The organism is Novosphingobium profundi (genome assembly GCF_018491765.1).
Classification (GTDB): Bacteria; Pseudomonadota; Alphaproteobacteria; order Sphingomonadales; family Sphingomonadaceae; genus Novosphingobium; species Novosphingobium profundi.
The window spans coordinates 1-41,493 of the sequence record NZ_JABWCU010000030.1 but is presented as its reverse complement, the minus strand read 5'-3'; the positions used below and the strand labels follow the sequence as shown (position 1 = coordinate 41,493).

The window sequence follows — 41,493 nt, the reverse complement described above, 5'->3', positions numbered from 1 at the left end:
CGTGCAGGAAGAACTCGATGTCCGCCGGCGTGATCTGTGCCTTCTCGCAGATCGCACCCAACCCGTTCAGAATGCCTTCCGACGAATCGTGCGGCGTCGACGGCGTCTTGTGCCGGAAGAACGAGCCATCCTCCTGGTTGAACAAAAGCAGGTCGGTGAACGTCCCTCCGACGTCAACACCCAAGCGGTAGGTCATACAATCCCCATCCGTGTATCTTCGCCTTCATGGCGATGGTGGTCGCCAGCCCGACCGTCAGGGGCGCCTCGGGGCGCCCGACATGAGGTCGAAACCGGCCAAATTTGGTTCCATGCAGCCGGAACGAGGTCCGGTCCTGTGTTCGGACAGTGAACGGGAAGTCGGATTTGTGCTCCCGCTGCGGACAGAGTTATCCGCCAAGCGGCTTTTCGGATTGCCACTCAGGAGGCTAAGCGGCCAAGTGGATTAGGACAGGTGCGAACAAAGGAGACACCGACGATGCCACTCGATTTCGCCAGCTTGCGTCCCGCCACGCGCGAATTCCTCGCACGCCGCGCGCAGGGGCAGGGACTGCTGATCAATGGCGAGTGGTGCCAGGCCGCGAGCGGCGCCACGTTCGCCACGCTCGATCCGGCAACCGGCAGCGAACTTGGCCAGGTCGCGGCGGCAGGCGCCACGGACGTCGATGCGGCGGTTGCCGCCGCGCGCGCCGCGCAAGGTGCCTGGGCGGCCACCGTCCCGGCACAGCGCGCCAGCATCCTGTGGAAGATCGCCGATCTGATCGAGGCCAACATCGACGATCTCGCCGAACTCGAGACGCTCGACCAGGGCAAGCCGCTGTTCGTTGGCCGTTGGGCGGAAATTCCCGGCGCGGTGAACCAGTTCCGCTTCTTTGCGGGCCAGGCCATGGCCATCGAAGGCAACACCATCGAGAGCTCGATCAACTACCAGCCCGCCGGAAAGCAGGTGCGCAGCTGGACGGTGCGCGAGCCGGTCGGCGTCGTCGCCGCGATCGTGCCGTGGAACTCGCCGCTCGTTCTGACCGCGATGAAGCTGGCGCCCGCACTTGCCGCTGGTTGCACGCTTGTCCTCAAGCCCGCCGAGGACACTTCGCTTACCGCGCTGCGCCTTGCCGAACTGATGCTGGAAGCGGGTCTCCCGGCCGGCGTCCTCAACGTCGTAACGGGCCTTGGCGGCGAGACCGGCGCAACGCTGGCAAGTCACAAGGACGTCGACAAGATCGCCTTCACCGGTTCGACCGCGACCGGACGCGCCGTGCTCGACGCGGCCAAGACCAATTTCAAGCGCGTCACGCTCGAGCTGGGCGGCAAGTCGCCCACGATCGTGATGCCCGACGCCGATCTCGACCTCGCGATCCCGGGCGTCGCCAACGCGATCTACTTCAACGGTGGCCAGGTCTGCATCGCGGGCTCGCGCCTCTACGTGCACCGCTCGATCCACGACCAGGTCGTGGAAGGCGTCGCCAACTACGCCAAGAGCCTCAAGATGGGTCATGGTCTCGCGCCCGACACACAGATGGGCCCGGTCGTCTCGCTGCGCCACGCCGAGCGCGTCGAGGGCTTCCTCCAGCGCGCCAAGGCAGACGGCGCGACGATGCTGACCGGCGGTGAGCGCACCGGCGAAGCGGGCACCTTCATCACGCCGACCCTCATCGTCGACGTGAAGCCCGACATGGAGATCGTGCGCGAGGAAGTCTTCGGGCCGGTTCTCGTCGCGCAGGCCTTCGACGATGTCGAGGAGGTGATCGCCGCTGCCAACGACAGCGAATACGGTCTTGCTGCCAGCGTCTGGACCGAAGGTCTCAGCAACGCGCATCGCATGTCGAGCGCAATCAAGGCCGGCACGGTCTGGATCAACTGCCACGCCATGTACGATCCCACGCTCGCCATCGGCGGCGTCAAGCAGTCGGGCTGGGGGCGCGACAGCGGCAAGCAGGCGCTCGAGAACTATCTCGAATGGAAGACCGTCTGCGCCGTCGTGTAAGATGCCTTTGCTGCAATGAAATCGAAGGGCGCTCCGGCGCCCTTCTTTTTTTGGGCAACTTGTCGGGAATTGATCCAGGTCACTGACAATTGCGGAAAATTACGTGGGCATTCTGCCAAAAATCGGGATCTTCGGAACCTCTATCCGCCAAGGGGAGGTATATTCACCGCAAGTCGGATAGACCTCCGCTCACGCATCCCATGCAACTGCCCGACGTCCATATCTGCCCTCGCAAAGCAATTAGTGGAGTCTGCTGGATATGGCTGCAGTTGAACGATGCCAGGTGGTGATCGCGGGGGCAGGGCCGGTTGGTACGGTTCTGGCGACACTTCTGGCGAAGGCGGGCGTCGACGTGGTCGTCCTCGAAGCCGGTGCGACGTGCGCCGATGACCTGCGCGCCTCGACCTTCCATCCGCCGACGCTCGAGATGCTGGATGAGATCGGCATCACGCAGATGCTGATCGACAAGGGTCTCGAGGCTCCCGTCTATCACTGGCGCGATCGCCAGAGCGGCGAAGTGATCGACTTCGACCTGGCCGAGATCGCCGACGTGACCAAATACCCCTTCCGCATCCAGTGCGAACAGTACCACCTCTCGCAGGGGCTGGCCGCCGGGCTCGCGAAGTATTCAAGCGCACAGATCCGCTTCAACAGCCGTATCGCCTACTTCAACGAAGACGCGACCGGTGTCGACGTCTTCGTCGAGACCATGATGGGCATCGACAAGATCCGCTGCGACTTCCTGATCGGCGCGGACGGCGCGAACTCGATCGTTCGCAAATGGCTGGGCGTCGAATTCGACGGCTTCACCTACCCCGAGCGCTTCCTGACGCTTTCGACCGAAGTCGAACTGGCCGATTACCTGCCCAACTTGTGCTATGTGAACTACGTCAGCGATCCGCAGGAATGGCTCGTCCTGCTGCGCGTTCCCTCGGTGTGGCGCGTATTGGTGCCGACCGATCCGGAAGCCGACGAAGACTTCCTGCGCTCGGACGAGGTCAAGAACGGCATCTTCGATCGCCTGCTGGGCGAGGGCAAGGGTGCCGAGGTCAAGACCGGCCACCGCACGCTTTACCGCGTCCACCAGCGCGTCGCGAAGTCCTTCCGCGAAGGCCGCGTGATGCTCTGCGGTGATGCCTCGCACCTCAACAACCCGCTCGGCGGCTTCGGCATGAACTCGGGCATTCACGATGCTTTCAACTTGTTCGAGAAGCTGCTGCCCGTGATCGAAGGCAAGGCCGACATGGACGCGAACCTCTCGCTCTATGACCGCCAGCGCCGCCAGGTCACGCACAGCTTCACGCAGACCCAGACCAAGGCCAACATGGCCATGATCAAGGGCGGACAGGACGACGCGCACCAGCGTCGTCGCCAGGCGATGCTCGACATCAAGGCCAACGACGAACAGCGCCGCGCCTACATGCTGCGCCAGGCCATGTTCGAAAGCCTCGCGGAAGCCGCCGCGATCACGTGATAGCAAGGGCGCGCGGGCAGGGGGCTCCCCCTGTCCGCGTGCTTCACACAAAACAACCAGAAAACAACATCTCGCCACGCGAGCGGGCGGGGAGAAACGTCGTTCAACCCGCAGGCCAGGCCCTGCAACAGGAGTACAAGCTATGGGAGACGTTCTCGGTTGGCGCAAGCTGCTGGGTGTCATCGCACCGTCCACCAACACCACCGTGCAGCCCGACATGGAGCGCATGCGTCCTGAAGGCGTGACCAACCACTTCTCGCGCATCTACGTGGAAGATCCGCTGGCACTCTCGAACGAGGACTTCATCGCGGGCACCACGCTCATCGCGGAAAACACCCTCGATGCGGTTCGCTCGGTGATGACCTGCAAGCCCGACTATCTCGTGCTCGGCATGTCGGCGGTGACCTTCTACGGCGGTGTCGAAGGCGCGAAGAAGTGGAAGAAGCAGGTCGAGGATTTCGCCGGCATTGGGGCTTCGACCGGAGCGGAATCGGTGGCCGCCGCACTCAAGGCCTACGGCAACGTCAAGACGGTCAGCTTCGTCTCGCCCTACTACCCTGTCGCCAACGCCGAAGTGCGGCGTTTCCTCGAGGAATCGGGCTTCGAGGTGAAGCGTGACAAGCCGCTGCAGTGCAAGCGCTGGACTGATATCGCCAAGGTCACGCCCGAGGAACTGCGCCCGGTGCTCGATGAACTCGACGGCGATGACGTCGATGCCATCGTCCAGGTCGGCACCAATCTCTCGATGGTCGATCTTGCCCGCGAATACGAACAGAAGCTGTCGAAGCCGGTGATCGCGATCAACACCGCGACGTATTGGCACGGCCTGCGCGCTTGCGGCATCGAGGACAAGGTCGAGGGTCTCGGTCGTCTCCTCGCCGAGTTCTGACACGGCACCGATCCGCCTTGCCAGGCCAATTGGCTTAGGCACAAAGGGCTGAAAACCGGAGGGCTCTGCGAGAAATCGCGGAGCCCTCCGCTTATTTGTTATAGACTTGACTCAAATCAAGCCATAAGGCCCGCACTCGCGGTAGGACAACCTTGCAAGACAGGTCGGGTGGCGCACCGCAAAGGTGATCATGCCGCGATCTGGTGCAGCAAGGAGGGTTTCGATGCCAAGCCAAGTTCCACCACCTTATACCGCACTCAAGCGGCACGCGATGATGGCCGTTGCCAACCACGACGAAGCCGCGCGCTTCAATTTCCTGACGCTGTTCAACCGCTATCTTTCCGGTGACCTGGGCAAGGGGAACTGGCTCTCCTACGAAAATCACGTGCTGCCCGCATTCAAGGCGCTTCATGGTCGCGCGCCCGAGAACCGCGAGGAAATCCGCGTCGCGATGAACCAGGATCCCTGGCACCGCATGTGGTCGGCGCTCAAGCGCAATTCGATGGAAATGCGCCAGCAGAACGGGCGCCAGGTCGTGCTGCGCCAGCTCGACGAACTCGACGCCAAGGCGCGCGGCTTCAACGCGGCATCGGGCCTTCTCGAGCTCGACCCCTCGATCGAACAGCCGCTTTACGTCACCTGTGTCGACATCCATTGCCAGCCGGGCAGCTACCATGGCGAGGAACGCCCCGGCGACGTCGCGGTCACGGCCAACTACGACGCTGGCCTCTTCGCGACGACCGGCGGCGCGCTCGGCAGCCTGAACGATGGCGGCGGCCAGGCGGTCGTGGGCTGGATCAAGCAGAACCGGCCCGACTGGAAGCCCGAACGCGTGCTCGATATCGGCTGCACGGTGGGCCACAACGCGGTTCCGATCGCGCAGGGCTTCCCCGAAGCCGAAGTCATCGGCATCGACACCGCGGCTCCTGTGCTGCGCTATGGAGCTGCCCGCGCCGCCAGCCTTGGCGTTGCCAACATCCGTTTAGTCCAGGCCAATGGCGAGGACCTCTCGCGTTTTCCGGACAACCACTTCGACTGGGTGCAGACGACGATGTTCCTGCACGAGACTTCGGCTGCTGCGATGCCCCGGATCCTTGCCGAAGCGTACCGCGTGCTCAAGCCCGGTGGCCTTTTGCTGCATGTCGAACAGCCACAGTACGGGCCCGACATGCCACTTTTCGAGCAGTTCCTGCGCGATTGGGACGCCTACAACAACAACGAGCCGTTCTGGTCCGCGATGCACGGCGTGCACCTCGAACAGGTCATGGCGGATGCCGGCTTCCCGCTCGAACAGCAATTCGTGACCGGTGTGCGGGCAGTCCCCGACAAGTCGCTGTTCCCCGCCTCGCCCGACGGTGAGAACGAGGATTACGGACGCGCAGCAATCTGGAACGCATACGGTGCCTGGAAGCCCCTGGTTTCCAGCGATCTCGAGAAGGAGATTTCGGCATGACCCAAGGGCTCGACTGGATCGCACGTTCGGGTGCGCGCGCAAAGGGCGGTCGCCCGGTCTTCTTCGATGAGATGGCCGTCGATCGTCTCTATTCGCTGACCCTCTCGGTCGTGGCCGAACTGGCCGCTACCCGGGAGCGTCTGGATACCGTGGAGCGGTTGCTCGAGCAGAACGGCTCGATCGATCGCCAGAGCATTGAGGGGTTTGCACCGGACCATGAGGCCGGTGAGGAACGGGGAATTGCCATGAGGGCGTATATCGCCCGCGTCATGCGCGGCTTTCAGCAGGAAGTCGAAGCCATGCAGGAAATCGATCCGCCGGTCACCGACTGGGTGGAGAAGCTATCCCGCACGGACGCCGCATCGGCTTAGGGGCGGCTCCCCCCTTCTGACAAAAGGGGAAAGTCGTGATTCAAGAAGTACTGGTTCTGCGCTGGGTACACATCATTTGCATGGTCTACTGGCTGGGCGGCGAATGGGGTGTGTTCCAGACGAGTTTCAATGTCATCAACCGCAAGCTGTCGATGGACGAACGCCGCCGCCACATGGAGACGGCCTATCGCATCGACATCCTGGCGCGCACGGGCATCATCTCGCTGCTGCCGCTGGGGCTGCACATGGGCCATATCTATGGCCTGCAGCCCTACGGTGGCAACTACCTGGCGGCCATGTGGATCTTCTGGGCGCTCTGGCTCTCGCTGTGCTGGGCCGCGTTCATCAAGCGCGAGACCGACATCGGCGTCAAGCTGACCAAGATCGACGAGAAGATCCGCTGGTTCCTCATTCCGGCGATCTTCATCGTCGGCATCTCCTCGCTGCTGGGCCACGGTCCGCTCGAGGCGGGCGAGGGCATGCGCTGGTATGCTGCCAAGCTGACGCTTTACGGCTTCACGCTGTGCATCGGTCTTGGTCTGCGCTGGATCATGCGCCTGTGGACGGTGCGTTTCCGTCGCCTGGCGGAAGGTCCCAACCCCAAAGAGGAGGCTGCGCTCGAACGTGAGTTCCTGTACGGCCGCATGATGGCCTACGTGTACTGGATCACGATTTCGGGCATCTGCTTCCTGGGTTCGGTGAAGCCGTTCTGAGGAGCATCGACAACAAGGCATAAGTCTCGCAAGAGACATGCAGGAGGAAAGGGCGGTCCCTCGGGATCGCCCTTTTTTTCATGGGCTGCATTGTCGCACCGGACATCGACTCTTGGCCAGCGCTTTACCCGCGTCGCCCCGGGTTGGCGAAGGCTACGAAAAAGCCCCGGCAACGCGCGTGCATGCCGGGGCCCTTCTTTATTGGTCGAGCGTGCTTGAAAGCCGCACTCAGGCGGTGCCGACGGCGCCCGTCGCGGTCAGAGTGGCAATCTTTTCGGCCGGATAACCCAGCGCTTCGAGCACCGCGACGCTGTCCTGTCCCGCGCTGGGCAGGGTGACCGGAGCGCCGGGACGCTTGCCGCCCATCTGCAGTGGGATGGTGGGCAGGCGGGTCTGCTCGCCATTGTCGAGCGTGACGTCCTCAAGGCCACCGTCGGCGAGTTGAGGATCGTCGAACATGTCCTCGGGCTTGCCGATCGGGGCGAAGGGCAGGCCGGTGCCCTCGAGCATGCCGACGATCTCGGCGCGGGTCATGCCCAGGAACAACTCGCGCACCTGCGGGAGGATGCGGTCGCGCGCCTTCACGCGCTCGTTGTTGGTGCGGATGCTCTCGTCGCCCCAGAGTTCGTCGAGCTGGAAGATCGCACAGAACTTCTCCCACAAGACGTCGCTGACAACGCCGATGAAGACCGGCTCGTCCTTGGTCTCGAACACGTCGTAGATCGCCCAGGCCGAGATGCGCGCGGGCATCGGGTTGGCGGCCTTCCCGGTGACCGCGAACTGGGCCATGTGCTGGCCGACGAGGTAGATCGTGGTCTCGAACAGGCTGGCGACGATCTTCTGGCCCTTGGCCGTACGGTGGCGTTCCTCCAGCGCGGCCAGAATGCCGATCACCCCGAACATGCCGCCAGTCACGTCGACGACGCTCGAACCGGCGCGCAAGGGACGTCCCGGAGGGCCGGTCATGTAGGCGAGGCCGCCCATCATCTGCGCCACTTCGTCAAGTGCGGTGCGCTCTTCGTAGGGACCGGGGAGGAACCCCTTCTCCGAACAGTAGATCAGGCCGGGATTGATTTCACTGAGAGCTTCGTAGGACAGTCCGAGGCGGTCGAGTGCACCGGGCCGGAAGTTCTCGACAAGCACGTCGGCCTTGGCGCACAGGTCCTTCGCGACCGCGATGCCCTCGGCGCTCTTGAGGTCGAGGCAGATCGACTTCTTGCCGCGGTTGTACATCGGGAAATAGCCCGAACCGGAACCGAGCAGCTTGCGCGTGCGGTCACCGCCGATGGGCTCGATGCGCACGACCTCGGCGCCCAGCCCGGCGAGGATGTGACCGACCGTCGGGCCCATGACCATGTGGGTGAATTCAACGACCGTGATCCCGGCCAGCGGCGTCGGCGCACCGCCTGCAACAGCGCTCATCGCGCAATCCTTTCCTTGTAGTCGAGCATCGGCCCGGCATCGGGCGTAAAGCCGTAAAGCGGCTCGCCGGGAAGCGCCTCGGCGAGGATCTTTCGTACCTCGAGCAGCTTCTCCAGGTCGATGCCGGTGTCGTAGCCCATGGTATTGAGCATGAGGACGAGGTCCTCGGTAACCAGGTTGCCCGAAGCGCCCGGCGCATAAGGGCAGCCGCCAAGACCCGCGATCGAGGCGTCGATCGTGGTGATCCCTTCCTCGAGCCCCGCCAGCGCATTGGCAAGGCCGAGGCCGCGGGTGTTGTGCAGGTGCAGCGTGGTGAGCATCTCGTCGCCCACCGCGGCCTTGACCTTGCGCACAAGGCGCTTGACCTGGGCGGGGTCGGCATAGCCGGTCGTGTCCGACAGGCTGAATTCCTGGCCACCCGCTTCGGCCGCGGCAACGGCGAGGCGCACCACGGTATCCTCGGGCACCGCGCCCTCGATGGTGCAGCCGAAGGCGGTGGAGAGACCCACCGCAAAGTGGATTCCGGCGTCCTTGGCGATCCGGGCGACCGCCGCGATCTCGGCGAGCATCGCCGGATGATCCTTCTTCACGTTTCGGATCGAGTGCGTTTCGCTGAGCGAAAAGGGGATCGACATGCCGTGGACGCCCGCCTTCGCAGCGTTCTCGGCGCCGCGCGCGTTGGGCACGAGCGCCACCACGTTGAGACCCTCGATACCCTTGGCGAAGGCCACGAGCTCGGCGGTGTCGGCCATTTGCGGAAGCAGCTTGGGCGGCACGAAGCTGCCGACCTCGATCTCCTTGACGCCGGCAGCAGCTTCCGCCGCGATCCAGGCTTTCTTGGCCTCAAGCGGCATTACCTGCTTGATCGACTGGAGCCCGTCGCGCGGGCCCACTTCGGATACGAGGATCTGTGTCATGCCGTCTTCTCCAGGTAGACCCAGGGGCGCGCCGTGCGATCCGCGTCGGTCCACGCCGCGATGGCGTCCCGGGCCTTCAATGTCAGGTCGATCACGTCGAGCCCCTCGAGCAGCATCGTGCGCGGCTCGTCCTCGATCGTGAAGGTGCAGTTCGTCTCGCCAGCTCGCACGGTCTGCGCTGCGAGATCGATTTCGAGTTGATGCCAGGCAAGTGCATCGACCACGCTACGCTGCAGCGTGATCGGCAGAACGCCGTTGCGGATGCAGTTGGCGCGGAAGATCGGCGCAAAGCTTTCGGCGATGACGCAGCGGATGCCGTATTCGACGAGCGCCCAGACCGCGTGCTCACGGCTCGACCCGCAACCGAAATTGGCCCCGCCAAGGATGATCTGCCCGCCTTGCGCTTCGCTCCGGTTGAGCTCGAAGGTTGGATCAGGCACGCGGGCCGCCACGTCGCTGTAGCGCCAGGGAGCGAAAAGCCCCTCGGCAAGGCCGGTTCGCCCGGTGCTCTTCATTTCGCGGCTCGGAATGATCGCGTCGGTATCGACGTTGTCGCGCAGGATCGGGATGGCGATGGAGCAAAGCGTGGTGAACGGGGTCACTGGGCGGTCTCCTTCGCGAGTTCGCGCGGATCGGCGATAGCACCGGCGATGGCGCTGGCGATCACCGTTTCCGGGCTTGCGATATGGGTGCGGATGCCGGGACCCTGGCGGCCCTCGAAATTACGGTTGGTCGAGCTGATCGTGCGGCTGCCTTCAGGGAACCGCTCGCCCCCTGCGAAGAAGCACAGCGAACAGCCGCTCGCGCGCCATTCGAACCCGGCTTCGGTGAAGATCGCGTCGAGCCCCTCGGCCTCGGCCGCGCGCTTGACCGCCGAGCTGCCCGGCACGACGAGCGCCTTCCGGATCGCGGGCGAAACCTTGTGCCCCTTCACCAGAGCGGCCGCGCGGCGAAGGTCGGAAAGGCGCGCATTGGTGCACGAGCCGATGAAAGCGACGTCGATCGGCGTGCCGAGCATGGTGGCACCGGCCTCGAGCCCGATGTAGTCGTGCGCACGTTGCGGACCCTGCGGCACCGCGCCGTCGATCGGCATCGAATGCTGCGGGCTGGTGCCCCAGCTCACCATCGGTGCGAGGCTCGACGCATCGATCACGATCTCGGCGTCGAACACCGCGCCCTCGTCGCTGCGCAGCGTTTGCCAATAGGGCTCGTCGAAGTGTGCGGGCGCGTAGCGGCGCCCCGCGAGATAGGCGAAGGTCTTCGCGTCGGGCGCGATGAAGCCCGCCATGGCGGAGAATTCGGTCGCCATGTTGCACAAGGTCATGCGCGCCTCGATCTCGAGCGCCTCGACCGCTTCGCCTGCGAATTCCACTGCATGGCCCGCACCGCCGCCCGCGCCGTGCGCGGCAATGAGCGCGAGCGCCATGTCCTTGGCAGTGACACCCGGAGCCAGCGTGCCGGTGAATGTCACGCGCATGGTGCGCGGCTTCTCGATCCGCAGCGTGCCGGTCGCCATTGCGTGCTCGGCTTCGCTCGAACCGATGCCCCAGGCGAGCGCACCCAGTGCACCTTGCGTACAGGTGTGGCTGTCGGGGGCGACGAGCGTCACGCCGGGCAGCACGATGCCCAGTTCGGGCGAGATGACGTGGGTGATGCCCTGGTCGGGATCGTTGACGTCGAACAGCATGATGCCCGCCGCCTTGGCCGCCGCACGGGTCTCGGTAATGAAGGCCGAACCGCCTTCCATCAGCGTGCCGTCGCCGCGACCGATGCGCGTGTCGACGATATGGTCCATGACCGCGAAGACGCGCGCGGGATCGTGCACGGGGCGTCCCGCCGCCGCCATCGACTTGAGCGCCGCCGCGCCGGTGCGCTCGTGCAGGAACACGCGATCGATCGCGACAAGACTGGAGCCTGTCGAACCGGTCTCGATCCGGTGCGCGTCCCATATCTTGGCGAAAAGGGTCTTGGGGGCTGGTTGTGTCATGGTTGTTCTTCTGCGTCGCATCGATTGCCTGAAGGCAACAGCAGGCGGTGGCCTGTCCGGGCCGACCCGCCTACGTCAATTCAGGTCGCCTCGACCAAGTCCACGATCACCTTGCCCGAGGAGCGACCAGACAGGAGCCGTTCGACCCCGTCGTAGATGCCCTCGATGCCGGTGAAACGGGCCTCGTCGATACAGGCCTTGAGCTTGCCATCCTCGTAGAGCGCGAAGAGCCGCTCGCGGGCATCGTCCCAGTAGGGCGTGAGCAATCCGTTCATGAAGCCGCGCACCGAGGCACCCTTGTAGTAGATCGAATTCGCGATGCGCGGGGCCGTCACGATCTCGGGCTTGCCCTCCAGGTCCGCCGCCGCGCCGCCGACGACGAGACGGCCGTGGTTGGCAAGGTTGGCAAGGAAGGCGTCGTGGATCTTGCCGCTCACCGTGTCGACCGCAACGTCGAGCGCATTGTGGTATTCACGCCCCAGCACTTCGGCGACGTCTTCCGACTTGTAGTCGATCACCCGTGCGGCGCCGAGCGACTTCACGAAGGCGCACTTCTCGGGACCACCGGCAACGCCCACCACGTGGCAACCGCGCAGCACCGCAAGCTGGACGAGGAAATGGCCAAGGCCACCCGCCGCCGCCGAAATGGCAACGGTTTCGCCGTCCTTGAGCTCGCCGATCCGTTCGAGCGCGACCATTGCCGAAACGCCGGTGGAGGAAAGCGCGAGATACTCGCGGGTCGGCGCCGGCGCCTTGACGAAGGCGCTGGCCGGAGCTGTGTTTTCCTCGCGGTACCCGCCGGTGAAGCGAACCGAGACGGCCGCATCGCCGACGGCGAATTCGCGCACGCCCTCGCCGATAGCCTCGACCACGCCGATCGCTTCGACGCCGGTGAAGGTGGGAAGCGCGATCTTGACGTAGTCGACCGCGTCCCGCGCGATCTGCGTGTCGAAGATGCCGTTGATGCCGCAGAAACGGTTGCGCACGCGGATTTCGCCAGGGCCGGGCTCACGGCTCGGCAGGTCGACGATTTCGCAGCCTTCGCGGAAGGAGGGCGCGATCCGTTCGAGACGGATCGCGCGGTAGGTCGCACCTTTCTCGGACATCACTGCGCGATCTTGCCCTGCGGGAAGCCGAGGCCACCCGGGTTGAACAGACCCTTGGGATCGACCGTGTTCTTGACCGCGTCGAGCACGTCGAGGAACGCGGGATCCTGGCGGTCGCGGTAGGAATAGGCTCGCCCAATCTGGAAGTGGGCAGCGCCATACTTCTTGCAGATCTCCTTCACCTTGTTGCGCGCCTGCGTGACGATGGCGGTCGCTTCGGGATTGGACCCCATCTGCTTGAGCTTCTTGAGGTGATCGGCCTCCATCATCGATTCGTGCACGGGGCGGTAGCCCTCGGGCCAGAAGAAGACCGGTTCGATCACGATCGCACTGGTCGAGAGCGAGGAGAACAGGAACCCGTTGAAGATGCCGTGGGCTTCGAAAGTCGGAGCCATCTCATCGAAGTAAGCGCGGATTTCGGAGAACATCGCGGGCGCGGTCGAGAGCGAGGCCTGGCCGTGGACGGGCACCCAGCTCTCGCCCTCGGGGCCGAGGATCGAGTTCGGGGCGGGGAACGGCATCGCACGGATCACCTTGGCGATCGAGTTCTCGATCTCGACGCCTTCGAACTTTGCGGCGATTTCACGCGCCTTGGCGATGTCGGCGGCAACCGCTTCCTTGCAGCGGCCCTCGGCGGTGATGTGGAGAGGGTATTCTTCCTCGGGGATGAAGTTGCGCCCGCCCATCGCGATCTTGGCGGCCGCCAGCAGGCCCTTGCCCAGCGACTTCTCCTTGGTGATGACCTTGCCCAGCGTCTTCACGTCGGCGGCCATCGACATGCGCTTCATGCGCACCTTGGTGAGGCCGGGATCGAAGCCGCAGGTTTCCGAGGCGATCCCGGCGCGGGTCATCTCGGCCAGCGCCTCGAGCATGACCGGGCCGGTCTTGAACGAGAACGAGACGGAATCCTCGAACTGGGGGGTCAGGATGAGGCGGAAGGTGATCTCGGCCTTGAGACCCAGCGTACCCGAATCGCCGCAGAACAGGCCGACGAGATCGGGGCCGAAGTGGCGATAGTGCGGCGTGTTGCCATCGGGGCCCCGCGCACCGGTGCTGAAGGTGCGGCCATCGGCCAGCACCATGGTAAGCGAGACCACGCTCTCGCTGGAAGTGCCATAGTGGCCCGCGCCGAACATCGCATTGAGCTGCGAGAGACCGCCGCCGATGGTCGAGTAGATACCCGACATCGGCCCCCAGAACGGCGTGCGCAGGCCAAGCGGCTTGAGCGCCTCGATCATGTCGAGCCAGGTGCAACCGGCCTGGACGGTCACGGTCATGTCCTCGCGGCTGATGCGCAGGACCTTGTTCATGCGCGTCATGTCGATCGAAACGGTGTCGTCGGTGACCGGCAGGTAGGATTCGGTGTAGCTCATGCCCGCACCGCGCGGGGCAAGCGCGACGCCCGCCTCGTTGGCGGCGGCGACCACCGCCGCCAGTTCCTGCGTGGTCTCGGGCGCCACGATCAGCATCGCGACATGCTGGGAGCGGGTCCAGACGTCCTCGCTGAACAGGCGCAGGCGATCTTCGTCGGAGGTGACGTTGGCAGCGCCCACGATGGCTTCGAGCTTGTCGCGCAAATCGGCGGGGCAAGTGGCGATGGCGGCGGGAGCAACCGGTGCAGCAGTATCGGACATGATGAATTCCCGAAAATGAGTGCGAATTTGCGTAAAGTGGACGAAAGGCGGATGCGGGACGGTCAGGCCGTCTCGCGGGCCAGCGCAAGGCGAGCTGCGGCCTCACCGGCGAGGCGCCCGAAGGTCACCGCCGTGGCGAGGCCCATGGCCGGCAGGTAGCCCCAGTGCGCGGGACCCGAGACCGAGCGGGCCGCGCCGCCGCCTGCGAAGAGGTTGGGCAGGGGGGTGCCGTCAGGACGCAAGACCTGCGCCTGGCCGTCGATCTGGAGCCCGCCCTGCGTGTGGAAGATCGCGCCCACGACCTTGAGGGCACGGAAGCGGGGCGCCGGGGGAAGGTCTTGGTTCCAGATGCGTCCCTGCGCGTCCGGTTCGGCCCGGGCCTGCGCGTCATGGGCGTCCGCGAGCGTTGCCGCCAGTGCGTCGTGCGGCAGGCCAAGCACATCGGCGAGCTCTTCCACGCTATTGGCGAAGCGGGGTGCGTTGAGCTTGTTGAGCTCAATGATCTCGGGGATATAGTCGACCTCGGCCTCGATGCGATCGTCGTAGATCACCCAGACATAGTCGCCCGGCTGCTGCAACACGGGGTGCACCATTCCTGCGATGTCGGCGGTCTCGTCGGTGAAGCGCTTGCCCTCGATGTTGACCAGGATGCCTCCCGCGACGGGAACCCCCGGAGGAACCGGAAGCCCCTGCGGCTCGGTGAGCATCGCATAGCCCTGGTAGGAGGCCATGTCGCCGAATGCGGCGCCCAGCTTCTCGCCCACGCGAATGCCGGTACCCTGACTGCCTTCGTGGCCGTTGTTGCGGGCGATGGCGACGTCGGGCATGTTTTCGGCAACCATCGCGTGGTTGGCGGCGAAGCCCCCGCAGGCGAGGATCAGCGTGTCGCAACCGACATCCTCGCGCGAACCGTCCGGGCGTTCGATGGTGACACCGAGCACGCGGCCCTCGTCGTCCGAGTGGACGTCGACGAGCTTGGCCCCGGTCATGACGTCGACGCCGTTGTCATCGAGCCGACGGTGCAGCAGGTCGACCATGTCCTGACCGCTGTGGCCGTGCCAGCCATGCACGCGATACGTGCTGTTCCCGTAAGCCGGGCGAAAACCCTTGTCGAGATCCCAGGGCATGTCGAGCGCCTCGACCATCCAGTCGACGGTGGGCCCCGCATGGTCCGCGATCGCACGCGCCAGAACAGGGTCAGTCTGGCCCTTGGTCTTGGCCATGATGTCGTCGAAGTAGGTGTGGGCGCTGTCCTCTATCCCGAGCGCAGCCTGGGCCTTGGTACCGGCCGCGCAGATCAGGCCCTGCGACATTCCGGTGGAGCCCATTGGGCGCTCGTCCTGCTCGATGAGAAGGACGTCCGCGCCTGCCTTCGCTGCGGCGAGCGCGGCGATGCACCCGCAGGCGCCACCTCCCACGACGAGGACCGGCACGGTGAATTCGAACAATTCGCTCATCGCCCGATCAAACCTCGCGCGCGAGTTCTTCGCCGACATCGCCCGAGGCGACATCGTCGGCAAGGATCGCCGCCTCGTTCTCCTGCTGCACGATGCGCAGGATGCGGGCGATGTATTCCTGGTTCCACATCTGCCGCTCGGCAGAGGCTTCGCGCGTGGGCTCGAATGCGTCGATCTCACCCGCCTCGAGGATACCCTTTTCGCGCAGCAAACGCTCGAGCGTGTCATTGCGCTGGCGCGCGACGGCCAGTTCCTGCGCCACCGCCATGGTGATCGCGAGGACCTTCTCGACTTGCGCGTCGAGGAAGTAGGGACGCTTGCCGGCAGGCTTGGCGCCGGCTCCGTTCAGGGCGTCGGAAAAGCTCATGCCACGGCTCCGATCACGTGCCAGGCCGCCTTGCGGCCGTAGTCTTCGGTTTCATCTTCGGCTGCGTCGGGGAACAGCTCGCGGTCGACGACGCCGTAGACGCCGCCATGGATCAGGCTGTCCTTCGCGAAGCCCGCATCGATCATGGCCTGGTCGAGGTCCATCTCGTGCATGCGCGACCAGAAGGGCTCGTTGTTGTAGAACGCGTCCCAGTCGCGCATCGCCTGCTCGAAAAGCGGCATGCCGGGCGCGTACTGCGGCTGCTCGACGTGCAGCACGATGCCGCCGGGCTTCAGGAGACGCTTGGTCTCGTTGAAAATGTTGCGCAGCGCGGTGGTCGAGAGTTCGTGCAGGAACATCGTCGTCTGGATCCAGTCGAAGCTCTGGTCTTCGAAGTCCGCAAGGTCTTCGCCGCTCGCCTGGACGAACGAGACATTGTCGACACCAAGCGACTTGGCGCGGGCAAGGCCATAGCGCAGCACCGGGGCGCCCAGATCGACGATGGTCATCTCGGCCTCGGGGAAGGCCTGGGCCAGCGGCAGGCTGGAATGGCCAACCGTGCCGCCGATCTCGAGAATCTTCTTTGGCTGAAAGTCGGGCAGGTTCTTCTTAACCCAGCCCACCACGGCCATGCCGCCGCCATCGGAATACTTGCCCAGCAGACCACTGGTGGTGACGAAGCCGCCATGATCGTAGTTGGCGCCGTTGGTGACGTCGCCCTCGAAATATTCGGTGTGGTAGCTTCCCGGCATGCAGTGGTGATCGACCGCCGAGACATAACGCGGGATCGCCAGCGTGGGATCGAGCTTAAGGCGTTCGTCGCCATCGGTGAGCTCGGCCGCGATCTCGGCGAGACGCTCGGCCTGACGCAGCGAAGTCCAGCGACCGGCCTGCTGGCGCTGTTCCATGGTCATCCGGCGAAGCGCCGACCAGGTCTGGAACGCCGGGTCCTTGAGCAGCGCCTTGCGGGCCTCGTGGCGGTCCTTCATCGGGCGGCCGTTTTCAACCTCGAACCCAGGCACGACGCGGCTGTCGTAGGCCGCCTTCACGCCCGGAACCACGCGCGCCGCGAGGTGCCGGTTCATCTGCGCGAGGAAGTTGATTCGCTCGATTTCGTCGTGATCGGTCTGCGGAAACACCGCATGGCGACCAATCACCCGATAGTCCGGCGGGCCGTCATAGGCGGCGCTAGGGTCGTTTGCGGGCGGGGATGTACGAGACGTCTTCACGGCCTACCTCATTTGTTATAGCCTTATGCTATATTGCCGTTACAAGAGACGCAAGAGCCGATGCCGAATTGCATCGCCAGACGATAACCAAGGGGAAACCGGATGATGATTTTCGCCACTTTCAACCTCAAGCCGGGTGTCTCGGTCGAGGAATACGAGGCCTGGGCGAAGAGCACCGACCTGCCGACCGTGAACGGCCTGAAGTCGATCGAGAGCTTCCGCGTGTTCCGCGCGACCGGCCTCCTGGGCAGCGAGGGCAAGGCGCCGTTCGAATACATCGAAGTGCTCGACGTCGCCGACATGGACCAGTTCGGCGCGGACGTTGCGACCGCCGCGATGGGCGAGATCGCCGCCAAGTTCAACGACATGGTCGAAGTGACCTTCATCACCACCGAGGAGCTTTCGGCGTGAGGTTTGCAGGCAAGGTCGCCGTCGTTACAGGTTCGGGTCGCGAGGGCGGCCTTGGCGAAGCGATCGCGCGTCGCCTGTCGGAGGAGGGCGCCACCGTCGTCATCTCCGACATTGGCGCCTCGCGCGATGCCGCGACGCCCGACACGATGATCGGCAGCACCGACGAAATGAAGCGCATCGCCGATTCGCTTCCCTCCGAGGCCTCGACGTTCCCCTGCGACGTGCGCGACCCCGTGCAAGTCGAAGCGCTTGCCGACCATGCGGTCGCAACCCACGGTTCGCTCGACATCTGGGTCAACAACGCCGGGATCGGCTACATCATGAAGCCGCTGGTCGACGTTTCGGTCGATGACTGGCGCGCGGTGATCGACGTCAACCTCAACGGCGCATGGTACGGTCTCCAGGCTGCCGCCAAGCGCATGATCGCGGCCGGCAAGGGCGGGCGCATCATCAACGTCGCCAGCCAGGCCGCCAAGTCGGGCTTCATGCACGCCCAGGCCTATACCTCGTCCAAGCACGCGCTGGTCGGCCTCGTGCGCTCGGCCTCGATCGAGCTCGGGCCCGAAGGCATTACCGTCAACAACGTCTGTCCGAACCACGTCACCACCGGTCTTGGCAAGTGGCAGAACGAGCATTTCGCCGAGGTTCAGGGGATCAGCGTCGAGGAATACCTCAAGCGCATGGCGGCGCGCATCCCGATGGGCCGCCCCGGCCTGCCGCAGGACACCGCCTCCGCGATCGCGTTCCTGTGCTCGGACGAAGCCATCTACATCACCGGCGAGAGCATGAACGTCTCGGGTGGCGAGGAGCCGCACTGAGATGAGCGCCGGGACGACGACCACAGCCAATCCTGCGCACGTACTGATCGACCACGCGCTGTCGCTCGAATGGAGTTCGCTCGCTGCGGACGCGCAGGAACGCGCGGCAACTTTCCTTCACGACAGCCTTGCCGTGGGCGTCGCCGGACGCAACGCCGCGCACGCCGACGCGGTGCTCGCGATGGCGCAAGGGTGGGGGCAGGGCGATACCGCCTCGGTACTCGGTCGTCCCGGCGTGCGCCTTCCGGCCGCCTCGGCGGCCTTCGTCAACGGCTTCCAGATCCACGGGCAGGAATACGACTGCGTTCATGAACCCGCCGTGCTCCACCCGATGGCAACGGCGCTGGCCGCGCTTCTGGCGGAGGCCGAACGCGGCGAGCCGGTGTCGGGCGAGGACTTTCTCGCCGCGATCGTCGCTGCAGTCGACGTCTCGGTCACGCTTGGCATCGCCGCTCCCGATGCTCTGACGTTCTTCCGCCCTGCGACGGCGGGCATCTTCGGGTGTGTTGCAGGCATCGCCCGGCTGCGCCGGATGCCGCGCGAGGTGGCACTCGACGCCTTCGGACATGCGCTCGCGCTCGTTTCGGGCACGATGCAGGCCCACGTCGAAGGCAAGCCCGCGCTACCGGTGCAAGTCGCCAATGCAGCCCGCAACGCTCTGGTTGCGATCGACCTTGCACGCGGCGGGATGCCGGGCGTGGCCCATCCCATCGACGGGCCCTTCGGCTATTTCGCGCTGATGGAAAAGCGCGAGGAACTTTCGGCGGCGCTGGCAAAGCTGGGGCAGGGGCACCGGGTCACCGAAGTGAGCTGGAAGCCCTTTCCCTCCGGGCGCGCCGGACACGGCGGCATCGTCGCCATGCAGGACCTCATGGCCAGGCAGGGGCTCACGGCCGAAAAGCTCGAGAGCTTCGAATACCACGCTCCGCCGCTCATCCACCGGCTGGTCGGACGACCCGCGAAGGTCGGCATGGAGCCCGGCTATGCGCGGCTTTGCATGCAATACCTCGCAGCGGTGACTTTGCTGCGCGGCAAGGTTTCGCTGGGCGATTTCCAGCGCGCCTCGCTCGACGATCCGGCAGTCCACGCTTTGGCAGGCAGGATTACCGTGATTGCCAACGACAACCCCGATCTCGCCGCGTTCGCGCCCGCGCGCGCCATCGCCCGTACGGTGGAGGGCGATACGCTGGTGCAGGATGTCAGCGTCCAGTTCGGCTCGCCGCAATGGCCGCTCTCGCGCGAACAGCACCTGGAAAAGGCGCAAGGCTGCCTCGCCTTCGCCGGACTTGGCGACCGGCACACAGCGCTTGTCGAAGCCATCGCCAGCTTCGCACAGGCTCCCGATGCGATCGCGGCGCTGCGCACGACCGGCGTGATGGGCTGAAGCCGCACGAATTCAATCGAACAAGCAGGAATTGCAATGACCCTACTCAAGTGTGCGACACTCGTCGTGGCCGACGTGGCCGCCTCGAGCCAACGCTACAGCGAATGGATGGACTACGCGGTTGTCGAGCAAGGCTCGCTTCCCGAGGACCTGGCGGCCGCCTGGCAGGCTCCGGCCTCGGCCGGGCGCCCTTACGCGATACTCCAGCCGGCCTCGGGTGAAGCCGTGTTCCTGCGCTTCGTCGAAGGCGATCCGGTGGCATCCTATGCCCCGATCCGCACTTACGGCTGGGCCGCGACGGAAATCTGCGTCAGCGACGTCATGGCGGTGAACGCGCGGATGGAGGAAAGCCCCTTCGAGATCGTCGGGCCGCCCAAGGACCTCGACGGCTTCGCGACAGTCAAGCCCATGCAGGTCAAGGGCGATGACCAGGAAATCGTCTACCTGACGCAGATCCTGCAGCCCGGTGAGGGCACCGGCCTTCCCCAGCCCCGCTCGCTCATCGATCGCCCCTTCATCATGGTTCTGGCCAGCCACGACCTGCCGGCCAGCGTTCAGTGGGTGAAGGAGGTGCTCGGCCTGCCGGTCATCGATCCGGTGGCAATCCGCTATTCGATGATCAACCTCGCCTTCGACCTCGATCCCGAGACGAAGACGGACATCGTCACCGCCAAGGGCTTTGGCCAGACCTTCCTCGAAATCGACCAGTACCCGGCCGAAGCAACCGTGCGGGGACGCCATCCGGGCGCGCTGCCGCCGGGCGTGGCGGTAACCACCATGCTGCACCCCGATTTCGCCCGCCTCGAAGGCCATTGGGCAAGCGAGCCGGTCGTGCGTGAAGGTGCGCTCTACGCCGGCAAGCGCACCGGCGTGCTGCTGACGCCCGAAGGCGCGCTGCTCGAAGTCATCGAAGGGGGAGAGTACTGATCATGGAATACGGCATTGCCTTTCTCACGCTGCTCCACGTCCTTATCCCGATCTACTGGCTCGGCGGCGACCTTGGCGCGTTCTACAGCGCGCGCTTCCTGATCGATCCCAAGCGCTCGGTGCCCGAACGCATGATGGCGCTCACCATCCTCAACAACATCGACATGGCCCCGCGCACCACTCTGATCCTTGCCTTCCCGACCGGCTTCACGCTGGCCGTGGCAAAGGGCTGGCTGGCGCTGCCGAGCATCGCGATCGTCGCGGCCTGGGTGGCGGGCCTCGTCTGGTTGGCGCTTGCCTGGACCGTCCACCTCAAGCACGGACCGGCCGGCAAGACCTACAAGCAGGTCGACATCGCGATCCGTTACGTGGTGCTCGCCGGTCTGCTCGCAAGCGGCATCGCCGGTCTTCTCGGCGCGCTTTCGCTGCCGCTGTTCATCGCGCTCAAGCTGCTGATCCTCGCTTTCTGCATCTCGATCGGCCTGCTTGTGCGGCGCCAGCTGGTGCCGCTGTTCCCGGCGATCATCGCTCTCAAGCAGAACGGGGCCACGCCCGAAGGCGACCGGATCATCAAGGAGGTGATCGGGATCACCACCCCCACCGTCATGACCTTGTGGGTGGCGGTGCTGATCGCCTCGTTCCTCGGCCTTGCAACGCCGGTCTGACCACCGGCCCAACCTTCATTTTCCAATTCAACAGGGAGCGTAACCTTGCAGAAGCATCGTACCATCAGCGGCAAGATCCAGTATACCTCGCGCAAGGAAGGGCGCGTGGGTGAGGAGCGCGGCCGCGAGACCTTCATGTGGACCCACCACAGCGACGGCAAGAAGACCCTGCGCGCGCACTGCGAAATTGACGAGCCCGATCCCACCGTCATGCGCGACATCGTCTACAGCCTCGACGAGAACGACCGTCCGATGGATTGCATGGTGCGCCTGACGGTCGGAGATGAATTCATGGGCGCGGGCCTCTTCATCATCGGAGAGGACACCGTCGAGTGCGAGAGCTATGGCCCCTCGATCGGCCGCATCTCGCAGACCATGCCGATCAATGGGCCTTTCGACGGCTTCGGCACGCATCCCATTGTCGCGGACGCTTACATCACCCGCAAGATCGACGTCTCGCTGGGCGCGCACAACCGCAAGTTCCGCTGCTTCCTGCCTTCGCCCGACCACCGCGGGGCGACGCCGCCGATCATCGCGGAATCGAACCTGTACCTGGGTTATGTCGGCGAGGAGACCGTGACGGTCGGCGCGGGCACCTTCCATTGCCGCAAGTTCGAGTTCACCGATCCCGACGCGGGCATGGTGGGCGTGAGCGGCCATGCCCATCCTCCCTACGAAATGTGGGTGACGGCGGACGACGATGCCATCTTCGTCCAGGGCGGCGTGGGCGGCTACATGCAGACCTGGTACGAGCTCGTCGAACTCGAGCGCTGATACCCTTAGGCGTTTCCGGTGCACGGCGAATGGTCCACCCGTGCCCCGGAAGCGCTTGACTAAGTTACTGGGGAACCCGAAGTTGCCGGTTTGCACCGCAACGGCCCTTCGACATCAGGAGCTTGCGGCGCTCTTACAGGGGACAAGACAGATCGTGCTCGATCGCGAAGGAGCGGTACCGCTCTACCACCAGATTTACCTTTTTCTTCGAGACGAGATCCTGTCGGGGCAAAGGCCGTTCGGCAGCGCGATGCCCACCGAACAGGAGCTGGCCGAGGCCTACGACGTCTCGCGCATCACGGCGCGCCGGGTGCTCAACGACCTTGCCGAACAGCATTACGTCGAGCGCAAGCGCCGCGTCGGTACCCGGGTGATCTTCAAGTCCCCAGCCAAGCCGATCGAGGCGAACATCGACCAGGCCTACGATTCCCTTCTCGCCTTCGGCGAGGGCACAGACGTGAAAGTGCTGGAGGTATCGAAGGTACCCGCCCCCGCCCGCGCGGCGACGAGCCTTCAGATCGAGACCGGCACGCCGGTCATCCGCTCGGTACGTCTGCGCGAAATGGAAGGGGTCGTGATCGGGTGGATCGTGAGTTACGTCCCGATCGAACTCGAGCCCTACATCACGCCCGAGAGTCTGGCCGAGCAACCGATCCTGAAAATCCTGGAAGGGGTGGGCTACCGTCTCCAGCACGCGGAACAGACAATCAACGCGGTGCTCGCCTTCGGCGAAATGCTGGAATCGATGAACGTCGAACTCAATTCGCCTATACTGCGTATCACGCGCGTTTCGTACGACGAAAACGAACGCCCGTTTTTGCTGACTTACGCCCACTACCGGGCGGATCGCTTCCACATTCGTATGGACCTGCAGGGCCCGAGCACCCTCTGAGGGTGCCCGGAACCCGGCGGTAGCGTTGCGTTCGGGTCAGTCGACGCGGACGAGAACCTTGCCCTGGTGGCCGCCCGACTTGAGGTATTCGAGCGCGGCAGGCATTTCCGCGAAAGGGAAGACCTTGTCGATCACCGGCGCGAAATCGTTGGCGACCATCGCGCGCAGCAGGTCGACCAGCATCGCGCGGCTGCCCGAGGCGATGCCCTTGATCACCAGGTTCTTGCCGATGATGCCGCCGTAGTTGGGCAGCGGTCCTTCGGCCGAACCCACGCCGATCAGGACCACGCGTGCGTTGACGGCCGCCGCGTTGATCGACTGGGGCAGGGTGTGCTGGCCGCCGGTCTCGGCGATGATGTCGGCCCCGCGGCCACCGGTCTGACGGGTCAGTTCGGACGCCCAGTCGGGGTGCGTGCGGTAGTTGACGGTGTAGTCCGCCCCCATCTTGCGCGCTTCTTCGAGCTTCTCGTCACTTGAGGAGGTGATTGCGACGAATGCGCCGTTGGCCTTGGCGATCTGAAGCGCGGCCATCGAGACGCCGCCGGTGCCGAGCGCCAGCACGAGATCGCCTGCCTTGACCTGGCCAACCACGACCAGCGCGTGCCAGGCGGTGACCGTCGCGGCGGCAAGCGCGGCGGCGGCTTCGTCGGTCACGTTATCAGGCACCTTGATCACGGCACTTGCCGGAACCTTGAGGTACTGCGCGCCCCATCCGTCGGTCAGGGTGCCGAGGTCCTTGCCGAAGTAGGCCAGTTCGAAGGGACCGTCGACCCACGAGAGGAAATGCGCGCAGATCGCGCGATCGCCGACGGCAACCGTGCTCACGCCTTCACCCACGGCCACGATCTCGCCCATGCCTTCGCCGAGCGGGATGCGATCTTCGGCCTTCTTGGCACCGTATCGGCCCTCGATGACCTGGATGTCGCGGTTGTTGAGGCTGGCGTAGCGCACCTTGATCACCGCTTCGCCAGGGCCAGCGACGGGGTCGGGGCGTTCACCCAAAGTCAGAGAGTTGAGCCCTTCCTGGGCTCCGATGGTATAGGCTTTCACATTTGGCTCCTGAAAGAGTCGAGAATGTCGCACCCGCGCGCAAACCAGTTGCCGTCGCGGGCCTTGAGGTCGGCCAGAAGCTGCTCGAAAGCATCCATCCGGTAGGGCAGGCCGATGATGTACGGGGTGAGGTGCATGGGCAGCATGCGGCCGCCATGCGCCTGGGCCTCGGTGTGCAGCCAGTCGTAGGCGTCCAGCATTTGCTGCGCATAGCTGTCGGCCGACTGCTGCTGCACGGTGATGATCTGGCGATCCGAGAGCTCGTGGTTGAGCGGGATGTTCACCAGGCCATTGTTGAACACGTAGGGCAACTCGTCGTTGACCCAGTCGCAGCAGTACTCGATGCCCGCGTCCTTGAGCAGGTCCATCGTCGCGAAGCTCTGCGAACGCGCGATCGAATGCCAGCCACGCGGTTTGACGCCCGCGATGTCCGAAAGGATGGCGATGCTCTCGGTAATGAGCTTGCGCTCCTCCTCGACCGGCAGGCTCGAGGCGATCGTGCCGTTCATGTCGGTGGAGTGCGCGATGATCTCGTGCCCGGCATCGAGGATGTCGCGGATCACCTGCGGGTAGCGCTGCGCGATCGCGGCGTTGGTCGCGACCGAGACCTTGACGTCCGCCTTCGCGAAGGCATCGAGCAGGCGGTAGAAGCCGACGCGGGTACCGTATTCGCGCGAGGTGTAGTGGCGGTAGTCGGGATAGGCCGTCTGCATGTGCCCGGGCGCCTTGAAGGGCTTGTCCGAAGGCGTGATCGGGAACCATTCAAGGCTCACGACCATCCAGGTCGCGACCGTCTTGCCATCGGGCCAGGCGAGGGGCTTTCGCTCTTCCATGACCGAGTAGGGGAACATGTCGTGGTCGTAGCCGAGGCGACGGTTGGGGTATTCAAGATAGCTGGGATCGAGGCTCATGGTCATGCCTCCTTCGTGTGAATGGCGCGCCACGCATCGGCGATATCGCCCGAGCGCGTGATCCACGCCCGGTCATCGGCGGCAATGTGCCTCAGCACATCCTCGAAGGGACCGATGCGGTGGGGCTGGCCGATGAGGTACGAGTGGAGCGGAATGCACATGACCGTGCCTGAAGGTTCGGCGGCAAGGCGCTCGTACTGGCGGATCAGCGTGTCGGCGTATTCGCGCGGGCTCATGTTGTAGACGAAGAAGCCGTAGTGGTCGTTGACCTCGAGGCTGTAAGGCATCGAAATCAGGTCGCCCGATTTCGTCTTCACCCGCTGGGGCTGATCGTCGTGGTAGAGGTCGCAGGTATAATCGAGGCCATACTCGGCGATGAGATCGAGCGTGCGCGGGGTGTGGGTGAGGGCAGGCGCCAGCCACCCGCGGATCGTCTGCCCTGTCGCCTCACGCACGGTGCGGATCGAATCCTCGATGATCGCGCGCTCCTGCGCCTCGTCCATCCCATAGGAATATCGGGTGTTGTAAATGCCGTGGCTGAAGAACTCCCAGCCGCGTTCATTGGCATCGGCCACCACGTTGGGGTGGTGCTGGCACAGCGCGATCGAGAGGCTGACCGAGCCTGGGAAGCCGTGCTTGGACATGACTTCGGCCATGCGCCAGTGGCTCACGCGGTTGGCGTGATCGCGGTGCGACTGGCCGACCACGTCGGGATGCGGCTTGGCCCAGGACTTGCGGTGCGGGTTGGCCGGCGGGTCGATCTCGTAAAATTCCAGGTTCGGTGAAATCCACACCGCCACTTTCTTGTCACCCGGCCAGCTGAACGGCGTGCGCCCGCGGTAGGGTGCGAAGTCGTAGAGCCCGGGGTCCTTTTCGCCCTCGTTCATCAGCGCGCCTCCAGCCAATCGATCACAGTCTGGACCGGCTCGACATCGGCGTACTTGAGCAGGAGGTCGGTGAGGTTGGCGAAGTGGTAGCTCTCGTGCTTGTCGGCGCAGGTCTCGATCGGCACGATCGTGCGGTAGCCGCGGCTGAGGCTGTCGACGGCAGTGGCGCGGATGCAGCCCGAAGTCGAACCGCCAGTGACGATCACGGTGTCGACCTTGTGCCAGATGAGCAGGCTCTGCAGCGGCGTTTCGAAGAAGGCCGAGGGCATGCGCTTGGTATAGATCATGTCCGACGGGTCGATCTCGCAACGCTCGTCGAATTCGTGACGGCGGGACTCGTACTTGATGTTCTGGAGCGAGTCCGGTGTGTTGGTGCGCGTTCCCCAGACACCCGCGTCGCTCGCGTCCTCGGCATAGGCGACGTGGGTCCAGATCACCGGCATGCCCTTTTCACGAGCAAGGCGCGAGATCGTATTGGTGTATTCGATCTGGCGCGGGTCGGTCTCGTAGGCGGTCTTGAACTCGTCGATGCGGGTATAGGCGTTCTGGAAGTCCACGTTCACGATCGCCAGCTTTTCCCCGAAGCCGAACTTGGCGCGGGTGGGATTGGCGAGAACTTCCTCGAAGAGCTGGCGCGCGGTCTTGCCGTCGCTGACCATCTTGGTGCCGACGATGCTCATGTGGGTCTACCTCTTTCGCAACTTGTGGGGGCCGTCGTGCCGGTAAGCACGGCGAGAAACGGTTGTCCGCTGCGATCCGAACCCTATCCGAGTAATAGATATACTTCTAGATCAAATTCGGTTCACCTCGGGCGGTGTCCGGGGCGGATTGTCGTGCGATTGGCGCACAATGCAGAAGAGCGGGACAATTCATCCGCCCATCGGATAAGCCATCGCGGCTCCCTGTTCGCTTCGCCCTCGCTGCGCGGAAACTGCCCCGGTTCAAGACACGCCAACACGGAGTTCACCCGATCATGGCCGCATGGCTCATCGTTACCGCACGCATTCCCGACCGCGACGCCTTCATGGCCAGCGGTTATCCCGAAGCGGCTGCCAAGCTGCAGGCGCAGTTCGGCGGCGAGTATCTCATCCGCGGCCCGGGTGGCCAGGTTCTCGAAGGTCCGGGCGAAGACGGTGCCTCGGTCGTGGTCACCCAGTGGAAGGACCGTGAAGCCGCGCTCGCGTTCTGGAATTCGCCCGAATACGCCGAGGCGAAGAAGCTGCGCGAAGGCCTGGGCGAGATTTCGGTCACGCTCATCGGCAGCTGACGCCTGCGGCTCGAAGCCGACGAATGGCACGAATTCGATCGGCTGCGCGAACAACAGGCGCAGCCGAAACAGAGGGACAGGGGATGAATACGATCAGGGCAGGGCTCATGGCGGGTGCGTTCGCCGGGGCAATATGGGCCTCGGCAACCGCAAGCGCAGCCGAAGCGGAACCCAAGCACGCCGGGGCACCGACCACGTTCGCGCCGGGAACGGTTTTTTCCGACTGTGCCGACGTTTGCCCCAAGATGGTCGTCATCGCCCCTGGCGCGTTCCGCATGGGCGCGGATGCCGGGGAAGAGGGGCGCCCCGAGGGACCCGCGCATGCGGTTACCATCCGCAAGCGCTTCGCCCTTGGCCAGCTTGAAGTGTCGAACGCCCAATACGCCAGCTTCATCGCCGCCACCGGGCATGTGCCCTCGACCGATTGCCGCTCGATCGATCCGCAAAAGGGCACGATCGCCAAGATGCCGGGTGCCGATTTCCGCCATCCCGGCCTTGGCGCGGGCGACGGCGCGCCCGACATGCCTGCGGCCTGCATCTCGTGGAGTGACGCACAGGCCTATGCCGAATGGCTAAGTGCGAAGACCGGCGCGCATTACCGCCTGCCGACCGAGGCCGAATGGGAATATGCCGCGCGCGCGGGTAGCTCTGCCGACTACTCTTGGGGCGCGAGCGCAGATACCGGTTGCGGTGAGGCCAACATGCTCGATGCCGACGGTGCACAGAGCGGACTTACCGCCGTGTTCGGCGGCCAGTCGAACGATGGCACCAAGGCGCTTCCTCACGCCACCTGCCACGATGGCCACGCAGGCGCGGCGCCCGTCGGCCGCTTCGCGGCAAATGCCTTCGGGCTTCACGACATGATCGGCAACGTCTGGGAATGGACCCAGGACTGCTACGCGGCGCCCTATCCCGCAGATGTGCCCACCGACGGCAGCGCTTACATCAACTCCGCCAACTGCCCCCTGCGCGCCGTTCGTGGCGGTAGCTGGATCAGCACGCCGTTCCGCAACCGCGTCTCCTGGCGTGGCCGCGACCCGGTCGACCAGGTTACCTGGATCTTCGGCATGCGTATCGCGCGCGATCTTCCGGAGGGTTGAGCCATGGCTAGAGAACAGGGCGTGCTCAATCTATCGCGCCGTGGCGTCGTCGGCGGCCTATCGCTGGGAGCGGGGCTGTTCGTTCTGGGGATGCCGATGGTACAGGCTGCCGAGCCCGCGGCCGGTCACCCGGAGAGCGCCCGCTTCGGCGCGATGCTTTCGATTGACGCCGCCTCGCGTGTCCGCCTGATCGTCCCCTCGACTGAAATGGGCCAGGGCACGCAGGAAGCGCTCGCCCGGTTCGTGGCCGAGGAACTCGATTGCGACTGGGCGGCGCTCGAGGTCGAACTGCCCTGGGCTGACCAGTCCTTCGCCAACCCGCTCGCGCGCAAGCAGATTACGGCCAACAGCATGACCGTGATGGGCTACTATACGTCCTTGCGCAAGCTGGGTGCGGCAAGCCGTGCGATGCTCGTCGCGGCGGCGGCGGCGCGGCTCGGCGTTCCGGCGGAGAGCCTGACCGTCCATGGCGGCGTCATCCGCGATCCGGCCAGCGACCGAACGCTCAGCTTCGGCGACGTCGCGCAAGCCGCCTCGTCGCTCCCCGTGCCGCAAGCGCTGACCCTCAAGCCAGCGAGCGCGTTCACGATCATCGGCGGAAAAAGCCCGCGCAAGGATTTGCGCCCCAAGGTCATGGGTCAGGCCGAGTTCGGCATCGACGTGCACGAGGAGGGCATGCTGATCGGCGTCCCCGTGCTCGCGCCCCATCCCAAGGCCAGCTTCGAGGCCAAGGGCCTGGAGGCGGCAAAGGCGCGCCCGGGCATCCACGCGATCGTTCCGGTCAGCGGAGGCCTCGTGGTAATCGCCGACCGTTACTGGCGCGCCAAGAGCGCCGCCGACACGATCACGCTCACCGTCACCGCCTCACCGCTCGACAAGCTCGACGACAAGGGCATCCACGATCGTCTGGCCGCCGCTTTCGACGAGGTCGCGCCCAAACCGTTCCCGCAGTTCGACATGAATGCCTTCCCGCCACGCATCGTGCCCGAAGTGTCCGGAGCGTTCGAGGCGGCGTTCGAGGAAGCCGCGCGCGTCATCGAGGCGGAATACCAGGTCCCCCATCTCGCCCACGCCACGCTCGAGCCGATCTGCTGCTCGGCGCGCTTCGACGAGCAGGGCCTCCTGGTGCGTGGGCCGCTGCAGGACCCGGACAACAGTCACCGCACGGCGGCCAAGTTGAGCGGGTTGCCGATGGACAAGGTCCGCGTCGAGATCACGTACGCGGGCGGCGGCTTCGGCCGCAAATGGGGTGTGGATTTCGTGTCGGTTGCGATCGAGGCCGCACGCGGGGTTCCCGGCCGCATGGTCAAGACGATCTGGCCGCGCGAGCAGGACCTCGCCGGTGACCAGTATCGCCCGGCCTACATGGCGCGCTCGCGCGCTGCGATCGGCAAGGACGGTTCGCTGACCGCGATCCATTCGCGCATCGCCGGGGAATCGATCATGGCCTATCACGGTCGCCCGCCGATGGGCGGCATGGAAGGGCTCGCCGATGCGACAGCGGCCGGTCAACTGATTTACGGCGACTATGCCGATCCGGTAAAGCGGATCGAATACCACGAGGTCGACCTCCAGGTTCCCGTCGGCTTCTGGCGCAGCGTCTCGATGTCGCAGAACGCCTTCTTCGCCGAATCCTTCATCGACGAGATCGCGCGCGAGACCGGGCAATCCCCGCTTGCGCTGCGCCTTGCGCTGCTCAAGGGACATCCGCGTATCACGCCGGTGCTCAGGAAGGCAGCCGAGATGATTGCACTCGATGCCCCCCGGGCCAAAGGCATCGGGCGGGGGATTGCCTTCAGCTATTCGGGCGCCAATTTCTGCGCCATCGGCGTCGAAGTCGAAGTCAAGGACAGCAGTCTTAGCCTTAAGCGCATCGCATGTGCCTGCGACTGCGGATTGATGATCGACCCGGTAAGCGTCGAGGGACAGCTCACCGGCGGCATCATCTTCGGTCTCCAGGCCTCGCTCTGGGGAGAGGTGCATTTCGAGGACGGACGCCCCACCGCGCAGAATTTCTCCGACTACCGCTTGCCGATGATGCAGGACGTGCCCCCGATCGAGGTTGTCCTGATGCCCGGTAGCGAGGAACCGGGAAATATCGGCGAGGCCTCCACGCCCGTCATCGCTCCGGCGCTTGTCAACGCTATCGCCGATGCTGGCGGGCCACGTATCCGCACGCTGCCGATTGCGCGCACGCTCACGATCTGAAGGAAGCAATGGCCATGAAGACTTTGACGGTGAACGGCGCGCAACGCTCCGTGGATGCCGAAGATGACACGCCCTTGCTTTGGGTCCTGCGCGAGGATCTCGCGCTGCCCGGCACCAAGTTCGGCTGCGGCATCGGCATGTGCGGCGCCTGCACCGTGCATATCGATGGCGAGGCGGTGCGCAGTTGCCAGATGCCGGTCTCGAGCCTCGAGTCAGGCCAGGCGATCACCACGATCGAGGCCCTTGCGGGCAGCGCGAGCGTCGGGGAAGGGGAGCTCCACCCACTCCAGCAGGCCTGGATCGACGAACAAGTGCCCCAGTGTGGCTACTGTCAGACCGGCATGATCATGGCGGCCGCCGCGCTGCTGAAGGAAAACCCCGAGCCCGACGAGGCGGCGATCCGGGAAGGCATCACCAACTTGTGCCGTTGCGGCACTTATCCGCGCATTGTCAGGGCCATCCAGTCGGCGGGACGAGTGATCCGCGAGAGGGGCGCCGCGCACGCAAGAGGCTCGGCCTGATCTCGATCATGGAGAAGCGCCGCAACTCGTGACAGAACGTACCCGGTGCAGTTGCGCAGGGGAAGCGGTTCGACATGATTCACGCAGCAGGTTCACAGGACGCCGTCCTCGCCTTTCTGAGTGACCCTGCAGTCCATGGCGGCGAGGTCGAGCGGATCGACACCCACGGCGCAAGCGTGTTCCTGACGAAGGAACGCGCCTACAAGCTGAAACGCGCCGTGCGCTATTCCTATCTCGACTTCTCGACAGCCGAACGACGCAGGCTCATGTGCCAGCGTGAATTGCAACTCAATCGGCGGACAGCGCCCGAACTGTATCTCGACGTCGTTCCCATCGTGCCGACGTTGCAAGGAACACTGGCCTTCGGAGACGCGAAGACGCCGCCGGCTAGTGCGCTGGACTGGGTCGTGGTCATGCGCCGCTTCGCGGACGACGCCTTGTTCTCGACCATGGTCCAGGAAGGCCGGCTCGAACCCTCGCACGTGCGCGATCTTGCCGATCGCCTCTTCGCGTTTCACGAGAGCGCGGCCACGCCGATCGAGGACGACGGGGTCGCGCGCGTACGGCGGGTGATCGAGGGAAACCGTGACAGCATGGCGGCGACCCAGCCCGAACTGCTTGCCCCGGATGATTGCGATCGCCTGCTGACGATGAGCCTGGCGAGGCTGTCGGAAGTCTCTCGCATACTGGGCGCACGCGCGGCAAATGGGTGTGTGCGCCATTGCCACGGCGACCTCCATCTTGCCAACGTGTGCCTCTGGAACGGCAAGGCCACCGCGTTCGATTGCCTTGAATTCGACGACGAGCTCGCGACTTGCGACCTGCTCTACGATCTGGCCTTCGCGGTGATGGACTTGTGGCACCGCAGGGAAGGGGGCCTGGCCTCGCTCCTGTTCAATCGCTATTTCGACATGGCCGATCTCGATGCCGAGGCGCTAGGCGTTTTACCTCTATTCCTGTCGATGCGCGCCGCGATCCGGGCGCATGTCCATGCCACGCAAGCCGGCCAGGCGAAGGACGCACGCAAGTCCGAGGAGCATGGACGCGAGGCGAAGTGCTACCTGGAAGATGCCCTCCAATTCCTTGCTCCATCGGCACCCCGTCTGGTCGCCGTCGGCGGATTGTCCGGGACCGGCAAGTCGACGTTGGCCGGCCAGTTGGCCCCGGCCATGCCGGGAGCCGTGGGCGCACGCTGGCTGCGAACCGACGTTCTTCGCAAGCGAATGGCAGGGGTCTCACCCGAAGTCCGGCTTCCCGCCGAAAGTTACACGCCCGAAATGTCCGACAAAGTCTACGCCGCGATACTCGCAAAGGCCGGCGATGCCTTGCGGTCGGGATCGTCGGTCTTGATCGATGGGATTTTCGTCCGGCCGCAGGAACGTGCCGTGCTCGGCGAGCTTGCCCGCGATTGTGGCGCTACGTTTCGCGGGCTCTGGCTCGAAGCGCCGATCGAGGTCCTTCGCAAGCGCGTAAGCGGGCGCTCGGGCGATGCGTCCGACGCGACAGTCGACGTGCTTGAGCGGCAGTCCGGCTTTGACACGGGCGATCTCTCGAACTGGCAGCGCGTCGATGCGTCCGGATCGCACGAGCAGGTCCTGTCACGCGCCTTGGACGCACTGGGCCTGGGATGACGCAAAGCTGTGATGTGACATGACGATCGCGGGGCGCTATCGCTCTAACGACAGAGTTAGGCCTGATAATATATATTATGTTAAATGAGCAAGCCTTGAAGGGGACGCTGGGCAATCGAGCGCCCCGCTGATTTACCGTATCTGGAGGCCGGAAACCTGGATCACAAGAACAAGCCCGACGATGATCACGGCCCATATCAAGCCAAGCCGCAACGACTTCGCGAAACCAAGCTGACGAAAGCCGGAATGTCCCGAGACCAGGAACAGGCAGCACAGGATTGCCAGTATCGATGTCAGCGTGGCCATGAAGCTCATGGCGAAATCACCATGCCATCGTAAGCCACGTAGACGTTCTCTGGCACTTCGTCCGACAAGGTCGCATAGTCCATGCTCTTGTCGAGATGCGTGAGGATCGTCTGGTGCGCACCGGATCGCTCCGCCAGCTCGAGCGCCATACCCAGATGCGCGTGCGTAGGATGCGGCTCACGGCGCAGGCAGTCCACGATGAGCACGTCCGTGTCATCGCAAAGGTCAACCATATCCCTCGTAATTTCACTAAAGTCTGTCAAATAACAGATTGAAATTCCGTCACAATCGAACCGAAATCCAGTAGACTGCGCCGGGCCATGCGGCATCTGCGTATGCTCGACGCGGAAGCCCTCACAGAGGCGCAAAGTGTCGAGGTTCTCGAGCGAAACGAGCGTCGGATAGCCGAATTGGCCCGCGAAAACGTAGCCGAAGCGCTGGCGCAAGCGGCGGACCGTTTCGGCCGCGGCGTAGCCCGCCATCGGCCCTGCCCGGCCATAGCGCAACGGACGCAGATCATCGATGCCGTGGCAATGGTCGGCATGGTCGTGCGTCCAGAACACGGCGTCGAGCCGGTGTACGTCGTTGGCGAGCAGCTGCGCGCGAAGATCGGTCGGCGTGTCGACGAGAATGCGTTTGCCAGCTTCGCTTTCGAGCAGGATCGCGACGCGGCTGCGGCGATTGCGCGGTTCATTGGGATCGCACTGGCCCCAGTCGGCTCCGAATTCACCGCCAAGCCGAGGCACGCCGGTCGAAGTGCCGCATCCCAGGATCGTGACCTTCACGCCGCGTCTGCCGGAAGGTTCGCCTTGGTGAAGAGAGCGAAGAAGTTGCGCGTCGTCGCTGCGGCGAGCTCTTCCAGATCGACGCCGCGCAAATTCGCCACGAAGCGCGCGGTGTCGGCCGTGAAGCCCGGCTCGCACTTGCGCCCGCGGTGTGGCACGGGCGCAAGGAACGGGGAATCCGTCTCGACCAGCAGGCGATCCGCGGGGACTTCGCGGGCGAATGCCTGCAGATCCTGCGCGTTCTTGAAGGTCACGATGCCCGAAAGACTGATCGTCAGCCCGAGATCGAGCACCGCCTGGCCGAATTGCGCACTGGCGGTGAAGCAGTGGATCAGCGCCGGAAAGGCCCCCTCCTCCATCTCCTCGCGCAGGATCCGCACGGTATCCTCTTCAGCATCGCGCGTGTGAATGATGATCGGCAACTGCGTTTCGCGCGCGACTGCGATGTGCGTGCGGAACAGCGCCTGCTGGACCTCGCGGTCCGACTTGTCGTAGTAGTAGTCGAGACCGGTCTCACCAATCCCGATCACGCGCGGATGCGCCGCCGCATCGAGCAACGCCCCCGCGCCAAGATCGGCATGGGCATCGGCTTCATGCGGATGGATGCCCACCGAGGCCCAGACGTCGACCTCACGCTCGGCGGTTCCGATCACCCGGTCCCATTCGCGCTGACGGGTCGAGATGTTGAGGAACCCCTTCACCCCGGCCGCACGGGCGCGCTCGAGCACGCCCCGCTGGTCCTCGACGACGCCTTCGTATTCGAGATGGCAGTGGGAATCGATCAGCATCAGGCCGTTTCGTCCTCGGGCAATTCGAGGCGCGGGAACACGCCCTGCGGCTTGTCGACCACGAAGCCGGAGCCGGCCAACGTAGCGAACCACGAACCATCGCCCAGCACGGCGTAGTCGCGTGCATCGCTCGCGATCCCCATCTGGTCGAGCAGCGCATCGATCGACTGCGGGACGACCGGACGCACCGCAATCGCGAGATCACGCACGACCTGGAAGAGCGACATCAGAACGACTTCCATTCGCGCCGGATCGCTCTTGCGCAGTGCCCAGGGTGCCTGTTCGTCGACATACTGGTTGCAGGCAAAGACAGCCTTCATCCAGGCGTCGAGGCCCGCGCTGAAGTCGAGATCGGTGAAGCTCTCACGTAGCCCGGCAACGCCTTGTTCGACCGCCTCGAAGAGCGCACGATCGGCGTCGGAATAGTCCAAATCGGACTTAAGTTCGCCACCCATGTTCTTGAAAATCATGGAAAGGCTACGTTGTGCCAGGTTTCCGAAGCTGTTCGCGAGTTCGGCGTTGCAGCGCGTCACGATGGCCTCGGCCGACCACGAACCGTCCTGCCCGAAGGCGACCTCGCGCAGGAAGAAGTAGCGCAGCGTGTCGACCCCGAAGGTCTCGGCCAGTGCGATCGGATCGGTCACGTTGCCCAGCGACTTCGATTCCTTCTGCCCCCGGTTGAGCAGGAAGCCGTGGCCGAAGACCTGCTTGGGCAGCGGCACGTCCGCACTCATCAGGAACGCAGGCCAGTAGACCGTGTGGAAGCGCACGATGTCCTTGCCGATGAGATGCATCGCAGCCGGCCAGTATCTGGCGTAATCGCCGCTCTCATCAGGAAAGCCGAGGCCGGTCAGATAGTTGGTCAGCGCGTCGACCCAGACGTACATGACGTGACTGTCCGAACCGGGAACCTTGACCCCCCAGTCGAAGCTCGTGCGCGAGATCGAAAGGTCACGCAAGCCGCCCTCAACGAAGCGTGCGATCTCGTTCCTGCGGCTTTCGGGCCGGATGAAGTCGCCCGAATTGTAGAGCTCAAGCAGCTTGTCCTGGTACTTGGACAGGCGGAAGAACCAGGATTCCTCGACGGTCCATTCGACCGGCGTGCCCTGCGGCGAGAGCTTGGTGCCCCCTTCCCCTTCGACGAGTTCGCTCTCATCGTAGTAGGCCTCGTCACGGACCGAATACCAACCCTCGTAGCGATCGAGATAGAGGTCGCCCTTGGCCTCCATCCGGCGCCAAAGCTCCTGTGTCGCCTCATGGTGGCGTGGCTCGGTGGTCCGGATGAACACGTCATAGCCCACATTCAGAGCATCGCACATCTCGCGGAAATATCCGGACATTTCCGTAGCGAGTTCCGCGGGGGTCGTGCCGAGTTCGCGCGCCTTCTGCATCATCTTGAGGCCGTGCTCGTCGGTGCCGGTCTGGAGCCGGACGTCGAAACCCTCGGCCTTGCGGTGGCGGGCGATCACGTCGGCCGCGATAGCCTCGTAAGCGTGACCGATGTGCGGCCGACCGTTGGGATAGGAGATGGCGGTGGTGATGTAATAGGGCTCGCCCATGGCGGCGTCGCGCTTTCTGTGTTCGTGGTGGATCAGTGGCTGCGTTCTCTAGGCATTGCCGACGAAGCCAGCAACCCGCCAATCTCCATTATAAGCACGCCGGGATCGAAATTGTAGGTCGGCGCGCGCACCAGCAACTGGCTGAGCGTCTGGTAGGCCTCGATCATCACCAGTTGCTGGCGGCTGTTCGTCGCGGTGATCTGCGCGAGAAGCACCGCGCGGGCGAGCTCGATCGCGGCGAGTTGCCGCTCGCGGGTCGGTCGCTGGCCCATTTCGCGCGCCATTTGACCGCGCAAGGCGTAATCCCGATCGCCCTCGGCCAGGATCTGCGCCATCAAATTGTGAAGACCGCCCAAATCTTGCGCGACGAACGTGCGCGCGAGGCCGGGAGACCCTTGCGCGGCTTGGATCGCGGCACGGCGTGTTGCCTGGTCGGCTTCGGGAACTTCGCGTAGCAGCATGGCCTCGAGCGCCGGCTCGCTCAGGGCGGCGAAGCGCAAGACGCGGCAGCGCGAGCGCACGGTGGGAAGCAATCGACCGGGCTGGTGGGCGACGAGCAGGAAATAGGTGCCCGCCGGAGGCTCCTCGAGCACCTTGAGGAGCGCATTGACGGCGCCCTTTTCCAAGTCATCCGCCGGATCGACGATGATCGCGCGCCGATCCCCTAACGTCGGGCGGGTCGCGAGCTTGCGGATCATCTCGCGGATCTGGTCGACCGAGATGTTGCGCTTGGTCTGGTAGGGTTTGCCTTCGGCCTTCTTCTTGGCTTCGTCGTCGTTGGCCGGTAGCGGGGCAAGGATATGGATGTCGGGATGGCTCTCCACATCACTCGCGGCGGCGCCAGGCCCGGTTCCGACGAGTTTGAGAGCGGCCGCGCGCGCGAACGCCTGCTTGCCCAGGCCGCGCGCCCCGGCGAGGAGCCAAGCATGGTGCAGGCGCTGTGAGGCCAGCGCCTGTGCCCATTCGTGCCAGGCCGCTTCCTGTCCCTGGAAATCGCCCTCAGTCATGAGGCCGACGCCTCCAGCAACGGCGTCAGCGCGGACATGATCCGCGCATGGATTTCCTGGGGATCGCCGTTTCCGTCGATCCGCGCGAAACGATCCGCGTCCTGCTCGGCAAGACGGCGGAACGTAGCGGACACCCGATCATGATAGGCCTGTTCGCGTCCTCCAATCCGGTCCGAACCCGCGGTATCACGCAAGGCGAGCCGACGCACGACTTCCACGCTTTCCACTTCGACGAGCAAGGTCAGGTCGGGGAGAAGGCCCTCGCTTCCAATCCGGTGCAAGTCCAGCAGGTCTGCGTCCGACAGTCCGCCGCCGCCGCCCTGGTAGGCACGGCTCGAATCGAGGTAGCGATCGCAGATGACCCATGTGCCGCCCTCGAGTGCCGGACGGATCAGGCGCGCGACGTGGTCGGCGCGTGCGGCCGCGAATAGCAGGGCCTCGGCGCGGGCGCCCCATCCCGCCTCGTCTCCGGCGACGCCGTCGAGAAGGAGCGAGCGGATCGCCTCCGCACCGGGGGTCCCGCCCGGCTCGCGGGTGATCACGACGGCAACGCCCCGAGCGCGCAAGGCTTCGCCAAGAAGCCGCGCCTGCGTCGACTTGCCGGCCCCTTCCCCGCCTTCGAGCGCGATGAAACGTCCCCGCGTCATCGCAGCAGTTTGACGAGCCCGTTGCGCAAACGGTCGAAGGCACCGGCCTTGGCGACATCTTGCGCAGCGTAAAGTGGGACGTGACCCGGAGCGAGACCCTCCACCGAGATTTCCAGATCTCCGACGCGGTCACCCTTCCTGATCGGCGCGACGAGAGGACCACGATAGTGGACGGCCAGGCTGATCTTGCGATTGGGTGCCGACGTGGGAAGCGTGGCATGCACTTCGCGGTCGGTCACGAGCGGAACGGACAGATCCGCCCCGCCCTGAACTTGCGCCTTGGCGACCGTCTCGCCTTCGTCGAAGAGGTGGCGCGGCGTCCAATCGGCGAAGCCCCATTCGAGCAGCTTGCGCGCAGCGGCGTCGCGAACGATGTAGGTCGGCGACCCGGCCAGCACCATGACCAGGCGGCGGCCGTCGCGCACGGCGGTCCCTACGAAATTGTAGCCGGCCTCGCGCGTGTAGCCAGTCTTGATGCCGTCGGCGCCGGGGACGATCCCCACGGTCGGGTCATGGCTGCGCATTGCCACGTCGCGCCAATGGTACTGCTTCACGCCCGAAAATTCGTGATAGAGCCGGGGATGGCGCATGATCATCGCATCCGCCAGGCGCACCATGTCGCTCGCCGTCACATAGGTCTGGCCTTCGTCCATCCAGCCATTGGGCGTATTGTAATGGCTGCGCGTCATGCCAAGGCGCTTGGCCGCCGCATTCATCTTTGCGGTCCAGGCCGGCACGCTCCCGGCATAGCCCTTGGCCAGCACGATGCAGGCGTCGTTGCCCGAAGCCGTCATGATGCCGTGGAGCAATTCCTCGGTGGTGGGACGGTCCTTTTGCGTGATGTACATGGTCGAGCCCTTGGCCCACCATTCCTTCTCGGTCTCGGCATCCATCTGGAAGCGCCGGTCAAGCGGGAGGCGACCGGCATCGATCTCCTCGAAGGCGACGAAGGCGGTCATCACCTTGGTCACCGAAGCAGGCAGGAACGGAATATCGGGACGACGCTGCTCGAGCACCTGCCCCGAACCCAGATCGACGAGGAGGCTAACCGGGATCTTGGCCAGTTCTTCGGGCGGCGAGGGATTGGCAGAAGCCGCCCCGGCCACGCCGCCACCGGCAAGCGCAAGCGAAACGGCCAGCGCGACAACTCCCGCGCGAAGTGACGTACGATACGATTTCAAAAGCCGCTTCTCCGGTGCATTCCAAGCGAATGCCTTGCAGTTTGCCGGCACGGGAAACGGCCTTTGCGGTACGTCGTGCTTGTCGAGCGCAACGACCCGGCGTCAATCCCGGCGCTGGATTCGGGCGTCTGTATAACCAGCCTTGCGCGCCTTCTCCAGCGCTGCCCCGGCTTTTGCACTGTCCGGGTAGGGACCCATGCGCACCAGCCAGAACCCACCCGGCTTCTCGACCCGTCCCCCAAGTTTCTTGGCGAGCGCGCGCGCGTTGGCCTCGACCGAGAACGCGCCCACCTGCACTTCATAAGTGCCCCTTACTGCGGAGGGCACGGCAGGCGGCTTGGCGGCGGGTACGGAAGCCGGCCGCGGGGGCGGGACCGGCGCCGGAGCCTTCGCAGAAGGGAGGCTCACCTGTCCACTCGGCTCGGGCGCGCGCATGGGCGCCGTGGAGACCACAGTGGATTTTCCGACCGGCGCCGGCGCGGCACTCGCTTGCGGGAGTTCCTTTGCTGGCCTCGCCATCGCAGAAGGCCCCTTGGCCAGCATATCCTGGGTCGGGACAGGCGGCGTCGGCGGGACCGATGGCGGTGGAAGCAAGGGGGACTGCTGCGCAAGCTTGCGGCGCAGGACCTGAAGGAGGCCTTCGGGCGTATCCATGCGCAGCGGCGCTTCGCCGCCCTGACGCAAGGCCGCACGTTCGGCTTCGGGGGGATTGACCCGGCGCACGCGCACGGCAGCTGGCGCCGAAGCGCTGATACCCAGTTGACGCGCCGCTTCGGGAGAGAGCTCTACCAAAACGGAATTGATCAGCGGCCCGCGGCGCTCGAGCCGCACGAGAGCGGTGCGGCCAGTCTGCAGATTGGTCACCTCGACGTAACTCGGCAGAGGCAGGGTCTTGTGGGCCCCGGTCACACCGGAAAGCGCCACATCCCCCACGCTGGCCATGCCCACGGCGTCGTAATTGAGCTGGTCATTGGGCGTCCAGACGGTGTCACCGATGGTGAAGGGATTTCCGATCACCACCGGATAATCTGCCGCAGGCCCCGTTCGGGTTTGCACTTCATCGGCCTTACGATCCGCGGCCTGGGCGCCGCCGGCACCCAGGACGATCAGACAGGCTAGTCCAAAGGCTGGCTTAACGGGCAATCTCATCTGCAAGCAATCCCACCGAGAGGGCGTAATAGTTCGAGCAGTTGTACTGCAGGATCACCCGATAATTCCCGGTTAACAGATAGGCCGGCGTTCCAGGCCCATCGGGCTGGAACAAGGACGCCAACACGTCGTCGCCGATAACCGCTTGAGGGCGAACGCCAAGTTCGCGCCATTGGGAGATCGGCATCCACTGGGAATGGCGTGCGTGAACCGCCGCGCACGAAGGTGCCGTCAACTTGGTTGCATAACGAGCGGGGTCGAAACCCGCTGGCACTGAGGCCAGCACGCCCCAGGGCTGCCCTGGGCGCCAGCCCGCATCCTGGAAATAGCGCGCGATGGAAGCGATCGTATCGGCCGGACTGTTGAAGATGTCGGTCGTGCCGTTGCCGTCGCCATCAGTGGCGAGGCGCAAGTAGACGCTCGGCAGGAACTGCGGGTTGCCGATCGCCCCGGCCCAACTGCCCTTCAGTGTGCTGCGCGGCACCCCGCGATCGATCATCTTCATGAGTGCGATGAGTTCGCCTTCGAACAGATCGCGCCGGCGTCCTTCCCACGCCAACGTTGCCAGCGACTGTGCCGTATCGAAATTGCCGGTATAGCCGCCGTAGTTGGTCTCGTGTCCCCATATCGCGAAGAGCACGGATGCGGGAACGCCATAGCGTCGCTCGATCGAGGGCAGCAACGAGGAAAGGCTATGGTATTTTGCCCGCCCTCGCGAAATGATCGAGGAGCCGAGATGCTTGGACAAGTAGCCGGACATCGGCGGCGGCGTGTTGGAACGCCCCGGTTGTGCGGTATCGAGCTCGATCACCCGCTGGTTGGGCACAAGCCCTGCGAGCGTCTGGTTGATCGCCGCCTCGCTGACCCCCTGCTGGCGCGCATGGCTGGCGACGGTCTGCATGTACGCTGGAAAGCTCTCGGTCTGTGCGCATGCCCGGACAGCCGGGAACAGGGCGCACGACAGCGCCGCGCCGATTGCGATGGAGCCAAGACGGAAGTTGCGGAATCGTGATTTCATCGTCGACGGTTCTCGCACAAGGGCTCGGGTTTGCAAACCGGCTGGAGGCTTGTCCCCCAGCAAATTGCCGCATGCAACAAGGCTTTGATCGTATGTTGGGCGCGCGATCACCGGACGCATGGCGCGAATTTTGAAACTTGCACTCTACGCCGGTTGCTCTATGCGCTGTCGCGCGTGGACAGGTGGCCGAGTGGTTTAAGGCAGCGGTCTTGAAAACCGCCGTGGGTGTAAGCTCACCGTGGGTTCGAATCCCACCCTGTCCGCCAATTAGCCCTCTTTCCATGTCCAGCCGAACACCGAAAAGCCTTAGGGTTTCCTTGGCTTGATTGGTGATTCGCGTCCTTCTGCATCCAGCCCCATCCACCGGTGACCGATTGGAAATGTGGGAAAGAATGTGGGAGAATTTTGGTCATGGGAAAGCTTTCCGCAACGGCTGTGAAGGCAGCCCGGCGTCCAGGTCGGTTGGGCGATGGTGACGGGCTCTACCTCGTCGTCCAGCCTACTGGTTCGAAAAGCTGGGTGTGCCGGGTACAGAAGCATGGAATGCGCCGCGACTTCGGGCTCGGCAGCGCCGCGAAGGTATCGCTTGCCGATGCGCGCGAACGAG

42 protein-coding genes and 1 tRNA gene are annotated in these 41,493 nt (G+C 64.7%); 20 read left to right on the top strand and 23 right to left on the bottom strand.

Annotation, left to right across the window (positions count from 1 at the left end):
- Nucleotides 1-196: hydantoinase/oxoprolinase N-terminal domain-containing protein (locus HT136_RS23865; protein WP_214202349.1), on the bottom strand; the 196-nt coding region annotated here is incomplete at its 3' end.
- 279 nt (nt 197-475) lie between these two features.
- Between HT136_RS23865 and HT136_RS23860 the strand changes: the two genes are divergently transcribed.
- The 6 genes from HT136_RS23860 (at nt 476) to HT136_RS23835 (ending at nt 6,881) form a co-directional block, all read left to right on the top strand.
- The gene (locus HT136_RS23860; RefSeq protein ID WP_214202348.1) at nt 476-1,981 is read left to right on the top strand and encodes an aldehyde dehydrogenase family protein; all 1,506 of its coding nucleotides are present in this window, start codon (nt 476-478) and stop codon (nt 1,979-1,981) included.
- A 259-nt stretch (nt 1,982-2,240) separates the two neighbouring features.
- Nucleotides 2,241-3,455: an FAD-dependent oxidoreductase gene (locus tag HT136_RS23855; RefSeq protein ID WP_214202347.1), complete on the top strand. Its 1,215-nt coding sequence runs from the start codon at nt 2,241-2,243 to the stop codon at nt 3,453-3,455.
- 142 nt (nt 3,456-3,597) lie between these two features.
- On the top strand, nt 3,598-4,344 hold the full coding sequence (locus HT136_RS23850) for a maleate cis-trans isomerase family protein (protein ID WP_214202346.1): 747 nt from the start codon (nt 3,598-3,600) through the stop codon (nt 4,342-4,344).
- A gap of 223 nt (nt 4,345-4,567) precedes the next feature.
- On the top strand, nt 4,568-5,797 hold the full coding sequence (locus tag HT136_RS23845; protein ID WP_214202345.1) for a class I SAM-dependent methyltransferase: 1,230 nt from the start codon (nt 4,568-4,570) through the stop codon (nt 5,795-5,797).
- Nucleotides 5,794-6,168 carry a hypothetical protein gene (locus HT136_RS23840; RefSeq protein WP_214202344.1) on the top strand — a complete coding sequence of 125 codons (375 nt, stop codon included), beginning with the start codon at nt 5,794-5,796 and terminating at the stop codon, nt 6,166-6,168. The genes HT136_RS23845 and HT136_RS23840 overlap by 4 nt, the downstream gene beginning before the upstream one ends.
- A gap of 35 nt (nt 6,169-6,203) precedes the next feature.
- Nucleotides 6,204-6,881 (top strand): hypothetical protein, encoded by a 678-nt coding sequence (locus tag HT136_RS23835; RefSeq protein ID WP_214202343.1) that lies wholly within the window; start codon nt 6,204-6,206, stop codon nt 6,879-6,881.
- 228 nt (nt 6,882-7,109) lie between these two features.
- Here the strand turns inward: HT136_RS23835 and HT136_RS23830 are convergent, their stop codons facing one another.
- From HT136_RS23830 to HT136_RS26670, 9 genes are all read right to left on the bottom strand, one after another.
- Nucleotides 7,110-8,303, bottom strand: a complete 1,194-nt coding sequence (locus tag HT136_RS23830; protein ID WP_214202342.1) for a CaiB/BaiF CoA transferase family protein — start codon at nt 8,301-8,303, stop codon at nt 7,110-7,112.
- A complete protein-coding gene (locus tag HT136_RS23825) occupies nt 8,300-9,220 on the bottom strand; it encodes a hydroxymethylglutaryl-CoA lyase (RefSeq protein ID WP_214202341.1) in 921 nt (306 codons plus the stop codon). The genes HT136_RS23830 and HT136_RS23825 overlap by 4 nt, the downstream gene beginning before the upstream one ends.
- A complete protein-coding gene (gene leuD, locus HT136_RS23820) occupies nt 9,217-9,822 on the bottom strand; it encodes a 3-isopropylmalate dehydratase small subunit (RefSeq protein ID WP_214202340.1) in 606 nt (201 codons plus the stop codon). Before leuD ends, HT136_RS23825 begins: the two co-directional genes overlap by 4 nt.
- Nucleotides 9,819-11,207 (bottom strand): 3-isopropylmalate dehydratase large subunit, encoded by a 1,389-nt coding sequence (locus HT136_RS23815; protein ID WP_214202339.1) that lies wholly within the window; start codon nt 11,205-11,207, stop codon nt 9,819-9,821. Before HT136_RS23815 ends, leuD begins: the two co-directional genes overlap by 4 nt.
- Before the next feature lie 80 nt (nt 11,208-11,287).
- Nucleotides 11,288-12,313: a zinc-binding dehydrogenase gene (locus HT136_RS23810; protein ID WP_214202338.1), complete on the bottom strand. Its 1,026-nt coding sequence runs from the start codon at nt 12,311-12,313 to the stop codon at nt 11,288-11,290.
- The gene (locus tag HT136_RS23805; protein ID WP_214202337.1) at nt 12,313-13,947 is read right to left on the bottom strand and encodes an FAD-binding oxidoreductase; all 1,635 of its coding nucleotides are present in this window, start codon (nt 13,945-13,947) and stop codon (nt 12,313-12,315) included. Before HT136_RS23805 ends, HT136_RS23810 begins: the two co-directional genes overlap by 1 nt.
- A 62-nt stretch (nt 13,948-14,009) precedes the next feature.
- Nucleotides 14,010-15,404: an FAD-dependent oxidoreductase gene (locus HT136_RS23800; protein ID WP_214202336.1), complete on the bottom strand. Its 1,395-nt coding sequence runs from the start codon at nt 15,402-15,404 to the stop codon at nt 14,010-14,012.
- Between the two features lie 7 nt (nt 15,405-15,411).
- Complete coding sequence (locus HT136_RS23795) at nt 15,412-15,771, bottom strand: hypothetical protein (RefSeq protein ID WP_214202335.1); 360 nt, start codon at nt 15,769-15,771, stop codon at nt 15,412-15,414.
- Entirely contained in the window at nt 15,768-17,000 is a 1,233-nt protein-coding gene (locus tag HT136_RS26670; protein WP_214202334.1) for a class I SAM-dependent methyltransferase, read from the bottom strand. Before HT136_RS26670 ends, HT136_RS23795 begins: the two co-directional genes overlap by 4 nt.
- A gap of 102 nt (nt 17,001-17,102) precedes the next feature.
- On the opposite strand from HT136_RS26670, the gene HT136_RS23785 reads away from it, so the two are divergent.
- From HT136_RS23785 to HT136_RS23755, 7 genes are all read left to right on the top strand, one after another.
- Nucleotides 17,103-17,411, top strand: a complete 309-nt coding sequence (locus HT136_RS23785; protein WP_214202333.1) for an REDY-like protein HapK — start codon at nt 17,103-17,105, stop codon at nt 17,409-17,411.
- A complete protein-coding gene (locus HT136_RS23780; protein WP_214202332.1) occupies nt 17,408-18,229 on the top strand; it encodes an SDR family NAD(P)-dependent oxidoreductase in 822 nt (273 codons plus the stop codon). The genes HT136_RS23785 and HT136_RS23780 overlap by 4 nt, the downstream gene beginning before the upstream one ends.
- Before the next feature lies 1 nt (nt 18,230).
- The gene (locus HT136_RS23775) at nt 18,231-19,613 is read left to right on the top strand and encodes an MmgE/PrpD family protein (RefSeq protein WP_214202331.1); all 1,383 of its coding nucleotides are present in this window, start codon (nt 18,231-18,233) and stop codon (nt 19,611-19,613) included.
- A 36-nt stretch (nt 19,614-19,649) separates the two neighbouring features.
- Nucleotides 19,650-20,540 carry a VOC family protein gene (locus HT136_RS23770; RefSeq protein ID WP_214202330.1) on the top strand — a complete coding sequence of 297 codons (891 nt, stop codon included), beginning with the start codon at nt 19,650-19,652 and terminating at the stop codon, nt 20,538-20,540.
- A gap of 2 nt (nt 20,541-20,542) precedes the next feature.
- Nucleotides 20,543-21,205 carry a hypothetical protein gene (locus HT136_RS23765; RefSeq protein WP_214202329.1) on the top strand — a complete coding sequence of 221 codons (663 nt, stop codon included), beginning with the start codon at nt 20,543-20,545 and terminating at the stop codon, nt 21,203-21,205.
- A 45-nt stretch (nt 21,206-21,250) separates the two neighbouring features.
- The gene (locus HT136_RS23760) at nt 21,251-21,979 is read left to right on the top strand and encodes a DUF3108 domain-containing protein (protein WP_214202328.1); all 729 of its coding nucleotides are present in this window, start codon (nt 21,251-21,253) and stop codon (nt 21,977-21,979) included.
- Nucleotides 21,980-22,133: 154 nt separating this feature from the next.
- Nucleotides 22,134-22,871 carry a GntR family transcriptional regulator gene (locus HT136_RS23755; RefSeq protein ID WP_343222301.1) on the top strand — a complete coding sequence of 246 codons (738 nt, stop codon included), beginning with the start codon at nt 22,134-22,136 and terminating at the stop codon, nt 22,869-22,871.
- Nucleotides 22,872-22,907: 36 nt separating this feature from the next.
- Here the strand turns inward: HT136_RS23755 and HT136_RS23750 are convergent, their stop codons facing one another.
- From HT136_RS23750 to HT136_RS23735, 4 genes are read right to left on the bottom strand one after another with little or no spacing between them, the layout of a single operon-like run.
- On the bottom strand, nt 22,908-23,921 hold the full coding sequence (locus tag HT136_RS23750; RefSeq protein ID WP_214202326.1) for a zinc-dependent alcohol dehydrogenase family protein: 1,014 nt from the start codon (nt 23,919-23,921) through the stop codon (nt 22,908-22,910).
- Entirely contained in the window at nt 23,918-24,832 is a 915-nt protein-coding gene (locus HT136_RS23745; protein ID WP_214202325.1) for a polysaccharide deacetylase family protein, read from the bottom strand. The genes HT136_RS23750 and HT136_RS23745 overlap by 4 nt, the downstream gene beginning before the upstream one ends.
- Nucleotides 24,833-24,834: 2 nt before the next feature.
- Nucleotides 24,835-25,719 carry a polysaccharide deacetylase family protein gene (locus tag HT136_RS23740; RefSeq protein WP_214202324.1) on the bottom strand — a complete coding sequence of 295 codons (885 nt, stop codon included), beginning with the start codon at nt 25,717-25,719 and terminating at the stop codon, nt 24,835-24,837.
- Entirely contained in the window at nt 25,719-26,399 is a 681-nt protein-coding gene (locus HT136_RS23735; protein WP_214202323.1) for an isochorismatase family protein, read from the bottom strand. Before HT136_RS23735 ends, HT136_RS23740 begins: the two co-directional genes overlap by 1 nt.
- Before the next feature lie 293 nt (nt 26,400-26,692).
- On the opposite strand from HT136_RS23735, the gene HT136_RS23730 reads away from it, so the two are divergent.
- The 5 genes from HT136_RS23730 (at nt 26,693) to HT136_RS23710 (ending at nt 32,446) form a co-directional block, all read left to right on the top strand.
- Entirely contained in the window at nt 26,693-26,986 is a 294-nt protein-coding gene (locus HT136_RS23730; protein WP_214202322.1) for a DUF1330 domain-containing protein, read from the top strand.
- Between the two features lie 83 nt (nt 26,987-27,069).
- Nucleotides 27,070-28,086, top strand: a complete 1,017-nt coding sequence (locus HT136_RS23725; protein WP_214202321.1) for a formylglycine-generating enzyme family protein — start codon at nt 27,070-27,072, stop codon at nt 28,084-28,086.
- A 3-nt stretch (nt 28,087-28,089) separates the two neighbouring features.
- Nucleotides 28,090-30,294: a xanthine dehydrogenase family protein molybdopterin-binding subunit gene (locus HT136_RS23720; protein WP_214202320.1), complete on the top strand. Its 2,205-nt coding sequence runs from the start codon at nt 28,090-28,092 to the stop codon at nt 30,292-30,294.
- 14 nt (nt 30,295-30,308) lie between these two features.
- Nucleotides 30,309-30,815, top strand: coding sequence for a (2Fe-2S)-binding protein (locus HT136_RS23715; protein ID WP_214202319.1), 507 nt, complete (start codon nt 30,309-30,311; stop codon nt 30,813-30,815).
- A gap of 74 nt (nt 30,816-30,889) precedes the next feature.
- Nucleotides 30,890-32,446, top strand: a complete 1,557-nt coding sequence (locus HT136_RS23710; protein WP_214202318.1) for a bifunctional aminoglycoside phosphotransferase/ATP-binding protein — start codon at nt 30,890-30,892, stop codon at nt 32,444-32,446.
- Between the two features lie 132 nt (nt 32,447-32,578).
- On the opposite strand, the gene HT136_RS23705 is transcribed toward HT136_RS23710, so the two are convergent.
- The 9 genes from HT136_RS23705 to HT136_RS23665 form a co-directional block, all read right to left on the bottom strand.
- The gene (locus HT136_RS23705) at nt 32,579-32,761 is read right to left on the bottom strand and encodes a hypothetical protein (protein WP_214202317.1); all 183 of its coding nucleotides are present in this window, start codon (nt 32,759-32,761) and stop codon (nt 32,579-32,581) included.
- Nucleotides 32,758-33,537: an MBL fold metallo-hydrolase gene (locus tag HT136_RS23700; protein WP_214202316.1), complete on the bottom strand. Its 780-nt coding sequence runs from the start codon at nt 33,535-33,537 to the stop codon at nt 32,758-32,760. Before HT136_RS23700 ends, HT136_RS23705 begins: the two co-directional genes overlap by 4 nt.
- Nucleotides 33,534-34,325: a TatD family hydrolase gene (locus HT136_RS23695; protein WP_214202315.1), complete on the bottom strand. Its 792-nt coding sequence runs from the start codon at nt 34,323-34,325 to the stop codon at nt 33,534-33,536. Before HT136_RS23695 ends, HT136_RS23700 begins: the two co-directional genes overlap by 4 nt.
- Nucleotides 34,325-35,884 (bottom strand): methionine--tRNA ligase, encoded by a 1,560-nt coding sequence (gene metG / locus HT136_RS23690; protein WP_214202314.1) that lies wholly within the window; start codon nt 35,882-35,884, stop codon nt 34,325-34,327. Before metG ends, HT136_RS23695 begins: the two co-directional genes overlap by 1 nt.
- A 32-nt stretch (nt 35,885-35,916) precedes the next feature.
- Nucleotides 35,917-36,891, bottom strand: coding sequence for a DNA polymerase III subunit delta' (locus tag HT136_RS23685; protein WP_214202313.1), 975 nt, complete (start codon nt 36,889-36,891; stop codon nt 35,917-35,919).
- Nucleotides 36,888-37,538 carry a dTMP kinase gene (gene tmk, locus HT136_RS23680; RefSeq protein WP_214202312.1) on the bottom strand — a complete coding sequence of 217 codons (651 nt, stop codon included), beginning with the start codon at nt 37,536-37,538 and terminating at the stop codon, nt 36,888-36,890. The genes HT136_RS23685 and tmk overlap by 4 nt, the downstream gene beginning before the upstream one ends.
- Nucleotides 37,535-38,719, bottom strand: a complete 1,185-nt coding sequence (locus tag HT136_RS23675; RefSeq protein WP_214202311.1) for a D-alanyl-D-alanine carboxypeptidase family protein — start codon at nt 38,717-38,719, stop codon at nt 37,535-37,537. Before HT136_RS23675 ends, tmk begins: the two co-directional genes overlap by 4 nt.
- Nucleotides 38,720-38,821: 102 nt before the next feature.
- Complete coding sequence (locus HT136_RS23670; protein WP_343222300.1) at nt 38,822-39,775, bottom strand: septal ring lytic transglycosylase RlpA family protein; 954 nt, start codon at nt 39,773-39,775, stop codon at nt 38,822-38,824.
- Between the two features lie 76 nt (nt 39,776-39,851).
- Nucleotides 39,852-40,886, bottom strand: a complete 1,035-nt coding sequence (locus HT136_RS23665; RefSeq protein ID WP_214202350.1) for a lytic murein transglycosylase — start codon at nt 40,884-40,886, stop codon at nt 39,852-39,854.
- Between the two features lie 176 nt (nt 40,887-41,062).
- Here HT136_RS23665 and HT136_RS23660 point away from each other — a divergent pair.
- Nucleotides 41,063-41,152: transfer RNA gene (locus HT136_RS23660), tRNA-Ser, on the top strand.
- A 145-nt stretch (nt 41,153-41,297) separates the two neighbouring features.
- A partial coding sequence (locus tag HT136_RS23655) for an Arm DNA-binding domain-containing protein (RefSeq protein WP_214202309.1) occupies nt 41,298-41,493 on the top strand: 196 nt, incomplete at its 3' end.

What these genes read in the sequence shown, in the direction of transcription:
- HT136_RS23860 (WP_214202348.1), top strand. Translation starts at nt 476, where the DNA reads ATGCCACTCGATTTCGCCAGCTTGCGTCCCGCCACGCGCGAATTCCTC.
- HT136_RS23855 (WP_214202347.1), top strand. Translation starts at nt 2,241, where the DNA reads ATGGCTGCAGTTGAACGATGCCAGGTGGTGATCGCGGGGGCAGGGCCG.
- HT136_RS23850 (WP_214202346.1), top strand. Translation starts at nt 3,598, where the DNA reads ATGGGAGACGTTCTCGGTTGGCGCAAGCTGCTGGGTGTCATCGCACCG.
- HT136_RS23845 (WP_214202345.1), top strand. Translation starts at nt 4,568, where the DNA reads ATGCCAAGCCAAGTTCCACCACCTTATACCGCACTCAAGCGGCACGCG.
- HT136_RS23840 (WP_214202344.1), top strand. Translation starts at nt 5,794, where the DNA reads ATGACCCAAGGGCTCGACTGGATCGCACGTTCGGGTGCGCGCGCAAAG.
- HT136_RS23830 (WP_214202342.1), bottom strand. Translation starts at nt 8,303, where the DNA reads ATGAGCGCTGTTGCAGGCGGTGCGCCGACGCCGCTGGCCGGGATCACG.
- HT136_RS23825 (WP_214202341.1), bottom strand. Translation starts at nt 9,220, where the DNA reads ATGACACAGATCCTCGTATCCGAAGTGGGCCCGCGCGACGGGCTCCAG.
- HT136_RS23815 (WP_214202339.1), bottom strand. Translation starts at nt 11,207, where the DNA reads ATGACACAACCAGCCCCCAAGACCCTTTTCGCCAAGATATGGGACGCG.
- HT136_RS23810 (WP_214202338.1), bottom strand. Translation starts at nt 12,313, where the DNA reads ATGTCCGAGAAAGGTGCGACCTACCGCGCGATCCGTCTCGAACGGATC.
- HT136_RS23805 (WP_214202337.1), bottom strand. Translation starts at nt 13,947, where the DNA reads ATGTCCGATACTGCTGCACCGGTTGCTCCCGCCGCCATCGCCACTTGC.
- HT136_RS23800 (WP_214202336.1), bottom strand. Translation starts at nt 15,404, where the DNA reads ATGAGCGAATTGTTCGAATTCACCGTGCCGGTCCTCGTCGTGGGAGGT.
- HT136_RS23795 (WP_214202335.1), bottom strand. Translation starts at nt 15,771, where the DNA reads ATGAGCTTTTCCGACGCCCTGAACGGAGCCGGCGCCAAGCCTGCCGGC.
- HT136_RS23785 (WP_214202333.1), top strand. Translation starts at nt 17,103, where the DNA reads ATGATGATTTTCGCCACTTTCAACCTCAAGCCGGGTGTCTCGGTCGAG.
- HT136_RS23775 (WP_214202331.1), top strand. Translation starts at nt 18,231, where the DNA reads ATGAGCGCCGGGACGACGACCACAGCCAATCCTGCGCACGTACTGATC.
- HT136_RS23770 (WP_214202330.1), top strand. Translation starts at nt 19,650, where the DNA reads ATGACCCTACTCAAGTGTGCGACACTCGTCGTGGCCGACGTGGCCGCC.
- HT136_RS23765 (WP_214202329.1), top strand. Translation starts at nt 20,543, where the DNA reads ATGGAATACGGCATTGCCTTTCTCACGCTGCTCCACGTCCTTATCCCG.
- HT136_RS23745 (WP_214202325.1), bottom strand. Translation starts at nt 24,832, where the DNA reads ATGAGCCTCGATCCCAGCTATCTTGAATACCCCAACCGTCGCCTCGGC.
- HT136_RS23740 (WP_214202324.1), bottom strand. Translation starts at nt 25,719, where the DNA reads ATGAACGAGGGCGAAAAGGACCCCGGGCTCTACGACTTCGCACCCTAC.
- HT136_RS23735 (WP_214202323.1), bottom strand. Translation starts at nt 26,399, where the DNA reads ATGAGCATCGTCGGCACCAAGATGGTCAGCGACGGCAAGACCGCGCGC.
- HT136_RS23730 (WP_214202322.1), top strand. Translation starts at nt 26,693, where the DNA reads ATGGCCGCATGGCTCATCGTTACCGCACGCATTCCCGACCGCGACGCC.
- HT136_RS23725 (WP_214202321.1), top strand. Translation starts at nt 27,070, where the DNA reads ATGAATACGATCAGGGCAGGGCTCATGGCGGGTGCGTTCGCCGGGGCA.
- HT136_RS23720 (WP_214202320.1), top strand. Translation starts at nt 28,090, where the DNA reads ATGGCTAGAGAACAGGGCGTGCTCAATCTATCGCGCCGTGGCGTCGTC.
- HT136_RS23715 (WP_214202319.1), top strand. Translation starts at nt 30,309, where the DNA reads ATGAAGACTTTGACGGTGAACGGCGCGCAACGCTCCGTGGATGCCGAA.
- HT136_RS23710 (WP_214202318.1), top strand. Translation starts at nt 30,890, where the DNA reads ATGATTCACGCAGCAGGTTCACAGGACGCCGTCCTCGCCTTTCTGAGT.
- HT136_RS23705 (WP_214202317.1), bottom strand. Translation starts at nt 32,761, where the DNA reads ATGAGCTTCATGGCCACGCTGACATCGATACTGGCAATCCTGTGCTGC.
- HT136_RS23695 (WP_214202315.1), bottom strand. Translation starts at nt 34,325, where the DNA reads ATGCTGATCGATTCCCACTGCCATCTCGAATACGAAGGCGTCGTCGAG.
- metG (WP_214202314.1), bottom strand. Translation starts at nt 35,884, where the DNA reads ATGGGCGAGCCCTATTACATCACCACCGCCATCTCCTATCCCAACGGT.
- HT136_RS23685 (WP_214202313.1), bottom strand. Translation starts at nt 36,891, where the DNA reads ATGACTGAGGGCGATTTCCAGGGACAGGAAGCGGCCTGGCACGAATGG.
- tmk (WP_214202312.1), bottom strand. Translation starts at nt 37,538, where the DNA reads ATGACGCGGGGACGTTTCATCGCGCTCGAAGGCGGGGAAGGGGCCGGC.
- HT136_RS23665 (WP_214202350.1), bottom strand. Translation starts at nt 40,886, where the DNA reads ATGAAATCACGATTCCGCAACTTCCGTCTTGGCTCCATCGCAATCGGC.